This window comes from Candidatus Jettenia sp. AMX1, from assembly GCF_030263775.1.
In the GTDB taxonomy this organism is placed as follows: domain Bacteria; phylum Planctomycetota; class Brocadiia; order Brocadiales; family Brocadiaceae; genus Jettenia; species Jettenia caeni.
Genome location: NZ_SZPP01000015.1, coordinates 1 through 56,922 on the forward strand (window position 1 = coordinate 1; position 56,922 = coordinate 56,922).

At 43.2% G+C, this 56,922-nt stretch carries 67 protein-coding genes and 1 tRNA gene (1 of these 68 only partly in view); 8 read left to right on the forward strand and 60 right to left on the reverse strand.

Features of this window, described 5'->3' with window-relative positions:
- Positions 1-94: 94 nt before the first annotated feature.
- Positions 95-370, reverse strand: coding sequence for a hypothetical protein (locus FBQ94_RS05440; protein ID WP_007222218.1), 276 nt, complete (start codon positions 368-370; stop codon positions 95-97).
- A gap of 253 nt (positions 371-623) precedes the next feature.
- Between FBQ94_RS05440 and FBQ94_RS17420 the strand changes: the two genes are divergently transcribed.
- The 3 genes from FBQ94_RS17420 to FBQ94_RS05450 all read left to right on the forward strand — a co-directional run bounded on the left by FBQ94_RS17420 (position 624) and on the right by FBQ94_RS05450 (position 2,238).
- On the forward strand, positions 624-1,025 hold the full coding sequence (locus tag FBQ94_RS17420; RefSeq protein ID WP_083849293.1) for a helix-turn-helix domain-containing protein: 402 nt from the start codon (positions 624-626) through the stop codon (positions 1,023-1,025).
- Positions 982-1,065: transfer RNA gene (locus FBQ94_RS05445), tRNA-Leu, on the forward strand. Before FBQ94_RS17420 ends, FBQ94_RS05445 begins: the two co-directional genes overlap by 44 nt.
- Before the next feature lie 126 nt (positions 1,066-1,191).
- Positions 1,192-2,238: a tyrosine-type recombinase/integrase gene (locus FBQ94_RS05450; RefSeq protein WP_007222217.1), complete on the forward strand. Its 1,047-nt coding sequence runs from the start codon at positions 1,192-1,194 to the stop codon at positions 2,236-2,238.
- Here FBQ94_RS05450 and FBQ94_RS05455 read toward each other — a convergent pair.
- The 48 genes from FBQ94_RS05455 to FBQ94_RS05685 form a co-directional block, all read right to left on the reverse strand.
- A complete protein-coding gene (locus tag FBQ94_RS05455) occupies positions 2,227-2,451 on the reverse strand; it encodes a hypothetical protein (protein WP_007222216.1) in 225 nt (74 codons plus the stop codon). The genes FBQ94_RS05450 and FBQ94_RS05455 overlap by 12 nt on opposite strands.
- Positions 2,441-2,719: a hypothetical protein gene (locus tag FBQ94_RS05460; protein ID WP_007222215.1), complete on the reverse strand. Its 279-nt coding sequence runs from the start codon at positions 2,717-2,719 to the stop codon at positions 2,441-2,443. Before FBQ94_RS05460 ends, FBQ94_RS05455 begins: the two co-directional genes overlap by 11 nt.
- A gap of 15 nt (positions 2,720-2,734) precedes the next feature.
- Positions 2,735-4,684 (reverse strand): hypothetical protein, encoded by a 1,950-nt coding sequence (locus FBQ94_RS05465; protein WP_007222214.1) that lies wholly within the window; start codon positions 4,682-4,684, stop codon positions 2,735-2,737.
- 14 nt (positions 4,685-4,698) lie between these two features.
- Positions 4,699-7,947 carry a phage tail protein gene (locus FBQ94_RS05470; protein ID WP_007222213.1) on the reverse strand — a complete coding sequence of 1,083 codons (3,249 nt, stop codon included), beginning with the start codon at positions 7,945-7,947 and terminating at the stop codon, positions 4,699-4,701.
- On the reverse strand, positions 7,944-8,354 hold the full coding sequence (locus FBQ94_RS05475) for an NlpC/P60 family protein (protein WP_083849279.1): 411 nt from the start codon (positions 8,352-8,354) through the stop codon (positions 7,944-7,946). The genes FBQ94_RS05470 and FBQ94_RS05475 overlap by 4 nt, the downstream gene beginning before the upstream one ends.
- Positions 8,355-8,465: 111 nt before the next feature.
- Entirely contained in the window at positions 8,466-9,725 is a 1,260-nt protein-coding gene (locus tag FBQ94_RS05480) for a phage/gene transfer agent baseplate hub protein (RefSeq protein WP_007222211.1), read from the reverse strand.
- Positions 9,722-10,615, reverse strand: a complete 894-nt coding sequence (locus FBQ94_RS05485) for an NHL repeat-containing protein (protein WP_007222210.1) — start codon at positions 10,613-10,615, stop codon at positions 9,722-9,724. Before FBQ94_RS05485 ends, FBQ94_RS05480 begins: the two co-directional genes overlap by 4 nt.
- Before the next feature lie 11 nt (positions 10,616-10,626).
- Positions 10,627-10,782, reverse strand: coding sequence for a hypothetical protein (locus FBQ94_RS05490; protein ID WP_007222209.1), 156 nt, complete (start codon positions 10,780-10,782; stop codon positions 10,627-10,629).
- Positions 10,779-11,126: a DUF2460 domain-containing protein gene (locus FBQ94_RS05495; protein ID WP_007222208.1), complete on the reverse strand. Its 348-nt coding sequence runs from the start codon at positions 11,124-11,126 to the stop codon at positions 10,779-10,781. The genes FBQ94_RS05490 and FBQ94_RS05495 overlap by 4 nt, the downstream gene beginning before the upstream one ends.
- A 2-nt stretch (positions 11,127-11,128) precedes the next feature.
- The gene (locus tag FBQ94_RS05500) at positions 11,129-13,051 is read right to left on the reverse strand and encodes a phage tail tape measure protein (protein WP_007222207.1); all 1,923 of its coding nucleotides are present in this window, start codon (positions 13,049-13,051) and stop codon (positions 11,129-11,131) included.
- 217 nt (positions 13,052-13,268) lie between these two features.
- Positions 13,269-13,415 carry a hypothetical protein gene (locus tag FBQ94_RS05505; RefSeq protein ID WP_285442034.1) on the reverse strand — a complete coding sequence of 49 codons (147 nt, stop codon included), beginning with the start codon at positions 13,413-13,415 and terminating at the stop codon, positions 13,269-13,271.
- Positions 13,416-13,441: 26 nt separating this feature from the next.
- Positions 13,442-13,915, reverse strand: coding sequence for a hypothetical protein (locus FBQ94_RS05510; RefSeq protein ID WP_007222204.1), 474 nt, complete (start codon positions 13,913-13,915; stop codon positions 13,442-13,444).
- A gap of 130 nt (positions 13,916-14,045) precedes the next feature.
- Entirely contained in the window at positions 14,046-14,987 is a 942-nt protein-coding gene (locus FBQ94_RS05515; protein ID WP_007222203.1) for a phage tail tube protein, read from the reverse strand.
- Positions 14,966-15,112 carry a hypothetical protein gene (locus FBQ94_RS05520; RefSeq protein ID WP_285442035.1) on the reverse strand — a complete coding sequence of 49 codons (147 nt, stop codon included), beginning with the start codon at positions 15,110-15,112 and terminating at the stop codon, positions 14,966-14,968. The genes FBQ94_RS05515 and FBQ94_RS05520 overlap by 22 nt, the downstream gene beginning before the upstream one ends.
- A gap of 101 nt (positions 15,113-15,213) precedes the next feature.
- Entirely contained in the window at positions 15,214-15,654 is a 441-nt protein-coding gene (locus tag FBQ94_RS05525; protein WP_007222202.1) for a hypothetical protein, read from the reverse strand.
- 16 nt (positions 15,655-15,670) lie between these two features.
- On the reverse strand, positions 15,671-15,988 hold the full coding sequence (locus tag FBQ94_RS05530) for a hypothetical protein (RefSeq protein WP_007222201.1): 318 nt from the start codon (positions 15,986-15,988) through the stop codon (positions 15,671-15,673).
- Between the two features lie 18 nt (positions 15,989-16,006).
- On the reverse strand, positions 16,007-16,537 hold the full coding sequence (locus FBQ94_RS05535; RefSeq protein ID WP_007222200.1) for a hypothetical protein: 531 nt from the start codon (positions 16,535-16,537) through the stop codon (positions 16,007-16,009).
- Positions 16,538-16,632: 95 nt separating this feature from the next.
- Positions 16,633-17,046 (reverse strand): hypothetical protein, encoded by a 414-nt coding sequence (locus FBQ94_RS05540; protein WP_007222199.1) that lies wholly within the window; start codon positions 17,044-17,046, stop codon positions 16,633-16,635.
- Positions 17,047-17,158: 112 nt separating this feature from the next.
- The gene (locus FBQ94_RS05545) at positions 17,159-18,136 is read right to left on the reverse strand and encodes a hypothetical protein (protein ID WP_285442036.1); all 978 of its coding nucleotides are present in this window, start codon (positions 18,134-18,136) and stop codon (positions 17,159-17,161) included.
- Between the two features lie 134 nt (positions 18,137-18,270).
- On the reverse strand, positions 18,271-19,296 hold the full coding sequence (locus FBQ94_RS05550; RefSeq protein WP_007222197.1) for a DUF2190 family protein: 1,026 nt from the start codon (positions 19,294-19,296) through the stop codon (positions 18,271-18,273).
- A gap of 107 nt (positions 19,297-19,403) precedes the next feature.
- On the reverse strand, positions 19,404-20,558 hold the full coding sequence (locus FBQ94_RS05555) for a hypothetical protein (RefSeq protein ID WP_007222196.1): 1,155 nt from the start codon (positions 20,556-20,558) through the stop codon (positions 19,404-19,406).
- Positions 20,559-20,635: 77 nt separating this feature from the next.
- Positions 20,636-20,857, reverse strand: coding sequence for a hypothetical protein (locus tag FBQ94_RS05560; protein WP_007222195.1), 222 nt, complete (start codon positions 20,855-20,857; stop codon positions 20,636-20,638).
- On the reverse strand, positions 20,858-21,382 hold the full coding sequence (locus FBQ94_RS05565; protein WP_007222194.1) for a hypothetical protein: 525 nt from the start codon (positions 21,380-21,382) through the stop codon (positions 20,858-20,860).
- Between the two features lie 132 nt (positions 21,383-21,514).
- A complete protein-coding gene (locus FBQ94_RS05570; protein WP_007222193.1) occupies positions 21,515-23,815 on the reverse strand; it encodes a structural protein in 2,301 nt (766 codons plus the stop codon).
- Between the two features lie 91 nt (positions 23,816-23,906).
- The gene (locus FBQ94_RS05575) at positions 23,907-25,760 is read right to left on the reverse strand and encodes a hypothetical protein (RefSeq protein WP_007222192.1); all 1,854 of its coding nucleotides are present in this window, start codon (positions 25,758-25,760) and stop codon (positions 23,907-23,909) included.
- 44 nt (positions 25,761-25,804) lie between these two features.
- On the reverse strand, positions 25,805-26,590 hold the full coding sequence (locus tag FBQ94_RS05580) for a hypothetical protein (protein WP_040543761.1): 786 nt from the start codon (positions 26,588-26,590) through the stop codon (positions 25,805-25,807).
- Positions 26,591-26,693: 103 nt separating this feature from the next.
- Positions 26,694-26,858, reverse strand: coding sequence for a hypothetical protein (locus tag FBQ94_RS05585; RefSeq protein ID WP_007222189.1), 165 nt, complete (start codon positions 26,856-26,858; stop codon positions 26,694-26,696).
- Positions 26,859-26,876: 18 nt separating this feature from the next.
- The gene (locus tag FBQ94_RS05590; RefSeq protein WP_007222188.1) at positions 26,877-27,260 is read right to left on the reverse strand and encodes a type II toxin-antitoxin system HicB family antitoxin; all 384 of its coding nucleotides are present in this window, start codon (positions 27,258-27,260) and stop codon (positions 26,877-26,879) included.
- Between the two features lie 4 nt (positions 27,261-27,264).
- Entirely contained in the window at positions 27,265-27,453 is a 189-nt protein-coding gene (locus tag FBQ94_RS17425) for a type II toxin-antitoxin system HicA family toxin (RefSeq protein WP_007222187.1), read from the reverse strand.
- A 76-nt stretch (positions 27,454-27,529) separates the two neighbouring features.
- Positions 27,530-28,318, reverse strand: coding sequence for a hypothetical protein (locus FBQ94_RS05595; protein WP_007222186.1), 789 nt, complete (start codon positions 28,316-28,318; stop codon positions 27,530-27,532).
- The gene (locus tag FBQ94_RS05600; protein WP_007222185.1) at positions 28,308-28,577 is read right to left on the reverse strand and encodes a Mor transcription activator family protein; all 270 of its coding nucleotides are present in this window, start codon (positions 28,575-28,577) and stop codon (positions 28,308-28,310) included. The genes FBQ94_RS05595 and FBQ94_RS05600 overlap by 11 nt, the downstream gene beginning before the upstream one ends.
- Before the next feature lie 121 nt (positions 28,578-28,698).
- A complete protein-coding gene (locus tag FBQ94_RS05605) occupies positions 28,699-29,712 on the reverse strand; it encodes a tyrosine-type recombinase/integrase (protein ID WP_285442037.1) in 1,014 nt (337 codons plus the stop codon).
- 884 nt (positions 29,713-30,596) lie between these two features.
- Positions 30,597-33,671, reverse strand: a complete 3,075-nt coding sequence (locus tag FBQ94_RS05610) for a CHC2 zinc finger domain-containing protein (protein ID WP_007222183.1) — start codon at positions 33,669-33,671, stop codon at positions 30,597-30,599.
- A gap of 111 nt (positions 33,672-33,782) precedes the next feature.
- Positions 33,783-34,025 (reverse strand): hypothetical protein, encoded by a 243-nt coding sequence (locus FBQ94_RS05615; protein ID WP_007222182.1) that lies wholly within the window; start codon positions 34,023-34,025, stop codon positions 33,783-33,785.
- Between the two features lie 3 nt (positions 34,026-34,028).
- Positions 34,029-34,355: a nucleoside triphosphate pyrophosphohydrolase family protein gene (locus FBQ94_RS05620; RefSeq protein WP_007222181.1), complete on the reverse strand. Its 327-nt coding sequence runs from the start codon at positions 34,353-34,355 to the stop codon at positions 34,029-34,031.
- A 138-nt stretch (positions 34,356-34,493) separates the two neighbouring features.
- Positions 34,494-34,829: a hypothetical protein gene (locus FBQ94_RS05625; RefSeq protein WP_007222180.1), complete on the reverse strand. Its 336-nt coding sequence runs from the start codon at positions 34,827-34,829 to the stop codon at positions 34,494-34,496.
- Positions 34,830-34,869: 40 nt separating this feature from the next.
- Positions 34,870-35,043: a hypothetical protein gene (locus FBQ94_RS05630; protein WP_007222179.1), complete on the reverse strand. Its 174-nt coding sequence runs from the start codon at positions 35,041-35,043 to the stop codon at positions 34,870-34,872.
- Positions 35,040-35,324: an FAD-dependent thymidylate synthase gene (locus tag FBQ94_RS05635; protein WP_007222178.1), complete on the reverse strand. Its 285-nt coding sequence runs from the start codon at positions 35,322-35,324 to the stop codon at positions 35,040-35,042. Before FBQ94_RS05635 ends, FBQ94_RS05630 begins: the two co-directional genes overlap by 4 nt.
- The gene (locus FBQ94_RS05640; RefSeq protein WP_007222177.1) at positions 35,321-35,533 is read right to left on the reverse strand and encodes a DUF3310 domain-containing protein; all 213 of its coding nucleotides are present in this window, start codon (positions 35,531-35,533) and stop codon (positions 35,321-35,323) included. Before FBQ94_RS05640 ends, FBQ94_RS05635 begins: the two co-directional genes overlap by 4 nt.
- A gap of 63 nt (positions 35,534-35,596) precedes the next feature.
- Positions 35,597-36,049, reverse strand: a complete 453-nt coding sequence (locus tag FBQ94_RS05645; RefSeq protein WP_007222176.1) for a hypothetical protein — start codon at positions 36,047-36,049, stop codon at positions 35,597-35,599.
- A gap of 67 nt (positions 36,050-36,116) precedes the next feature.
- A complete protein-coding gene (locus tag FBQ94_RS05650; RefSeq protein WP_285442038.1) occupies positions 36,117-36,464 on the reverse strand; it encodes a hypothetical protein in 348 nt (115 codons plus the stop codon).
- Positions 36,443-36,691 (reverse strand): hypothetical protein, encoded by a 249-nt coding sequence (locus tag FBQ94_RS05655; protein ID WP_007222174.1) that lies wholly within the window; start codon positions 36,689-36,691, stop codon positions 36,443-36,445. Before FBQ94_RS05655 ends, FBQ94_RS05650 begins: the two co-directional genes overlap by 22 nt.
- Entirely contained in the window at positions 36,678-36,932 is a 255-nt protein-coding gene (locus FBQ94_RS05660; RefSeq protein WP_007222173.1) for a hypothetical protein, read from the reverse strand. The genes FBQ94_RS05655 and FBQ94_RS05660 overlap by 14 nt, the downstream gene beginning before the upstream one ends.
- Before the next feature lie 11 nt (positions 36,933-36,943).
- On the reverse strand, positions 36,944-37,309 hold the full coding sequence (locus tag FBQ94_RS05665) for a hypothetical protein (RefSeq protein WP_040543749.1): 366 nt from the start codon (positions 37,307-37,309) through the stop codon (positions 36,944-36,946).
- On the reverse strand, positions 37,293-37,523 hold the full coding sequence (locus FBQ94_RS05670) for a helix-turn-helix domain-containing protein (RefSeq protein WP_007222172.1): 231 nt from the start codon (positions 37,521-37,523) through the stop codon (positions 37,293-37,295). The genes FBQ94_RS05665 and FBQ94_RS05670 overlap by 17 nt, the downstream gene beginning before the upstream one ends.
- A gap of 114 nt (positions 37,524-37,637) precedes the next feature.
- Positions 37,638-37,808: a hypothetical protein gene (locus FBQ94_RS05675; RefSeq protein WP_007222171.1), complete on the reverse strand. Its 171-nt coding sequence runs from the start codon at positions 37,806-37,808 to the stop codon at positions 37,638-37,640.
- 17 nt (positions 37,809-37,825) lie between these two features.
- A complete protein-coding gene (locus FBQ94_RS05680) occupies positions 37,826-38,077 on the reverse strand; it encodes a hypothetical protein (RefSeq protein ID WP_040543746.1) in 252 nt (83 codons plus the stop codon).
- 375 nt (positions 38,078-38,452) lie between these two features.
- The gene (locus FBQ94_RS05685) at positions 38,453-38,779 is read right to left on the reverse strand and encodes a helix-turn-helix domain-containing protein (RefSeq protein WP_007222168.1); all 327 of its coding nucleotides are present in this window, start codon (positions 38,777-38,779) and stop codon (positions 38,453-38,455) included.
- Positions 38,780-38,818: 39 nt separating this feature from the next.
- Here FBQ94_RS05685 and FBQ94_RS05690 point away from each other — a divergent pair, with 39 nt between their 5' ends.
- From FBQ94_RS05690 to FBQ94_RS05705, 4 genes are all read left to right on the forward strand, one after another.
- Complete coding sequence (locus tag FBQ94_RS05690) at positions 38,819-39,037, forward strand: LYR motif-containing protein (RefSeq protein ID WP_007222167.1); 219 nt, start codon at positions 38,819-38,821, stop codon at positions 39,035-39,037.
- Between the two features lie 86 nt (positions 39,038-39,123).
- Entirely contained in the window at positions 39,124-39,756 is a 633-nt protein-coding gene (locus FBQ94_RS05695; protein ID WP_007222166.1) for a LexA family protein, read from the forward strand.
- A 28-nt stretch (positions 39,757-39,784) separates the two neighbouring features.
- Positions 39,785-40,600, forward strand: a complete 816-nt coding sequence (locus tag FBQ94_RS05700; RefSeq protein ID WP_007222165.1) for a type I restriction enzyme HsdR N-terminal domain-containing protein — start codon at positions 39,785-39,787, stop codon at positions 40,598-40,600.
- Between the two features lie 158 nt (positions 40,601-40,758).
- Positions 40,759-41,886: a hypothetical protein gene (locus tag FBQ94_RS05705; protein WP_285442039.1), complete on the forward strand. Its 1,128-nt coding sequence runs from the start codon at positions 40,759-40,761 to the stop codon at positions 41,884-41,886.
- Between the two features lie 43 nt (positions 41,887-41,929).
- Here the strand turns inward: FBQ94_RS05705 and FBQ94_RS05710 are convergent, their stop codons facing one another.
- From FBQ94_RS05710 to FBQ94_RS05725, 4 genes are all read right to left on the reverse strand, one after another.
- Positions 41,930-42,229, reverse strand: a complete 300-nt coding sequence (locus FBQ94_RS05710) for an LA_3696 family protein (protein ID WP_007222163.1) — start codon at positions 42,227-42,229, stop codon at positions 41,930-41,932.
- A 340-nt stretch (positions 42,230-42,569) separates the two neighbouring features.
- Positions 42,570-43,907 carry a multiheme c-type cytochrome gene (locus FBQ94_RS05715; RefSeq protein WP_007222162.1) on the reverse strand — a complete coding sequence of 446 codons (1,338 nt, stop codon included), beginning with the start codon at positions 43,905-43,907 and terminating at the stop codon, positions 42,570-42,572.
- 731 nt (positions 43,908-44,638) lie between these two features.
- The gene (locus FBQ94_RS05720) at positions 44,639-45,640 is read right to left on the reverse strand and encodes a cytochrome c3 family protein (RefSeq protein ID WP_007222161.1); all 1,002 of its coding nucleotides are present in this window, start codon (positions 45,638-45,640) and stop codon (positions 44,639-44,641) included.
- Between the two features lie 68 nt (positions 45,641-45,708).
- On the reverse strand, positions 45,709-46,284 hold the full coding sequence (locus tag FBQ94_RS05725) for a hypothetical protein (RefSeq protein WP_007222160.1): 576 nt from the start codon (positions 46,282-46,284) through the stop codon (positions 45,709-45,711).
- A 695-nt stretch (positions 46,285-46,979) separates the two neighbouring features.
- Between FBQ94_RS05725 and FBQ94_RS05730 the strand changes: the two genes are divergently transcribed.
- Entirely contained in the window at positions 46,980-47,831 is an 852-nt protein-coding gene (locus FBQ94_RS05730) for a cation diffusion facilitator family transporter (protein WP_040543742.1), read from the forward strand.
- Between the two features lie 112 nt (positions 47,832-47,943).
- On the opposite strand, the gene FBQ94_RS05735 is transcribed toward FBQ94_RS05730, so the two are convergent.
- The 7 genes from FBQ94_RS05735 to FBQ94_RS05765 form a co-directional block, all read right to left on the reverse strand.
- Positions 47,944-48,438, reverse strand: coding sequence for an NUDIX hydrolase (locus tag FBQ94_RS05735; RefSeq protein WP_007222158.1), 495 nt, complete (start codon positions 48,436-48,438; stop codon positions 47,944-47,946).
- Positions 48,439-48,526: 88 nt separating this feature from the next.
- Positions 48,527-51,115, reverse strand: a complete 2,589-nt coding sequence (locus tag FBQ94_RS05740) for a ComEA family DNA-binding protein (RefSeq protein WP_007222157.1) — start codon at positions 51,113-51,115, stop codon at positions 48,527-48,529.
- Positions 51,116-51,496: 381 nt separating this feature from the next.
- The gene (locus FBQ94_RS05745) at positions 51,497-52,156 is read right to left on the reverse strand and encodes a PilW family protein (protein WP_007222155.1); all 660 of its coding nucleotides are present in this window, start codon (positions 52,154-52,156) and stop codon (positions 51,497-51,499) included.
- Positions 52,157-52,204: 48 nt separating this feature from the next.
- Positions 52,205-52,909: a prepilin-type N-terminal cleavage/methylation domain-containing protein gene (locus FBQ94_RS05750; protein ID WP_007222154.1), complete on the reverse strand. Its 705-nt coding sequence runs from the start codon at positions 52,907-52,909 to the stop codon at positions 52,205-52,207.
- A 15-nt stretch (positions 52,910-52,924) separates the two neighbouring features.
- A complete protein-coding gene (locus FBQ94_RS05755; RefSeq protein WP_007222153.1) occupies positions 52,925-53,482 on the reverse strand; it encodes a pilus assembly FimT family protein in 558 nt (185 codons plus the stop codon).
- Positions 53,483-53,530: 48 nt separating this feature from the next.
- A complete protein-coding gene (locus tag FBQ94_RS05760) occupies positions 53,531-54,790 on the reverse strand; it encodes a type II secretion system F family protein (RefSeq protein WP_007222152.1) in 1,260 nt (419 codons plus the stop codon).
- A 521-nt stretch (positions 54,791-55,311) separates the two neighbouring features.
- Positions 55,312-56,922, reverse strand: the 3' portion of a protein-coding gene (locus FBQ94_RS05765) for a GspE/PulE family protein (RefSeq protein ID WP_007222150.1). It continues 132 nt past the right edge of the window; only the last 1,611 of its 1,743 coding nucleotides appear in the window; its start codon lies off the right edge, out of view — the gene reads right to left on this strand; it ends in the stop codon at positions 55,312-55,314.

Sequence of the window (56,922 nt, forward strand, 5' to 3'; positions counted from 1 at the left end):
ATCACCCAATAAAGACTTATTTAGAGACATTGACAACCAATCAAAGCTAATTTGTACTGACATAAAACCCCCTTTTGTAAATCCCACCCCCGTGTTACCATACGGGGGTTTTCGTTCTTGGCCGTAATCCCCAAATCAAAAAAAATCCCCTGCCACATGCACCGAGCACATGACAGAGGATTTCAAGGGGTTTACGTCCTACACTTAACAGCCCGTCAGCTGTTAATATTGTTTCAGCTATTCCAGCCGATTTTTTTACAATAAAAAAAGCCGATAAGGTTTCATAGTCGATGATAGTTCTTAGAACTACCTGAAACCCTACCGGCTTTACTCTATTGACTTTTAAGTTTAACGTAGTATAATTTCTCATACTTGTTGTATGCTAGTTATCAGCTAGCTTTAACAAGGCCCTGGTGAGAAGGCAGACAGCGACCAACTATACTGCCTTTTCACCCTTTTTTTATTTCTACACTACTTATTTGCTTTATTGCGAAAAATTATATATATTTTTTTAGCACAATCAATCATATTTTATGATAATTATCTATTCGATAATTTGTAAGAAATTATAAATTTAATACTTACAACTTATTTAAAATCTAATATTCAGTGATTAGAAAACGATGAAATTAATTTTAGACAAAAAAGACATTAATATAATTATCCATAGATTAATGACTTATACAAATGCTAGAAGTGAGACTGAATTAGCAAGAATTCTAGGTATGAGCCAAAGTGCCTTAGCAGAAAGGAAAAAAAAAGAAAGTTTTCCCTATGAGCATGTAATACCTTTCTGCATTAGTAGAGGAATTTCTTTAGATTTAATATTTGAAAATAGACTTAATGAAGAGTGCAAAAAAAAATTAATTGAAGAAATTGAAAATACTGATATTTCAAGTTTAAACCTACAAAACAAACAAAATAACACGCAAGTAGATCCGCATAAAGTAGCAGCAGCTGCCGACCCGGATCACAGACCAAGCCGAAGTGGCGGAATTGGCAGACGCGCTAGATTCAGGGTCTAGTCGTGGCAACACGGTAGGGGTTCGACTCCCCTCTTCGGCAAATCCTTATAACAAAACACGTTATGAACAATAAACACTCCTCAAAATATACCCAAAAACCTCTTCTGTTGTGTCAAATTTGTGGCAAGTCTTTTACCTTTTCTGCCATAAAACAATATAAAAACCCATGAATTTTGACCTCCACAAACGAAATAAAACGTGGCATTATGCCTTCTCGGTTAACGGGAAAAGGTTTCGCGGGAGTACTTTTGCTGATAATAAAGACCTTGCGCTCCTCTACGCACAAAAGTTTTATAATGACCTCTATCTTACGAATTTCGAGATAAGGGATCGTAATATTTCTCTTGCCGATTTCGCAGAAATCCACCTGAAATCAAAAGAAAACAATATGTCGTCCCGATGGGTCTATACAAACCGGAAACTCCTTGACCGTTTTGTCTCTTATCTGCAAGAAAACAACCTTAAACACCTGAAGGATATAACAACTCTTCATCTTGAAAATTACAAGGTGACGTTGCTTGAGAAGATCAAACCTATTTCGGTTAAAAATAATTTCCGTGTCGTTAAGGCTTATCTAAACCACGCAGTCAAGCTCGGTTATCTCAATAACAACCCTGCAACTCATGTAATTCCAATCAGAGGTATAACCGTTAATAAGGTCCGCTATTTACCCGAGGAAGAGATCAGGATTTTGTTAGAGATAAGTAAATATCATTGTCTTTACGATCTGATTCAAGTGGCTATCTATTCAGGATTGCGACGGGAAGAGCTGGCAAGGTTAGAATACAGTGATGTGGATGTCAGGAAAAGATTGTTGTATGTGAAGAATAAGAATGAACGGTGTCCGGATATGATGCCGGAAACCGGGAGACTCACGAAGTCCAGGCGTGAAAGGGTTATACCATTACACTCTCAGATTATACCACTATTCGCAAAAGGGAAAAAAGGGTATTGTTTTACCATAAATAATAAACCCATTCCCCCGCGTTTGATTACGGATAAATTCTCAGAACTTATCGAAAAGACAGATCTGAAAGACGTTACCCTCCATGTCCTGCGCCATACCTTCGCCTCACAACTTGCAATACACGGCGTACCGATTATTAAGATTGCCCAGTGGATGGGGCATTCCCTTACCCATGTCACGGAATTATATGCGCATCTCTACCCTTCTGATATGGATCAAAGGGATATTGACAAGTTAACTTTCTAACTCAGTTTTATTCAGAATTAATGCGTCAAAATATGGTGTAACCTGATACTCTCCGTTTTTTATTCCATGGGCGTTTAAGTATACTTTCAGGATAAGCTCTATCTTTGCCTTTGTTTCTCCTAGTATTTGGTTGAGATTTTTTAATAACGCTTGGGTGTCCTGGTCTATGGCAATAGTTTCTTGATTTTCATTGCCTGTTTCTTTAGCCTGCATTTTGTGCCTCCTGATTCAGTAAATTAAGTAAATACGCTTGTTTCTCCGCCGAAAGTTGTTTTAATTTTTCCCAATTAGTAATAGCATCCTCCTCTTGCTGTATTTTTGTCCAGCTCAGGACCATGGTGTTCAATATATTTTGTAAATATTCAGCGTTATTTATCGCGCTATATTCAGGATCGTTCTTTAAGCCTTCCTGATTAACTTTACTTACCGTTTTTGTAAGAACAATGTCTTCCGCCTCAGTTAAAACAAGGGTATAGTCCATACCTTTCTCCTTTCCTTAGTCGTACCAGAACATGACATTAAGAATAGTTGTCGCCCCTAGCCGATTTTTTATCTGCAATGGCTCTTGCGTTGCTGCTGTCCCGATGCAAAGATTTGCATCCGTGTCAGCATTTGCCACAACATTCGCAGAGTTATTGAGCAGGGCAACGGTTCCTGTGCTGTTAATCCAGAACATGGTTCGTTCTGTATTGTCTCCGGCAATTACGATTCCGTATCCGCTGGTAGTGATTGAAGGAAGGGTAATAACCGCATCATCATCTACAGATTTATTATAAAGAAACGCATTCAATGACGAAGTCGGAGCTACCGGAGTAGAAGCATTATCATATGGCGTATGCTTTACCACTCCTTTTCCGTCTACCTCAACCTTTGTCGAAGGAGTGTTATCAGTTGAGCCGGTTGCGCCAGGAACTGGAGTCTGAATAGTGACACTTCCACCGCCAGTTCCCACGGATTTTCCTGTCGATAGATTAAGTGTCCCTGCAGCCTTGTCCGCACACGTCCTTACAGCGGTAATATTTACCGTACATCCCGTCCCGGTCCCTCCGCTTGTTGCCTTGCCGGTTCCTGTGGTGTAGCCATATCCTCTATCTCTCAATATGAGAGCGGTTACTGCTCCGCCGCCATCCACTGTAGTGACCTGTGCCGCGCCGTTCGTTCCTCCTGTGGTTATGGCAAGTATATCGCCGACCACATAGCCAGACCCTCCGGCAGTAGGAGTTCCGCTGACCGTATGGATAATTCCACTCACCGTGGCTCCCCCAGACTGGAGGGTAAGCCCACTTCCCGCCGTATCTGAAGCAGGGTTTCTTTCCACAGCAAGTATCCTTGCTGATGTCCCTTCCAGATTTAATAATCCAAGCGCTTCATATGTGCCTCCAATGCAGACACTGCCATCCCTCGCAATTCTCATCCGCTCGCCCTGGCTTGTCCCGCCTCTGATTGTTGTGTTAAAAATAATTCGTGTTCCTTGCATTGACGCAGTCCAGACCTCTGATGCATCAAAATCAATCCATGTTCTCGCCCCCGCTGGCCACGACGTTCCATCATGCCCCTTAGCCGAAACACGAAACAAAACATCATCGGCAAATACGGTCGCAGGACTCGCCAATGTGCCTCGTGAACGCTGAGCAGAGAACATAGGAATTGCCCCTGCGCAAATAGAATTGAAGTTTAAGTTACTTCCGTCATCCCGTTCACACTTAATTGCGCCAATAACATTTAGTTTGCTTGCTGCCGTTACGGTCGTTGTTCCCCCTACATATACGTTACCCGCAGGCAGGGCAACATCACGCACAGTTCCGCTCCCTGCGGCAAGAGGCGCGATTGTGAATGCCGCCCCTGCATTTGCGGCAATTCTTAGCTTCTCATAATTGCTTCCATCCGTGTATGTTCCGTATAAGTCTGCTATCTGCGGATTTGTTGAATTCCGAATCTCTGTCAATCCGGTTCCGCTGGGAGAAAGGAGAATGTTTTTGTTCGACCCGGCACAGAGAAAACTAATGCTTCCGTCATCCGCCATCCTGAGCGCGGAATACAGAAGCACGATTTCCGTTGCAGAGAGGGCATATGCAACTGGTTGAGCGTTAGCAGATGGAGCGGTCTGGGTCAGCGCCTTCCCTGCGCTGACATAGATATAATTCCCCTTTGTCCATGCCCAGCTTCCATACGTCACAACCCCATCTATCTGGCCGTATCCTGTGGCGTCTGGAGCTGTAGATGCTGATTGCCAAATACCGTGACAGACATTTGTATTCGCTGCTTTATACGCCTTCCCATCAGCGGAGGAGATATAAAACGGATCCCTTGCCGCCAATGCCTCCCCTGCGGTGAGTTTAACCGTCCTTCCCGCTTCAATTTTGTTCGTGTTGGCGTTAATAAGAGCTGGCCATTCCACCGCTCCGGTGGGGATTAAATCCATGTTAAAATGTGTGGTTGCCGACATCTGCTCTCCTTTATTTAGACTGTTGTTATCGTGACCGCATCAGAATAAGCGGATACCCTTGATGTGCTTTGCTGTTTGATCTTGATGGTATAGGGTGACGCTCCTCCGTCTGCCAACTGCATTGCTGCGGTATAGGTGAACGTTTTCCCCGTCTGCTCTACCGTTCTGAGGAGTGTTGCCCCGTTATAAATTTCAAGAATAAAGCTATCAAAATCGAGATCCTCTTTAATCGCATAAGCCCATTGATAGTTGGTGCCGCCCCTGTTTCTCCTGTTCCTGGATGAAAACCCTATCGTTATATCTCCACTGGCAACACTGACCGCATTGCTGGCATCTATTCCTAAACCGTTGATTTTTATGTTGCCTGGAGAAAGCGGTTTGCTTGCCAGGGCAGTTGCCTCAAGCGTCAGGGAATCCACTTCCGATAAATCCTGGCCAACTCCTTTTGTGTTAAAACTGGAGATTTTAAAATAGAGTTTCCTGTCCAGTTCCGTCTCCTGAAGTCTCTTCCGGAATGGTCTGTCCTCCAGATACGCAAAGATGTTTCCGGCAACAATATTCCCGTAGGAATTCTTTGCCGGAAAGTCAACAAGGTCATAGATGAGTTCGCTCAATCTCCACACGTTTGTATCGATCAATTCAACGGTCGCAAATCGCAGATACGTGTTTTTAACGCTTGTTGAAACTACTGCTAAGTTTAATCCTGGCGTGGATATGAGCTCATCAAAATCCGTTGCAGACTCAAGCGTCTCATCAGAATGTAACGCAACGTCTATATATTTTATTCCTCCGGAAGCCTCTCCTACGCCAACAACAATCCCCGTTACTCCGTCTTTTCTGCTTATCCCTAATCCCTGATAACCGCTTGTTTGAAGATATGACCGGTACAGGGAAGCCCCTGCCCATTGAACCTCGTCCGGAGCAGTGTATGTCACCAGATACGCGTTTGCGTTTGTCCATAGCGCCGGTATTTCAAAAACCATAGGGGCAAGGACGCTACTTGCCGGGTCTGTAAGCTGGGGAAGGTCTGTCCTTTCCTTGTTCCCGCTTCCTATGACAACCACCTGATAGTTTTGAGGGATTTCTTCCTTTGCCTCGATAACTAAAATATACCCTTGCTCTATTGTCATGGAGAGAATCCTGACTTTTCGGGAACTGTTTTCTGTGAGGGCGTCATTTATGGTGACAACAGCGCCAGGGATAATTCCTGTCGTGTCAAAAGTCTTGATTCCTAATTTAAACTGATAGATTTTAAGGTTTGAGCGGAACTTGTTCAGGATGCGCTGAGCCATTTTATTTGCCCTTGCGTGCGTGTTGAAAGCGGTAAGATTGATCGTGATTTCGTTTAACCCGTTCCGGTCTATGTCCGGCATGTCATCCGCATAGGTTGTCGCTGGCGTATATTCCTTTTCCTCGTTGATATATTCTGCCACTACCCTGTTGAAAGTACTGTTAACTCCTTCGTTGGAAATGCTGATATACGGGGAGCCGTTCTGTTTTACGAAATCAGCTTCATTCAGGGTCGCTACTGAAGCTGAATTTTCATTTGGCTGGATATGGTTAATCTTTCCGTCGTAGTACGTAATTATCCCGTCATGGTGGGCGATGATGTTCTGTAATACATCCAGTACGCTCTGTTGTCTGTCGTACAGCACGTCCAGCGCCATATCATCGGCAGTGCATGCGTTTGTCGTTTCAGTAAAAGTATCCAGGTTCAGATCACCCGCCGGAAGACCGGCGCCATAAAAATCATTCGTCAGGATGTCTTGTGAAACATCGGATGGATATGATGATACACCGCCTTTCCTCGTATCAATAAATTTCTGTACCCTGTTATTATTTGTATCACAGACATAAATATACCCATCCTTTACAACAACGCCGGAAGGGTCGTCAAATTGCTCGTTTCCTGTCCCAAAGCTTCCCGCTCCAACGGCAAATGCCCCTGCCGGTGTGAAGACTTGAAGCCTGTTTTTTGATGTCGTTGTCTTGTGATCTACGCAATAGATATAATTATAAATATTCCCCCGTGAAGCGTATACGCCAAAGAGCTTATCAAACTGACCGTCTCCTTCTCCGGACCCTCCAAATGAGGATATAAGTACGCCGTTCTGGGTATATTTCTTTACCAGATTGTTCGTGCTGTCTGCAATGTAAAGATATGTCCCATCCCATGTTATACTTGTCCCGACCCATGCGCCCAGACTGGTTGTTGAGGTTATTTCCCAGAGATATGAATGCTCGTTCTGATAAACATACTCAAGTTTATAAAGCTTTGTTTGCCCTCCGGAGTACCCGATAACAAATTTCTTATAGAGCGTTACTGAGGTAATATCTCGGGGAGAAGTTATCGTTACTTCCTGATTAATGTTTCCATTTGCTATTGCGCACCAGAGAACCCTGTCCGCCCCTGTCTCTGCTATGTAGATATAGTGCTGTTCTGCTTCAAACCCGCCAGGAGAATTAAGCCCGCCGATAATAACCTTCTGGAACGTCCCCGACATGCTGAATTTCTGAATACGCCCATTCCCCGAATCGCACACATAGAGATTATCGCCGTTTTCACGGATAAACGTAGGGGTGTCGAGTTGTCCGTTTCCACTGCCCGCAGTTCCCCATTTTGATGTATATTCCAAACTTCGGTAGCTAACCCCGCCGCGGGATATTTCAAAGGTAAAGTTGGGAATGATATTGTTTTCTCCCAGGTCATAATCCTGGAGAACCACATAACAGAGTTTTTTCCAGACAGGAAACCGTGTCTTTCCTGACGCTGAAAGGATACTCTGGATGTGAGCGTTAGGCGCTGTCTGAGTGCTATCGTAAAACGTCATACTATTGATATTGATTTCTTTTTTTCCTGCCCATGCGCGGATTAATGCGCACTGATTAATGCACAACCCGAACGCAACAGACACGGTATAGGTGTAATAAACAGGGTCTCCACCGCCGCCGCCTTTTCCTCCCGTATCTCTCTTGTGTTTATGCGACTGGAAATTCCCTATCCAAAGGCAGTTCCCCGCCACCTTTCGGGTTCCGGTAATATACGGGATCGCTCGTCCGTATTCGCTGGTTTGCAAGTCTATGCCTGCGGGTCTGACTTTTTGAGTCTTAACACTTGGGGGGTCAATTATTCCCCCCACCATAGAACCCAGGCTAAAACCTATAAGAGCGCCCATTGCGGTCCCAATGCCTGGGATTATTGAACCTATCATCGCCCCTGCTGCAGCGCCGCCTATCCCCCCTCCGATTTGCCCAAGACTCACCGGGATACCCTCCAGACAGAATTTAATTTTTCCTGATACCGTGAAACCGGGTCTTCCTGTATTCCGTGCCGTATGTGAGCGTGAATCATACGGCCTTCGCCGATATAAATCCCTCCATATCCGGACGTTTGCCCGTTCATGAAAACAAGGACGTCTCCCGCCCTTAATTCGTCAAGCGAGGCAAACCTTACCTCGACACAGACTTTGCTTATTTCTTCCAGGAGAATAGAGCGATTGTTATGCAATGACCAATCACGGGCATACTTTATGGTCTTGTAGTCCGCAGGAAGCCAGCCAAGCTCTTTCGCCACAGCGACAATAAACTGGATGCAGTCAGCCCCTTCGGACTTCAGCGCCTGGCCATGAATCCACCGTTTATTAACCCATGCCCGCGCAACCTCTTTTATCGCCGCTTCGTTATGAGTATCCGTAGATCACCACCTCCATCCTGTGTGAATTGTGAATTGTGAATTATGAATTGAAACTTTCAACTCACAACTCACAACTCACAACTTTCGTTATGAGTATCCATACAATATCTCCGGTTTCGGAATGTACTCAAACCCAAAAAAGTTCTCATAGTTATCAAACTTATCCTCACAGGTCTCGCCTTTCTTATCGCACCCCGGATACGCCTGAAGCGTATTGCCAACCACAATCGTATCCGGAAACGCCACCCGAACATCCACATAGCCATCGCCATGACTCTTTATCGACCTGCGCACATTGACATTATCCCCCGAAGTAAATTTCACCTCTCCCCCCAGCCAATACCCCGAAGCATGCGCCGAGTACTGAAAGATTGCCGCATGGACACGGAACTTGTCAGTAACAGAAGCAATCGTTCCTGATTCAACATAATCCGCTTTATTGAGACCGCAATACGTGTCGTATAAAGCATGCTGACAATCCTCGGAATATATTTTCTTGGGAAACATAGCGTTTAACTTATCAAGAGTCGAATTACATTCAACCTGGAGCGTTCCCTGATTATAACCAATCCTTCCTGTTGTATACCCATCGAACAGAAGTTTGTGGCTTATTAACGTTGTATAGTCAACAAGATATATCCATACATGTGCTCTCTCAAGCCATCCACGCTCAATCACTTGAGAAATAGTATATGCGTTTGCCCCTACCGTTATCCCGACAAGACCACACTCAATATCCACCTTATCTATTTGCAAGTTGCTATTAAAATTAATCTCTGACCGCTTTATGGGAATCGCCACATAGGTATTTCCCTCATATATCAGGTTTGCATCATGAGACGTATAATAGAGATACGTACCATCATCCAGGAGAACCTTGTAAAGTTCGGCGAGTTTTAATTCCGTGGCAGTAAAATCTATAATCCCCATAGTTACCACATTACTATAGGAACTCTCTCCTATAGAGTTATAGGCCTTAACCCGATACTGATATGTATAGTCGTCGTCAAGAGGACCATCTGTATGAGTGGTTACATTCTGTCCTTTTGTAACTAAGGCAGAAAAGCCTCCTTCGTCATTTCTTTTTCTCTCTACCTTAAACCCTACTTCGCCCGTCATTCCCGCAGGAGTTATATTCACTGTGTTCGAATAGGAAGAGAATCCATTGGGAGAATAGGTCTGTTCAGGAGACTGACCATTGAATGCCCGTACACGGTAATAGTTTGTCTGGAGAGGGACAGCCTGGTTGTCTGTATATGTGGTAATATTCGCCCCTACCCGTGCAATAGCAATCCAGTTTGTCCCGTCACTCGATTTCTGTATTTCAAATCCTGTTTCTGCGCTCATGAGTTATCTACCCAATTAAGCTGAACTGACCTTCCCCCTATATCGTTAGCAGTTAATCCCGATGGAGCGGCAGGAGCCTCCCCAATCACCAATTCAAATTCCTGGATGCGATTATTGTTACTATCTACAACAAATATCCGGGATGTAGAAAGGTCGACAGCGATAAATGTTGGAGTGTTAAACTGGCCATTATTAATTCCTCCACTGCCAAAATTCTCGCAAAACGCTAATGTAGACCTATTATAAACTGCAATCAAGTTGGCGTAAGGTCGAGCTATATAGATGTAATTGGAGTCCATTGCTACTGCGTTAAAACCATCATTTATACCAATATTGCCTAATGGCGTAGAAATACCTGCCATAGTATTGGCGGTTACGTAGGCTTCTATTTCTTTATAGGGAAGATTCATATCATGCCAATTAAAGGCGGCTACTGAAAGTGAATAATAATTAGCTTGCGTATATGTTCCTTGGTTATAGATATACATATAAGGCTCATTGCCCCATGATCGTGAGACTGTATATATGTATGCATTGCTAACACAGAAAACAGTAACTATGCCGCCAGTACTTGTATATTCTCTTATTGTAAAGCTAGCATGTAAGGAGAAATCTTGAATTTTAAAAATATGCATTTTCTTATTTACTGTATCTGTAACGTAAATATAAGTACTATCTACATCAAGATCATAAGGAATCCCACTGTTTGGCAATGAAATATTTGCGACATGGGAATAGGTTGTTTTATTAAAAACCTGAATTCTTGCATTTCCACGATCTGAAACATAAATATAGCTTCCTGACACTTGAATAGCGCAAAGGGTATTAAACTGTCCATTTCCGCTCCCTGCGCTTCCAAACTTTCCTACAAAATTCCATATCCTTGCCATAGTTTCTCTCCCTATCCCCTTCTTGCGCTCATGCCATAATCGCAAAACTCCCGTACGATCTGTGACAAGGTTTTTCCTGTCTTTTTCTTCATCTCCACAATCGTATGGAGCTGATCCTTCCTGATACCGACCCGTATCGTTACAAATTCCTTATCGTTAGATCTCACCCACTCACCTCAATAAACTCAATCTCCTGTAAATTCCAAAGCTGATACGAAAAATACTCCGCATTCATAGCGTCTTCCTTGAATCGCACCGTATACGCCACATTATCAACCGGGTTTGTCCAGGCAAACGACTCAAACGCCCCGCCCCGCGCCACGAAGAATGCCTGTATGGTCGCCTTATCCGCATTGCTCAGCGCCTCCCAGCGCAGTCTGAATATCGTTTGCGCCGCAGAGTTCATTTTAATGCGCTGCTCCACCTTGTTCCCATAGTTGATGATATGCGTATTGAAAGAATAGGTCTCAATAACAGAATAGTTAGGTTTAATAGACGGAAAAGCGGCCACGCTTATCTTCCCCTTCTGATCGGATGATTGTTGTTTGCCGAACTCATTACCGCATTTGCAAGGATCCCCTTGTTCTTTTGCGCAAACACCGCAAAAGACTCGGCATCCATGGCTTGTACCGTAATATGATTAATGATTGTTGGCGCGCGTTCCGGCGCCGATGCGGGAACACCCTTCCCCCGGTTGATCCTGTCCAGGGTATCCACCCCCACACCTTCCACACCCTTCCTGCTCACCACGTATTCACCCTTCTGTAAGATCGCTGGCACTTCATCACCCAAAAGGCCCCCTGCGTGAAAACGAGGAATATACCCCCCTTTATGAAAATAAGCGGATGCCGGACTCGTTGTCCCCATCGTTCCCATTGCCACGCCTGCCCCGCTGCCCATTGCTCCAAACCCCATCGCCATAAGCGCCTTCATCATAAGCATCTTTACTACCATCTCCGATATCATCCTCATGATCGACTGGGAAAAGTTCCGCCAGTAATCGCCAAACGATTGCAGCTCGCCCCGCATGGCATCGAAGAGGACGTCAGAAAAGACGCTCTCTATCGCCTGGGCCGACTGCCCCGCAAAGTCAACCCCGTGCTGGAATGCGGTGTTTAACTCGTTGGTAAATGCATTGATCCCCTGTAAGAGCCCATCGCCAAAGGTCCCGGTTTGTTCCTTCAGGACAAAATTGAGCTGTACGAGCGACTCTTTCGTCTGATCAATTGCGTTCTTCTGCGCATACCAGCTCGCCGGGTCCTTGATCTTATCGAGCTGCGCCAGGTATTCGGCCTGTATCCGGAGAAGTTCCTCATTGAGCCGTATCCGTTCCTGCGCCGCCCCTGCCTTTGAAATCCGAAACTCCTGCTCCGCAAGGTCGATCTCCTTGAGCTGCAGGTTGATCTCCGCCTCCCGGGCTGCCTGGAGCGTCTGGGTGTGCTCCCTGACTGCCCTGTCCCGCTTTTCGTAGCTGTCAAGGATCTCCTGTCCCGCCCGGTCCACCGTATCCGCATACGCCCACTCCCATTCCATCCATTTCCGTCTTTCGTTTGCCATTTGTTGGGTTTTCTTCTCAGACATAACATCCGGAGGTGGGATTTTCCTCTCGTGTGATTCAATAGGGGGGTTAATCTCTGGAATTTCCTTACCGAGTGTATAATCTAACGCTGTGTTAATTCCTTTGTTAATCAACCCAATTGCTGCAAATCCATGAAGAAGTGGTGCAAGGCTTTTTACCGCCTTTGAATTTAATACATCGAATAATGTATTCAGTTTTGGAATAAGTTCGTTACCTATCACAAAACTAAATTCTTCTAAGTTTCTCTTAAGGGTTGTTATGTTATCATTAAAGACGCTTGCCGCCTGTGCAGACTCCTCTGTGAATGCGCTTGTTATATTATCCATACCACTGGCCAGATCGTTTAATACCGGGATTATATTTTGTCCGTTTCTGCCAAATAGCTGCATGGCAAGCGCCATTTTCTCCTCACCACCCTGCATTTCTGAAAATCTTTTTGCAAGATCGTAAAGGATTTGATTGAGAGGTTTTGCCGTATCAATCCCCAACGCCTTAAATATCGTACTCGCATCACCTGCCTTTGTTTTCGCATCGAGTAAGTTTTTTGAGAAAACACCAAAAGTAACAGCCAATTCATCTAAACTTACATCTGATAGTTCTGCAATAGATTTCAACTTATAGAGTTCTTCAACACTGATACCAGTCTTTTGACTCATCTTATACAATGAATCACCAACATCGGCAGTTTTGACAACTAATATATCAAGAACTTTTTCAACACCTTGATATGCGCTTCTTAGGGAATAATTCCATACGGCAATCTTTGCCACGAAGCTCTGAAAAGATGAAGTAACTTCCTGAAGCGCCTTACGCGCATCATTAATACAACCAATAATTACTTCTACTCGTTGACTCATATATATCCTTCTGGTATAATGTTTGCATGGAAGCTATTCTATTTTTTATTACAATTCTTGGCGCACTGTATTCACATCTTTCGTGTAAAAGGGCTTTTAATCGGTATGCCACAAAAGAAATAAAAATACCACAAAAGTCTTTAAGACATATGTATAAAGAAATTCCCGTCATATGCTTTATCGTTTTTGTGATTTTCATCCTTATTTGTCTTTCACTTTAATTCGGACACGTAGCACACACCCGTTCTAAAATCGCCTCACCAAAATACCTCCTACACGCTTCCAGATCCACGCCCTTACAATACTCACCCCGGTTTTTCACCAAAACGCCTTGCGCACCTGTATCCTCATCCTTCACCCCCATAAACGCCAGCACAGCCTCCCGGAACATCACATCGCGGAGACAGTATTTGATGTATGGCTGGCATTCCCTGAGAGTATATCCCCAGAGGATGGCATCCCGCCGGGTGATGTCTCCTTTACTGAGGATGACGCACACCTGCTCAACCCAGTCATCCTGTCCTGTATGCCCTTGATTACCGTGATTACTCTTTGAAAGAGTAACGCTATCTGGTTGATGAAAAAAAAATCATCTATAATCTCCAAAATCTGCTCCGGCATAATTTCGTATTCAATCTCCATCGCTGCCATCTCAATGTCTTTATCCTTCACTGGCTTCCCCTCCTCCGTGATAACAACCGCAAGCGCCAGGCTCAGACGGTCACCAAACATATCGATCAGCGCAGGTATCGTAATCACCTGCGGAATCACAACCCCGCGTATAATATCCATCAGTTGCTTCACCTGCCCAAGTACAAGCGGCCTTTGCACATAGGTTTTACTGCCAATCGTGTACGTCTTCATAGAGTCTCCTGTTAAATATTTTGTTCCAGCCGTTACAGCCGCTTAAGCCGATCAAGCCGTTACCGATGAAACAGCTTAAACGGCTGAATCGGTTTGAACCTAATTCTTTTACCTGTAGTTCCCGTCTTTTTTATGAAAATTCCAGCACCACCTCATCATCCCCGGTATTCATCGCCAGTTGAAACGCCGTATCCGCCACCACAACTCCCTCCCGCTCCGCATCGCTCACCTTCCGGTACACCACCTTGGGCGCTGTGATTTTATACCGGTTATACTGCGTTGACCCGATATTGCCCAGGCTCAATGCCCCTGTCGTGCCGCCCTTCCACCTGCCATACCAGTCATGGGTCGCCACCAGCGCCATCTCCGGATCAAACTTGCCGTTCGGGTCCCGGTTCGTTATCACCGTTGAAAGATACCCGGCAGGCTTGTTCACATCATTCCTCAGATGCAGGGTATTTGCCATATCAATATCGATGCCGGCAAGGATCGCCGAATACGCGGCAATCGTAAAACTGGCCGAAAGAAACACAGGAGGTATCGTACTCTCATACGTAGGAGTAAGCATCGCCCCATCCGTCAACCCACCCCAGACGCCGAGAAAGTCAAATTCCGCAAACACCGGCTCGCCTGCCTTCCCCGTAAACTTCACATTCCCCCGCGCGCCAACGAGCTGCTTGATTACCCCATCCTCATAACACCCGATCGTCAGGCAAGGCGCGCCCGTTGAGGCAGGCTTATAGGTAGCCTTCTCCGAACCCGGCGTCACATCCAGCGTCTCCGCAAACCCGCACGCGCGCAGATACTTTGCCAGCGCAGGCACGACGCTCGCCGAATATGCAGCCCCCGGGCCCTTTATCTCCACCTTAAAGGTCAACCGCGCAAGCTGCGCCCCCGCCACATCGGCAAGCCTGCTCAGGGTCGCCATAACGGGGTTCCTCGCATGCATTTTTATATCAACATCAACCTTCGGGTCTATCGCAAGGATGCCGCCATCGGCATTCGCCAGTGTCTCGGCCGTCCCCTCGACAGACTCAATCTTTGCCACCACTATCCTTCTTCGTGTAAGCATGGTTTCTCCTCCATATTGGTGGGGGCAGGTTTTAAACCTGCCCCTGCATTATTCTCTCCCGTAATAATCTTCGTCTCTGAAGCATCATGTACCGTGACCTGAAATGTATGTTCTGTAGTATGCATAATTCCCGTTCCTCATGAGGTTGGCAGGGGCGGGTTTCAAACCCTCCCCTACTTTCTTTTTTTTATCTGTGCCATCTGTGTCCATCTGTGGTTCCCTGTTTCTAACGCCGGTGTTTTATCTCCACCTCCATGACTATAAAATACACCGGGTGAAACTCGCCTTCATCGTTCACCGATGACTTCGGAATCGTGTTTATCGCTAATCCTCCCCTGGTGTAATCCGTCAGAAGGGCATCATCGATCTTTTCCTCGAATTCTACCATTTCGTTGAGCGCCTTTGCCCAGTCAGTCTGGTGAAACCCGGCATACAACCGCACCGTATGGGCGCCATCCCGTGTTATATTTACCAAAAAATTCTTTTCGAGAGATGGCCGGGTAATGAGAATCACCGGGAGGTCGTTCAAGTTGATTTCGATACGCTGTTTAAACGCCTTCAGCACGCTGAGCGCTTTCCCCCACTTCGCATCGCAAAATGATGTAAGGGGCGCATTGTTCTGCAGGGTTGTTGCTATATGATCGATAAGAGAGGTAAAGCTTGCCATAGAGTATGTTGCCCTTTTATTTGTGTTTTAATGCCGTTGTAAGGAATCCAATCGTTGAGCAAATAACCGTAATCAGAATACCAATCAGCCATTTTACGGTCACTTCCCGCTTCTTATGTGCCTCAAGATGTTGTTCAAACTTTTTAAAAATATCAAAAAAAGACCTTTCTATATCTTTATCGGAAAAAATCTGATGCGCCTTACATTGCGCAAAAGACAACGCAATCCTTTGATCGCTGATTTCTGTAACACGAAGCACTTCTTCCTTCAACGTCTGACGAATCGTCTCGTGAATAATATTCTTAATCCTCGGTTCTATGACATCCCAGTCCAATTTCATCCTCCTTACATACTATGCGGTGAATCCTGAACTACGAATCTCCTTCCCGATTTCCTCTTCCAGTATTCCCTGTATCCTGCTCCCCCGGTTAAATCTCTCAAACCCGTCTTTCAGCGCATCCCGCGGTCCATACTTCGCCGATGATCCCGTGCCCCTGAAAACAGGCTCTGCATATTCCGCAGCATTATAAATAACAACCTCCAAAGGCCCCGCTGAAAATGTTCCTACCCCTGCATACGTCTTTGACCTGCCAGGGTTTAGCCAGTTCAACAACCTCCTTAAATGACCGGTTCGAACCGGCACAGGGTATTGACCAGGCAAATAATCCGCAATCTTTTTCCGCCGCTTTTTTCCCGTTTTCTTCGAGACCCTTTCCTCATATATCCCACCCGGTCCCGATAACCACTTATACGCATCATCATACACCCCGGCCGCAACCCTCTCTAATCCTCTCCTGATTGCAGCCGGACTATTTTTCGCAAACCTCTGCAAGCCGTCGATAATAACCGTATCGCCTTGTATCGTTACATTGATATTGAGCATAAGAAAAACCTCATTTCAACCTGTCTGAACCGCTGAAACGGCTTAAACCTCTGAAACGGCTTAAACTGTTTAAACGGCTTAAACCGCTGAAACAGTTAAAAATGCGAAGACTCCACCACCCCAAACCCCATACCATCCCCATCCGCCGTCACCCCTGCCACGATCTTTGCAATAAGCGCATGCGCCTCGTTCATATAATAATCCCGCTTCCTTTCTTCGCTGCGAATATCAACCGCCTGCCCTGCGCCCGGCACATTGCTTAAGAGGATCATAATCCTTCGCCCAATCAACTCAACAGCCGCCAAACATTTTTCCGCCCGCTTCACATAATCCTGAACCGGCGAGATCACAGAAGCATATGCGGCAGATCCGATCCGCCCCTCCAGGATCTTCGTCTGCTCGGATATAACCCCATCGATGAACGTAGAAAGAGCCGCATCATCCTCCTTCCTGAACATCTCGCGAATAAAACCGAGATCAATAATTTCCTGCGCTGTATTCTTTCCCATATTTTAAAACCGTTTAAACCGTTTAAACCGTTTAAACCGTTCAAGCGGTTCAAACCGTTTGAACGGCTTGAACGGTTTGAACCAAATCCTTTAAACGGCTTGAACCAAATCTTTACGATAACGCACATCTCCTGAACTGGTCTTCCTCGCCAATCCCGGCATTATACTCGCCACAATACGCCACATCAGTGCCTCTTAAGAGGATATCCCTATCCGTCTCCGCCGTCAGATCACTCCAGATGCCCCGCTTTGCTTTCCTGCCTGGCAGACCAACATAGTAGCTCGTATTGGCAAGCTTAGTCGTATAGGCCCGAGTAACGTTAAATACAATCTGCTCCTTGCCACCATTCGGACTGTTGAAGTTTGTCGTAAATGCGTATTCAATCCTCTCCTTTAACGCCGGATTCGCCCGCAGGACAAACTGCTCATTCCCTGTCAAAACATACCCCTTCCCTGCAAGGTCGGTGAAGATCTTCGAGCATGCATTGTTCATCGTCTTTACATCCGATGTGCTGAACGACTCATTCTGATCAGAAGAGATCGCAGCAAGGAGAGCATAATGATCAGTTGCCATCTTATCGTAGTACTTTGACCTTGCCTCAACGGCTGCCTGGTTCAGGTTCCAGTACATCGCATAGTTAATCCAGTCATCCAGAATGCCAATCGCGGCCGCTATGATCATCTTCTCGATAGAACTCTTTGCCGTGCTAATCCCGTACACCTTCATCTTCTCGCCACTCTTTACCTCAGCAAAGGTAATCGCATTCGTAACGTCTAAGATGTCGAAAGACGTCTGTCCTGACCCCCGCATATCCACCAGATCAAACAACTCCTCAAACCCGAATGGCGCCATCGGATCACCCACCGCAGTATAGAACACCCCTGCCGTCACCGGTTGATTCCGGTTCATCACATCCGGCGCATCATCCGGACCCGTCATACCCTTCTGGGCCAAAATACTAAGCACCTTTTGCGCCAACTCCTGATCAATTCCCATCTCCTTTGCAATCTCAATCGCAGGGCTCATAACAGGGAGTTTACCCTGGAAGAATGCCGTAAGCACCCCTGCCAGTTTCTGCCGCCTTTCCATCACATCCATTCCCTTCATCCGCTCGCAGGTCTCGCGGGTGAAGATCTTCATATAGTTCTTTCTCATTCCTCTCCTCCTTTGTATTGTTTTTGTGTATGGGCAGGTTTAAAACCTGCCCATACGTTAATTGCCTGTTACGCTACCGCCCTGAACACCACATAATCAACCTCTGTGCCAGAGCCGCCATTACCAGACAGCGTTACCGTTAAGGTATTAGAGGTAAGCACAGCCTTTTTAATATAAACATCATTTGCCGCAGCCCGCAAAACAACGCTTGCAACATCCGTTGCAAGCGCACCCGTAACGGTAATCACCACGGTTGCATCAACATCATTCTCTGCTGCAGAAGTACCAGCAAAAACAGCGATATGGGTAGGTGTATACCCTGTCTTAATACGAAGCTTACCCGCAGTATCATACCCAAGCCCCACACCCGCCATATCTGCCTCGCCCAGCCGGTATATCGTTACCGTCTCGGAAGATGCCGTTACGTTGGTAAGTACGACCAGGAATAACCCGACATTGCCCCGCGCTATCTTTGCATAGCCGGTGAGGGTAACATTCGCCCCGCCTGCCACGGTGATGATTTCGCCATCAGCATCAGCCGTATTCCGAACCGCGAGGATAAAGCAGGCGCCAACCGCAGGGTTAACCACCGCAGCCACAATCTCGGCAGCCGTTGCCGTTGTGTCTGTCCTGTCAGCGCCATTCGGGTCTCTCAGGATAACCCTGTTAACAATATTCGCTGCCGAATAGGTGCCGGCGCCTGACGTATTGATTGCCGTAGCGGACGCCTTCTTCATGAGACTATTGATATCATCCGCAAATGGCAAGAGAACCACAAACCCGGCAGAGCTAGGATTTGCCGCATCTTCAGCAGCCACGCCTGCATAAGTATTGCCACCCGGAGTTGTAGTAAACACACTATTCACCGCATCCCAGAAAATCGCCTGCCCTGCCGTCCATGCCTGCGCCGATGTCTTTGCATACTCAATAAGTCCTGCAATTACATAGATATTACTGGTATTCGCACCCTCGCTATTCACCGCAAGCATCGGCCTGCCACCCAAAATGTATATCGTGTCCTTTGTGGTCGCGCTTGTATGTTTATACTTAATCGTGCGTATCCGCAAAAGATCTTCCCGCACCTTATTTGCCATGTCTTATCTCCTTTTATAAAGAATAGGTTCAAACAGTTTAACCCGTTACAGCCGTTCAAACCGTTACGGCTTGAACGGTTTAAACGGCTTAATCGGCTTAAACCAAATCATTTTCCCACCGTCTCAAAAAGCTCATTTTCTTCCGGGCTCGTATAATCCTTCTTCCCCGTCTTCACCTTCTTTTTCTCAGCCTCCTTACCCTTTTCGTTACGATCCGCCTCATCCTTCGACTTAAAGGTAAACTTATCCGGGAACTTCTCCCGGGCCTTCACCTCATACTTATCCCGGAGTACCTTAATGCGGTCAATCGGCCAGGTGTTGATAAAGGTTGATTCTTTTTTCTGGCCCTCTTCATCCGCCGGGATCTCATCAACCATCACCCCAAACCGCAACACATCATCAACAAGATGTTTCCGGTACGCCCGTCCCTCTTCCGCAAGAGATTCAAGGGCAGTGATCTTTGCGTCCTTCTCACTGATAAGCGCTACAATCTCCTCAACGGCCCTTTCCTCGGTGAAAGACTTGCCGAGCTTCCTGGCCAACTTCTCTAAAAACTCTTTCATACCAATCTCCTTATCACGATAATCCTGACGGTTTGATCGGTTTAAACTGTTTAAACCGTTTGAACCGTTTATATTCTTCTCACAACCAGCGCACTTCATCACCGATGCCCCTGGCTGCGCCCCCAGCCACACCAGTGATCCCTCAAGGGCCTCTCCCTTTGGCCTGTATTCCCCAAACAGATAGTTGCCGTGTTTGTCAGTAACCTCCTGCCTGGGCGCTTTAAACCCAATGCTGATGAATGAGTAAATACCGCCATCGATCTTGGCCAGCGTATCGGTGTTGCTGTCAAGTTTTAAAAGATAAGCCTCTCCCCAGAGGACCTTGACATTTTTAATCCCCTCTGGCAGCTTCAGTTCTTCACCAGTAGTCTCTTTGAATTTTTCAAGAGGCATCTCCTCTGTTGCGGCATCAAAAAACCTGCCTTCCCCGGGCCCTCCCTTACCCGACCACGAGGACGGATGTCCCTCAACAAAGAACCCCTTCCCCGGAAGTGTCCGGGCAAAATCCTCTAACATATCCTCATGAAACCGCTCATTATCGCGGTCAATGCCGCTATGGCACATGAGGTATTTTCTTACATAAACCTGCTCGGCCGTAAGCGGCACGAGGGCAAATTTGTTGATCTTCGCAAGCTGCTCGTCCGATAGAGCCTTGCCCGTCCCGAATGCCTTAAAACTGGTAGTCTTTGCTATCTTCATAAAGAAAAGGATTTAGTTCAAACCGTTTCAATAGTTCCAACCGTTTAAGCCGTTACGGTTTGAACGGTTGGAACAGCTTAAACTGCTTGAACGGTTTTCCCCGTCTCCTCCTCCCTCACACACTTCCCGTTCTCAAAAACCCTTTTTACCGGTCTCCCGCCCCGCATCGTAATAACCGAAGTTTTCTTCACCTCTTCCTTAACCTCAACCCTGACCTCTTTCTTTACCACTTCATCCCCTTTAAACTCATCCATGTCCTTCTGAGTAATCGCTTCCACCTCGCCCTGTTTTCTCGCCATTTAGCCCTCCTTTTCCATCGTGTATTTTCTTTCTATCTTCCGGATAAACTGATATAAATAATTTTCTATGCCCTTCTTGTTTGCAAGTTTCTGGACAGTCTGCTTCGGTGTTTTATATTGCAGGAAAATCTCTTTAATTTTTTGTGACATATCATTCTGGCCTGCCACGTTAAGCATAGCAAGCACAGCATCTTCAATTTTTTTATAGTTGTTCGTAATTGCATTAACACCCACCACGGTAGCCTCCAGCGCCTTTGCCCGTTTGCGCGCCGCATTGTTTGCGATCGTAATACCAATACCGCACAGCGATGCAATCCCTGATGCAACAGCGCCAACCACAGGAAATTCCGTCTCCCCAACAATCCTGGCAACACCCTGTGCCGTCCTCAAAAATGCCGTCCCTTTCGCTTCTATATAGGGATTACCTTTTGCATCTTTCTTGCGTACCGCATCTAAAAAAGAACAACCGGCCATACTCAAACTCAACACACAGATCCCTATGAAAACCCATTTCATTTTTACCATGTTTTGTCTCCAGATAAGATTGCTCTGTTAATTAGCAATCTTATACCAAATTCCCCTGCCGGCTGCTGGCAGATGATTTCACTATTTTTCTCAAGCCGCTTAATCGGCTTAAACGGCTTGAACCAAATCTTTTTACTGCGCCAATGCCATACAAATCGGACACGCATCCGGCGCCGGCACAAATACCATGATTAATTTTCCATCAATATCTTTAACCGAATTCGAACACCTGCACCTGGGATGAGTATCTTTAACAGGCACCACCGCTTTACCCGTATCAACCCCCCATTCCCCCCACTCATCAATCTTCGCATTCTCCGCAGCCATGGACATTTCAGACCTTGCCAACCTTTCCCAGTCCGAATTCTTATCCCCAAAAAGTTTCTCCAGCCTGGCAGCCACGTGCCGGGAATTGGCGCCCGCTGCGACCTGATCTTCGATTGCAGGGATAATCTTGTCTACAATTGCAGAGGTTGCATTATTCTTCACGAGCTTAAATCCATTCTTAGCAATCTCATCAAAAATTTCCCGATTCTTGATAATATCCAGAATCGGCCTATCCTTACCCAATAACTTTGCCGCCTGGATGAGGCCAAGGCTATATGCCTGCCCATAATAAAACCTCACGGCAGAGTTAGTATCTTTCCAATCATACGTCCCAAGGAGATCCTTCAGCGCCTGCATAATCGCCTTTCGCTGCTCCTCCGAGAAATCAAAATTATCTGCAGAAGGCACATCAGGTATTTCTTTCCCTCCCTTTGATAAAAATATTTCTTTCCCCCCTTTTCCTAAATGAAAACCATCTCCCCCTTTTCCTAAATGAAAATTATCTCCCCCCTTTCCTAAAGGGGGGCAGGGGGGATTAAGAGCTTTATCCTTCCCATCTTCCGATAATCTCAATATCTCAAACACCCTCTCCTGTAACCCCTTCCAATCCGCCTTCAGCTTCTCCTCATACTCATCTTCCACCTTGTCCAGCTCCGGCCAGGGCGTAGGTCTATTCAATTCTTTATGATGTTCACAGCTTGAACGGCTTGAACCGCTTAAACGGTTTAAACCATTCAAAGGAAACTTCATCCCGTTAATCTCCACACTCGCCCCGCCCACCGTAACATTCGTCTGCGTGCTATTCGTATTCACCCCATTCTGCATCATATCCGCCTGGGCATTCAGGAACCGCGCCTGCGCCTGGCTTACCAGATCACGCAAGTTCGGCGTCTCAAAAACAATTCCCCAGTCGCCTGGCTTTTCCACATCCGTAGTAACCGTCTTCCATTTCCTGCCCCGAAGCTTTAAAACGATCGAGAAAAGCCTGATAAATTCCGGAAGCATGGAAAGCTGCCTGATCTTCGCATCCTGAAGCGCCGATTCCACCTCAAGCGTTGCCATTCGTTCCGTAGTAGACCAATATATTCCCAGCATCCACGCCGGTAAATTCGTCTTTGAAACAATCTGCTCCAACACATGCCGCGCTGGCACATCAAGCTGTAATATCTGATTATCGTGCCCGATTACTTCTATAAGCACATCGGCATCGGTGTTTACGGCAGTCACAAAGTCAGCGCTCTTGCCCGCGCGCTTTGCCCGGATCGCAGTATCAAAGTCGGTCTGTATCTTCTGCCTGCGTTTCTCTACATCATCACCTGATAAATCCCTTTTGGTAGTCTTATACTTAACATGGAAGGAAGGATCTCCAAACCGTTCCCACACGTTCATAATGCTGTTCTGCATCGTCATGAGTATCTTTGCGACAAATTCCATCGACCGCATGATAGAAACACCATACGGATCGCTATTCTCGTTATTAATGCTGAAATACAGCTTATTCTCCGGATTCAGCTTCTCCTCATACATGCCATGGATCCAAACAACCTGGTTATAGGTTGACGTTAAGATCTGTTCAACGACACTTTCAGGCTTGCTATAGGCGCGAGTCGGCGCATACCCCGGATACCGGTACCACGCTTCAGCTATTCCTTCGGCATTTTTTCTGAAGACAATCTGCTTACTATCCGCCACCCGCAGGCCTGCGATATCCCGAAGATCCTTCGTTGCCACAAATTCAGCAAGCGCAAACCCTTGCTCAAACTTCTCATTCGATGCATTCTCCAGGAATGCGTGTATCCCCTTTTGTTTATCGTTAACAGGAACGCTTAAGCAAAAATCTTCAAGCTCTCTCACCAGCGCCCCATTATCCCCGATAATCTTGATCGTCCCATCAAGCGAAATAAGCCTTCGGATAGCCGAATCAATAATCGGAATCCCTTCCCGGAGTATCTCGTAAAAATCCCCGGACACCTTCCGGAGAAAGCAATCCTGAAACCACGAAGTCATCCACCCCTGCGCCGGGTACGGCTTAAACTGGGGAGCCGAAGAAACACCCGATGCCGCCTTAGCCTTTGCCTTTTGTATCTCAAACCCAAACACCTTCATAAGCTTTTCCTTCTAAAAGATTTGGCTCAAACCGTTTAAGCCGTTACCGTTTGATCGGCTGAAACGGCTTACACGGCTTGAACGGTTCTTTTTATCCACACGCAAAAATATCCTCTACCGTATCCAAAAATATCTGCGCCAACTTCTGACACCGGTCCGCATCGATCAAATGATCATCCTCTTTCTTATAAATCCGATGCTTTCCACCAGACCGGACCGTATGATTCGTATAATAGAGTATAAAATCGTTATCCGGAGGATACTCACACTCCTGCCGTTGCACCTTCTTGGTAAGAATATCGGTCGAAAGTTCTTTCAGGGTTATCTTCGCCGGTTTACCGTCCTTGGCGTCAATAATCGGCTCGCCGTCCTCGTCAACATTATCCGTTGTAGACTCGAACTGAAACCCCTTTAAACGGTCCTCATAATTCTTATGGGCATATTGTCGTAATCCCTGAAGATCATGAGCAACCGCTGATCCTGCATTTCCGAAATCAGTCCCCCATGAGATAGATTCCTTCGGCCCATAGACATCGTCAACCGCATCCAATGCCTGGCATTGTTGGTCATACGTAACATGCTTGAGCTGTAAACGGGCAATAACCTTCTCCCTCAACCCATAGATAACTTTTACCAGTATCTCAGTAGGATCTCCGGAATAACCTAGATCCGCACCTGCTCTCTTCAGTCCCGGTACCGAAATGAAAAAACCCTTGATGAGTCTTCTAAACTCAGAATCTCCCATCTCATCAAGCTGGAAAAATTTTGACTTATCATATCGCATATCAAGAAGAAGTACCTGTTTTGGTACCGGCCCGCTATCACCCGCAATAAGTTCGCATTTATACCCGGAAACACTCACCTCGTTATTCGTAGCATCCACAAAAACCTTTAATGCCCGGTACTCGGGAATATCCTTAATGCAAAGCTTAAACTGATGCCAGGGAAATACCGTGTTCTCCGGATCACCATGCTCGCCTAACACGTTATGCCGAAATTCCGGTGCGTCCTCTCCGCCATACTGATCGATATAAAACCTCCGCCGCTCCTCTGACCAATACGGAGCAGACATGATAGTCTTTGACCACTGTAGCCGCCTGAACTGAATTTCTTTCACATGTGAAGGCAGGTCGTTCAGCGATTCAAGCTGCAGCTCCTTGCTCTTCTCAGTACCCTTTGCCCGTTCATCAAGCTTAAAAAACTCACAAGACCGGTCGCCATCCGGTACAGAATAAACACCTGCTATACAGCGCGGTTTCATAGCACGCCAGAACTCAGACCACTGCTTCTTATTCTTATCCTTTGCGGCCTCGTCCTTTTTCACAAACGTCCTGGCATGAACACCTCTATATGCCTCACCATCGTATCCCGAAGGACGGAAATCAATCTTGAACCGGTGCTTCTTGCCGTAGAAATAAAATGCATGGTGCGGATGTTTTTTCCATCCATCCTTAACATAAGGATGAGTGCGTGCCTTACCGAGATCCGGATTCCATTCAAACTGATCATTCATCGCCTCAATAATCTCATCCAGGTGCGTTTGCTGTGGAGCCCCAATCAATCCCGACCCCAAAACATTCGCAAACACCATATACAGACTATCCGCAACGATATCCCGTGTCTTTCCTACCTCAGCGCCGCAGCAATAAATCTTATGACCCCGATACCGTAACGCCTCCTTTTGATATTCAAAAAGATTATAAGGATCATGATGGTTTGGATCCTCAGGCTCACGTAAAAAGAACTGCACCCAAAGCACAGGATCAGCCAGAATACAACCAAGCTGGAACTCAGCAATACTGGTATACGGCTCCGGGAACTCACTGCGCGCAAGCTGATGCCACGTCCAGTCAAGCCTCTGAAGCCACGCCTCAAAATCAGCCCGCGGTACCAGAATACCCTTTTTCAGATCCGCAATAGCAATAGGCTCAACAGTCTCAATCATATTTTGAACGGCTTAAACGGTTTAAACGGCTTGAACCAAATCTTTTACTCCTCATCCTTCTTAGCCTCTTTCTTCTGCATATTCGACCCAATCTTCGAAAGCAGATCCCCAAGCGTCTCAATCCCTTTCTCCTCCGTCCCCTGTTTCGCAATAGCCTTCGGCGTAATCATAAACTCCTGGGGACTCATACCAAGATCTGCAATGAGTTTAGGAAGCACATTCAAGGCAGGGTGATGTTTCATTTCATGGCCAATCACAGTTCCGTGTTTATCAAATACCTCACTCTGAATGGTTGGACCATCCCGGATAACATCCTCTAAGAGCATCTGTAAGGTCTGAATGGATTGGGCAATCGTTAAGGATGCAATCTCCTGAAAGTCATCAAGCTTTTTATGCTTGACCGCATCTATAATTGCCTTATAGGTTTCGATAACCGCGGCCTTGTCAAGGCAGGCATCCCCCGGAGTCGTCTTTCCCTCTTCAATGATATCGCAGGGATATTGCGGACAGGTAGACTTGCACGGCTTAATCGCGCCGGTGACAAACGACTTCGCATACTTCCCATGCTTCCAGTTCGGCGCCGGGAACTTCTCAGCCCGTGCCTTCCCGCCCTTACTGCGCGCCTCCCGCGCGGCATCGGACATATAGTTCTCCGACTTCGTATACCGCCGCTTAACCCGAAGCCGCTCCGGAATCCCGACCTCTTCCTCATTGCTTAAGTAGTTTAAGCCGCTTTGATTATTTGCATGTGGTTGAATATCTGAAGTGCCAGAATTTAAACCGCTTGAACTGTTTAAACTGTTTGAACTATTCTTTTCTTCTTCCAACAAAAAAAGCCCTCCAGGTAAAATTTCTAAACCTTTTGGGCTTTCTTATACCACATTCCCCTGCCATCTGCTGGCAGATGATTTCAATATTTTTTTACATGATTTTTTATTCCAGTGGTAATCGGTGCTTGAGGATTTTCCTTAATGCAAATTCAGCAAGCTCTTTTGATTGGAGAGGCAGACCCTTCTTGCCGTCCGCCTTTCTTACGATGTATGCCCTTCCCCCTTCTTCAACGATCTCAAAATCTTTTCTTTTGTATTTTGCCTTCATATCCCATCCCTTTCTATATCAACTCTCTGCAATTTTACTAGCAGCATCGACCAGGAAAACCGAACGTGGTACGCCACGTTTTTTGGCCGCCTTGTCTATTTTACGAAGAATCCTTTCAGGTACCGTTATATTAATCCGCACTGCCTTACCGGACATAAACGAAAGATCAATATCCACCAGTACCCAAACACCACCCTTATAATTAGAATGTTGCATATACTTATCTATACTCGATGGTTTTGGCACCTCTGTTTCACCTTCAAGATGACATTCTACCGCCTCCTGAATATTCGCCAATGCTTCATCTAGCGTGTCACCAACCGTAAAACAACCGGGAATATCGGGGATGGTGACACCATAGCCGCTCTTTTTATCTTTATGAATTACAACGGGAAAATACATATAATTACCTCCATTTCCAGCCCGCTTGCCTAAAAATACTTCTTAATGTTCCAATTGGATAATCTTTCTTAGGATGAATAACCGTAACAATTCCTTTCTTCTTTGGATGTTTAAACTTGTGATGGCTTCCCTTTGTGTGCACCCTTACCCAGCCTTCACTTTCCAGCCTTTTGATTATCTCCTTGCTGTTCATGCCTTATATTATACACACCATACACACTTATTCAAGTATTTTTTCACTTTTTTTCAATATTGCCGTATAAAAATTGTTAATCATTATGTACATCCGACATCAATATCCGTTCAAACCGATATGTCCTGCGCCCATTACTCACACTTTCTAGTCTCTTACGCCATCCAAGAGACTCAATACTGTCCCTTTCGCGACTGGTAAGTGATGCTAAATTGTACTGGCTTGTAAAAAACTTCTTGAGACTTCTCCTGCGGCTTATCTCAAGAAATGTCTTATAAATATGCGCGGATCTTATCGTAAATGCATTTTGTACATACGATACGTCAGGCAAGTTACCATCATCAAGGATCGCTTCCAGGTATTCCACAATCAACGAGGAGATCTCCGACGTATTTGGGTTAGATTCTACTACATCATCAATAAGATCATCCACCGGCATATCAAAGAAAAAGTTAAGTGCCCTGGCTGAAAACTGACACCCCTTATTTGCCTGCTTGCATAATTGAGGGACGGTATTCATAGAGAGACCAGGACGGGGTAATAACCCAAGTTCCTCATTACAGAAACCTCTTTTAGGAATATTACCCTTTAAGACATCCTTAAGAATTATAGCCATTTCTTCCTGTCGTTCGTTTATTTTTGCTGCAATATTAGGGTCTTTACACCGTAAAGGTTGCAATTTCATCGTTAAACCAAGCACTGCCTCCTCAAAAATGCAAAGATGGGGTCTTAAACCAACTCCTTCCACCTGTATAATACAGGTGGAAGAATACTTTCTGAGCCAAATCGTGCGTTGAATCATCTGTCTGATAGACTCAAAGAAGTCAAGAAAATTTTTCTTTCGACTATTAATATCAATCACCATGCACAATCCGCCTCACAAGTCGCGTCGTTATCCCAAACCTCAGCGCCAATTCCTCATAATTCCCGCCATGGAAAAGCATTTTTATCCGCTTATTACGTGCCTCACGGATAAAATAGGATGCCTTGGGTATTGAGATCCGACAGCCGGAAAGCTCCTGCACAAAAACCTTGAATACCTTTTCCGCAACATCCGGCCCAAAATCGGCGCAAAACCTTTGATATAATTGATCCAACGCATCATAACTCATTGGTTTCGGCATGACACCTCCATGAACAGGTTTTTAGGAATTTTTTAGCACAAACACCACAAACTTCCTCGTCTCTTGAAACATCCTTCGATATTCATCCTGGAAAACCTTACGCTTGAGCGACTTGTGAGTTTTACTGCTTACTTCCTTCAATCTTCTCTCCTTCATCCTTTTTAATCCAAAGATTTGTGAATGGCTGCCAGTATGCTGCCAGGCTCGGATATATTCTGTGTATGCGTCCGCGCGTAGGGAAATACCTCATCGTTGTCTCTGCATGCTTATGCCCAAGCCGTTCCCCGATCGCCGCGATATCGTATCCCTGTATACTCCGAAGATCTGAAGCATGCGTAGCCCGGAACATATGAATATGTATTTTAGCCTTCCTTATCCCCGCCCTTTCCGCATATCTCTTAATAATCGCATCCACGGCATTCGCCGTTAACCGCTTCCCATCGCCATACACCTTGCCGCCCTTACGATACGATATAATAAATGGATCCTCACCTCTTGCATGGTGTGACAACCTTATCGAAAGCCACTTCCTCACGAATAAAGAAGGGACCTTCCATAAATATACAACCCTGCTAGAATGATGCTTGCTCTCCCTGATAGTAATATCAATAGCCTTTCCATCGTCTATAACGTCCGTAAGATCAAGATTTAAGATCTCGCTAACCCGTAACCCGGCAAAGGCAGCCAGGATAACAATCACCGCATCCCGAAGCCCTTTTTCTGACATAATATTGATCACCCGGAAAAACTCGAGGACCTCTTGCTGTGTAAACTTCTGAACAAACTTTTTCCAAATTTTCGGCCTGGGTATATTAGCCGTACTATCCTCTTTAATTACCCCCTCATACACCAGGTACCGGAAGAACTTCTGTAACGCAATCAACTTTGTAAACCGAGTCTGATTCCCATTCCCCTTATAAAAACAATGTTCCAAATATCTCTCAACATCCTGCCTGGTAATATCCGCAATACCCTTCTGACTCCTGACTTCTGACTCCCGACTCCGCATCTCTTCCAGCCATGTAAAGAACTCCAGGATCTTATCCCGATATGTCCTCACACTCCCCTCCGACAATGCCTGTAAAATCCTCAAATGCCTCTCAAAACCTTCCAGATATGACTTTATTTCACACATCTCAAACTCCGTCAAAAAGATATTCCCCCCGCCGCCCCCCTGAAGAAAAAACCCTTTCCCCATACCCTCCAATTTATAACCAGTATCAGGGGAAATAACCAAAAATGGTCATCAAATCTTTCAAGGGGGGGTAGGTCTAAATCCTTCCTAACTACCATACAATAGCTTGTACTTTTATCCAAAAAAACCACTTCAATAATTTTAAAAAACACAACAATACACATATAAGTTACCACAGTATAATAGCTTATATGCAACAAGCACATTGTAACATTAGGCATCTTATCAGACGTTCCATTTCTGCATATTCTGCTATTTCCCCCACGTGTAAAACCAAATCCAACACAGCCCCAGCACACAATAAACCTCTAATCCTTATCACTAAAACCTCACAAACAAATAAAAACATAAATATAATAAATAAATATAATTTATTTTTTCCCAACTCAACCATTATCACCTACACTGAAAAATAGTTTTAGAAGGCTAAAATCAAGTTCCCCTAGTTCCCTAGTTCCCCTAACCTCAATTAAGTTGTTATAAACCATACCGATAGAACTAGGGGAACTTCAAAAACCATATACACCAAGTTCCCCTATAGTTCCCCTATAAGTTCCCCTAAGTTAAGTATAATAAATACAAGTACTTAAATATGTTTAGGGGAACTAGGGAACTTGTTTTAAAAAATGTCCTCATCTTAAAATTATTTTCTAGTAAAAAAAATATATAAATATTTGATAATAATATACTTAGAGGAGTTTTTACATCTTTATTGTATCCACTTGTCCTTTGTTTATACCCGTGAGAATTCATCTTTATAGTTCCCCTAAGGTTGTAAACTGTTTTATCCTTAATAGTTACATTAGGTATAGCAGGAAAAAACCTCATCTTAACACCCTCATCTTCTTACTAAACTTCCAATACCACTTCCCCATAATCTTTTTATATTTAATCTCTCCCTCTTTCCTGGAGATATATTCCCAGCCACCCTTCTTCATAACTTCTTTGTCATTCGATATACGGGCTCCAAGTGCATTTGGGGAATCGTACGGGTTTTTAATATGCTGATTAGCGCAGTAACGATTAAAAATCGTAAATAGATCCGCAGCCGTTACTATCATTTCCAGCCTCTGTATACTCTCTGTGAGACCTTCATAATCCTCATCCTCACTGATCTCCTCTTGAGACTCAGTGAGATAAAACGTTTCAAGATACTCAGGATCATCGAACACGAGAACCCTCTTGTCAGGATATTCAGTTATTGATTGATATTGCAGATCTGCCCTGCCTCTTATTTTTATCCATACTTCTTTCACAAGACCGTCCATAAGGGTTAGCAGGGTATTGGAAGTGACCGCTGTTTGCTTCGCCTGTTCTTCTTGATAGGTAATCCATCTCTCAAGTAAGTCTGCAGCCTGTTTCTTAATTTCAGTATCTTTTTGAGATGGTATATACTCGAGTAAAGCTTCAAGGATGACCATCATTGTACATAGATGTTCATTATTCCTATCCTTATTATGTTTTGGGAAGCGTGTATTAAGATACTTCGACCATTCAGTCCTTTCCGATAACCTCGGAAGGACTGACTTACTTATCATTTTGAGGATAGCAGAAAGGATAAAATTTCTTTGCTTTGATATACTTCTCATGACTTCATCGTGAGTATATCCTGATATCTTAAATCGATCTTCAAGGATGATAGAAAAAGTCCTATTCACGAGCTCTGGCAGCTTCCCGGGAAATGCTTCAATACTCGATATCATACCCATGGAGTTTAGTTTCTGGTAAATATTCTCCGTATCGCTTCCTGTTTTTGCCTTTGGCTTGTTAGCGCTATTGGCCAACAGCAGTAAAAAATCAACCTTCTTTTGGGTAAGATTTCGATTCTCCAAGTTATCCTGGAAGACAACTGGATTTTGTGCGGCCGTCCTATCATCAGCCGCATCAGTGCCTCGGCCACTATAATTTTCTCCATAAATAAGCTGACTTGTCCGTTCACCAATCTTCGATTTTCCCAAGGAACTATCACCAAGGATCTGAACCAATCCCCGGTCACCCTGGTAATTCATGATAAACACAGAGATAATCCAGCACATCAGAAAGTACCGCTGTGGCCCTTCTGCTGGTATCGTATCCATAAGCAGCGTTTTTACTGCGCGAAAGCCTTCGGCTAACGCTACATTTGGCTGATATTCAAACGGTTTCATTTGAGGGCTCGATGATAACAACACGGAATTCTCATTCGTGCCATTATCGATAACCTTTGGATCCTCACCCGCTGTTAGCTTGATTATTTTATTATGTGGACTACTTAAATTCACATAAATCGTATCCTTCTCTTTGTCGGTATACAGCCAACTCATCAGCGCCACATATTCCCCGTGAATATTACAGAGGGTTTGGAGCGAATACCACACAACAGGTCCCGGCTTTTCTATCGCTGTAAGCCTTGTAAGCCTGAATATCAACGAGTTAAAATCAATATTATTCCCAATCTCATAAATCTGGCCGCGGTAAAATATCCACACCTTTTTATCGCTTGTCTTAAAAAACCTCGCACCGGCGCCATTCGAAAACCACTTAAAGATCTGATCGGCCACCCTCGTCCCATCAGCCCTTTTCAACTCCGCATCCTCGCCAAACGCAATCGATAGCTCTTTTGAAAGGTCCGTAGAATTCATAACTAAATCTTCCGCTGCCCTGGTTGTTATCCCAATCGTTTGCGCGATAAGGGTTGTATAAACCTCTTGTTCTGCTTTGGAATGCAGCCTACTAACAGTATGAGGAATTTGCCGGATCTTTAAAGTCTCAAGCCTATCCTTTGGCTCTGGTATAGACTTTAACATCTCTATCTCCCATGCCAGAGGATCCAATGCTTGATCCTTTAATGCCTTAACTGCATTCCGAATATCTGCTGCAGAGCATCCCTCTTTTCGCAACTTCTGAATATACTCATCCGGATCTTTTGCCGTTCCCGGATGAGTAATTATCTTAACCTTAATACTCTCCTCTTCCTGGAGACCCTGGTAGATAAAACGGGTATGATGCGGCCCTCCCTCGTTTTTCCTGAAATCCTTCTGCGGATCCTTATCAAACCACAAATAGAGTGTTTTATTTGGATAAAAATTCTTCAGCAAAGTAACCTGTTCCGCATTTGGCGCGCCTGCCGTCCCGATCACATTGTTTATCCCAACATCCAGCAAACTAGCCCGGTCATTCTCGCCTTCAACTAGAAAGGTCTCCTGGTGTTTCCCTAGCGTCTGGTGATTCAAAAACCATGTCTTTTTCGCGCCCTTGAGGAGTAACCCTTTTACCTTCTTAAGAGGATCCTTGCAGGTAAACGAAATAACATTCCCCGAATGGTCAACCACCGGGAAGACAACAAGCCCTTGCCAGTAATAATCCTGAACCGGTATCTGCTTCCCATCCTTATCTTTATCCCTTGCAAGACCAAAACTCAGACATTCTGCCGGAGTAAACGATTGCCCTTGTAAAAACGAAAGAAGCCCTCCCGTAGTCCACCCTGCCCCCATAAATTGTAAGGTGGATTCCGTGTGTCCACGCACGTTACAAAACCATTCCCGCCCCTGAGACCCCTCTAAAACCATCGCCTGGTGATAATACTCAGCCGCAAGCCGGTACATCCTTTCCTGCGCCGTCTCCTTTTTCTCTTCCTTCTCCTGGTATTGGTTCTGTAACTCATACCCGATCATTTCTGATGCCTTCTTTAGTGCCTCGGATTCATTACATTGGTCTGCAACCATAATCAGATCAATAACAGAACCCCCGTTTCCACATGAAAAACACTTCCATAAATTCTTATCTTCATCGATTGACATACAGTCATTATGATTACAGCAAGGTGAGGGATTAGCAAAGCGCCCCTTTTTCTCAGCTTTGTAGGCATGGAGTAAATCGATTATTGATAATCTGTTTTTAATAGTTTCGAAGTCGTTCATTTAAGGTTATTAACAATCTTTTATAGGAATAAAGACCTGTAATAGAAGGGATTGCGACTTGCACTTTTTGCGATTCTTATGTTATTGAAATTCATTTAAAAAATTCCGTGTCTATCCGTGTCCATCTGTGGCTAATTCTTTTTTCGAAATAGCCTTCACCCGTTCCAGAGCATAACACCCCGTCACCCCATCAAGCCAGATTACCGGACGATATCCGCTTAATAGCTCGGCCATACTTCGTGTCTTTGTTCTTTTGACCTTCCCGTTATCCAGGATTAGATCAACAACGGTGCCAAGGGGATTATTTCTGTTCCAGTCGTCAATAATTTTTTGTGGTGATTTTTGTTTTGCCATGGTTTATATAACCTTATTCCCATGTCGATAAGGTCTAGTTTTGTTATGCTCAATCTTTTTCTCTAATGCTTCCTGGAGATTAATTTCTAAATGCTCGCACATATCCAGAATTCTTATGATACAATCGGCTAACTCAACAGCAAATCCTTCAGGTTTGTCATTGTCATTACGTGTTTCGAAATTACATCCAAAGGCTCGATAGTCCTCCAGGGCTTCTGATAGTTCACTATGACATAAAGCTATCATTTCGCCTATAGACCTGCTTTTATCCCACCAGCCTTTTTCTTTCGCCATCTCGTGAACTTGTTTTTGCAATTCTTTTATTGTCATCTGCCGTTATCCTTTCGTCTGGTGTAATTTATTGTTATCCACAATATGCAACATTTGGATAGCAAACCACCGCCCATCAACAAAACTACCATCTCTAACATATACAATACTCCTTTCTAAAGTTTTTTAGTTTCATACTTATATGGCCCTTTCACGGTATTTCTTAAAGATCGAAAGCGTTACCCGGCCCCATGCCAGCGTCGTCTTCTTAAACACCTCAAAATCCCTATTCCCCTCTTGAGAGGGGTGGCCCGAAGGGACGGGGTGTGTTACCTCTTGAGAGGGGTGTAGGGGTGTGTCCTTCCATGCCTCATTTACTTCCGCGTCCAGCTTGCGTTCCTGGCTATATAATTCACGCTGATTATCCCTTGTCCAGTCTAATACGTTAACCCCATTGTTTACTATATTTTGAAATTTTAGATTGATTTGACTATTAATCGTCTTTACAATCTCTTGATAATATTTCTCATACATAACAACCCTCCTTCGTCCCCATTTTTTGAGGGAGTTTTCCTTATTTTTTATGGGAATTTACTTGGTTGACCAATTTGGCTGCAACTTCCTGTCTGGCGTGGTTGTCTAGACACTCAAGACAGGTATAATAGGTCTGCTTATAGTCCGGTATCCGGATACAATCAAAATCCTTTGTATCCAGTTCTTTTTTACAAAACATACAATTCTTTTTCATCTGACTATATCCCCAAAAACATTTGGCCAGAGGAAAGTAAACTCATCCAAAATCATCCCGGCAACCCCACGGTCACAGGTTACCCGTACAGAGATATTGATATGTTCTAAAATCGAGTGATGCCCGGAATTGATGATCTTTTTTACGAAATTAACACATGAAGTATCTGTAATCTTATTCTCAGACTTATAGCAGATACGTCCTACACACTCCAACCTCTTTAACAGTTCTGTCTCATCCAGCCTATCAAGGATTTCAATTGATGGTTTTATAATCCTCAATCTTTTTCCTCCTTATTGTACAAAAAACGGTTTAAATACCAGATTGCCTTCCTGACATCCTCCGTCTGATCAGGTGTCTTCCTGCCTGTCCGGAGAATGTATTTAATTGCATTTCCAAGATGAAAACCAAGCCCGAAGGCCTCTATTACATTAATTGCCTCAATCCCACCAGCTTTATAATGCTGAGGATGGTTTATATTATCCGTCATAATTCCACCTTAATGAAATATCATAAGCCAGGAATTCCGACTCCTGTATTCCGATTTCCTATCTTACCCCTGCCTTCCTACTGCATAATTCCCCTTATGCCTGTCCCTCAGTTCACCAATCTTTGACTTGTTCCAATTTTGTACACGGCTGTAATAACCAACAATCCTGGTAACACCAATCAGCTTTTCCGTTTCACCGGTAATAAGAGATGGTATCAGGATTTCCAGGGGGGTTTTAATGATCGTGTCAATCTCCACCTCAACGGCATCTTCACGTTTATGATTGAGAATCTTGATACGGCTTCTTTCGGTAATCTCCTGACAGGGTTCATTATCGATCGATATACCGTCAATTTCCAGGACATCATTCATTAATTCAACAGTTTCAATAAATTCATTTAACTTGCATTTGATCCGTTCTCTAATTATCTCAGCAAGGTTTTGAGCCTCTTGGGGATTTACCGGTATATGGCACGTATTTTCAGTACAACATGACAACGTTTCTTTATTCTGCACGACAACCTCCTTTTTTTAGTAAAAAAAATGTTCAAACGGCCTGTACGGGCGGGTTTCAAACCCGTCCCTACGTTTTTTCAATAATTTCTAATTCTTTCACTATAGGCTGTTGAGGTCCCTTTCTGTCGCCAAACTCATCCTCCTCCGCCTGGATATACCCCTTCAGCCTCACCAGGGTCCCTAGCGATGGATCCTTACTTAACAAGAGCACATCATCAGGCACAAACACCTCAAACACCTCTTCCTTTTCCTCATATCCTTCTTTCGCCTCTTGCCTGACAAGCACCTTCAGACTATTCCCTTCAAACCCCTCCACCTCACCCACCAATCTGAATGCCGCCTTCTTTTCCTTCATCAGTCCCGGCTGAATCCGGAAGAAATTAAAAGTCGTCCTTACCACCTCGTTACGTCCCACGTACTGTTGTATATTCCCCTCCAGTCGTACCCCATCACACTTTTTAAACTGTTTGGTACATTGATTTGCAATATCATTGTTCCAGATCCTTCCAGTACCCGCACATTCCCTAACACAACATTCTGGCATTCAATAAAAACCTCAAGATAATCCTTCCCTGTCTCCGTCTTTTCCCACGTAAATTTATCTAGCACGCCCCACACCGTAGCGCCATTATAATGGTTCATAGGTTCTCCTTTTTTTCCCTCTTTTTTCCTGAACTCCTTTTCGTTTTCTTAGGAGCTCAGGTATATCTTTCAGACCATCTATTGCCACATTGCATCGTAGCACAAGAAGTTCGCTGAGATCCCGTTTATGCCTGAGAACCAGCAGAGCAATCGTATCATGTGCATGTCTGATAATTTCACAGATTTCATTTTCTCTCGAATAATAATCCAGTATTTTTTGACTTGGCGTAAGCCTTTGCATAATTTCATCTCCTAAATTATTGTATCCAGGGAACTGCCACCAGGCGTAGAAGGGATGAGGCACCTGGTGGCTGGGATCAACCCCGCTTCCTGGTCATTGCAGGAGCGCAAACCTTGCGTCCCTGCAGCGAAAAGGACAGAGGCAGAGGGTTCTTCATAGCTCCCCTGCCCCTGAGGGCCAATCCCGTTCCATGTCTCTTCCCTCTTATACACCTCATACAGACATTCAAACACCTGTGGCAGGCCGACATGATCATGTAAAAAAAACCTCAGATTCTGTAACTGCAAAAGGCTCAGGTCCTTCAGCGCAAACCGCCGCTCCTTCTCATTGAAAGAAATAAACACCGCGCCATCCTCGTATCTAAACCCCGGCGCCATTTCCCTTCCCCCGTTTCTTCTTAATAACATTCTCCTCCGCATCCTTCTGCATCGTATACCTTTCAACAAATGCCCTCACATCCTTCTCAAGAAACAGCCTCTCATAATCGAACCTCACAAACTTAATCATCCCCAGCCTGCATAGCCTATTCACCTGCGCCGGAGACCTTTTCAGTATCTCAGCCACCTCCTTAACCGTAAGCAATTTTTCCATAAGCCCGATACCCTCTATTTTTTACCCCCGGTAAAATTGGACATATAATCCCAATCCTGCTTCAACCCCGTCGCAAGCATCCTCCCCGACAGCCCATGAAACACCTGCATCCACTCACAAACCGTCATCTCCCCCTGTATCCGCACAAACTCCTCCATCGCCGCCACCATCTGTTCCGTTGCTGCCGCAATACAAGCCCTCCTGCTCACTGCCTCCTGCTGCTGAGTCACCATCCTTGTCATAGTTATCACCCCCTCCATCCTGTTTTGTACGGGCGGGTTTCAAACCCGCTCCCTACTACGTTACAGATGACAGATGACGGGATTATCCCTGCTGCAAGCCAACTCATTCATCCGCTCACTCAACAACCCGTTAATCTCCTCAATAAACGCATGCACCACATCCTGCCCCTCATCCATCTCCCTCAACTGATCAAACAAAATCGACCGCAATTCAACCAACTCCTCATTACTAAACTCTTTCATGTCAAACTCATGTATAACATTGCCTCCATACATCGCAACCGCCCTGCTACCCCTCTGTATCGCTATCATACCCCTCACCCCCTTTCCTAAACCCGTGTACAGACGCACGGCTGTGCGTCTCTACGTAAGGAGATTATAGAATGAAACACGGCACACAGTACTACAGTATAGGCATTATCCTTCTTTTCCTCTCCGTCTGCGCTACGGCGCCATCGGCGTCGGGATCGCCGCACTCCTGGGCCTTGTGGGGCACAGCATCACGAGCGTCGTCGTATCACGGAAAAACAAGAGCGCCCTTAACACAGTAATCAAAGGCGTAGAAATCGGCACGGCAGAATGTGATTTATCATAAGTCACCGTCCACCAAATAATATATCTTGTTATTTTTTCTTGGATTTGCTATAAAGTGATTTGCCACATATCACCAAGATTCTCTAAAAAACCCTAGCCAGGAATTTCAATGTCGCTGAGGAACTCCCGTATAGCGTTAAAAGCCCGTTCTGCAGCATGCGCATTCTCATACCGTTCCGGGAACATCATTACTTCAGGAGGAATCCCGCACGCATTCGCAATCAGCATACACGTCCTCTTCGTCATATCTTCATATCTGCAAGCCTTCCTCACCCCGCTTGCCGAAAGACCCGTCGCCCTTGCAACAATGAATGAATTCTTCTTATACTTCTCCATCCAACGCTTAAAAGGCGTAACCCTCCGCCGGAGAAACACCTGCCGTGCCACCTCTGAAATGAGAATCCGTTTCTTTTTTTTCATCGTAACACTTTTGTTTATAAGAAATTATGGAGAATACTTATGTCAAAAATACAAGGTAAATGCCCTGAATGTGGTAAAGAAACTCTCATAATAAAAACAGATACAATATGTTGTAATACCTGCAACAAAACCGTTCTCCGGGAACACCCTAAAACACCCGAATCAGAACAAGAAATAAAAAAAGCCTTTGAGCGCTACCGAAAGGCTAAGACACCAAGAAATGCAATTATATATACGTGTCCCGAAGATAGACTGTGATTTCTCATATGTCAATAGAGATATTAATACAATTGCTCAATACTATCAAATAAAATATGAGCAATTGCTAAAATAAATTATAACTAATGAAAAATCAAGAATTTATAAATAACCTTCACAAAATATTAAAAGAAAAATACAAAGGGAATGTAAGTAAGTTTGCTTTGGCCGCTGGTATTAATTACGGCACTTTAAGAACTTATTTAAAGCGGGGAAGCAAGCCAAACCCTGATATTCTTAAAAAGCTTGCCAATGCTGCGGGTATGACAACAGATGAGTTATATCCTACAGGTATGAAATACGAGGGCATTGAACCAGCGCTCCTCAAGAAATCCCGTCCCATACCCGTAATCTCCTGGGTAAAGGCAGGTGGCTGGACGGAGACGTGCGAAACCTTTCGCCCCGAGGATGCCGAGTCCTGGATCCAGTCAGACGTCTCCGGCGAATGCATCTTTGCCCTGCGCGTCAAAGGCGACTCCATGGAGGATCTGTTCTACGATGGCGACATCATCATCGTAAACCCACACATCCAGCCAGAGATCGGCGACTTCGTCATCGTAAAAAACCATCAAGAGGAATGCACCTTTAAGCAATTAAAGAAGTACGGCGATAAATACGTCCTGCGTCCTTTAAACGAAAAATACCAGGAAATGGAGGTAAAGAAAGACGAATTCAGAATTGTTGGGGTTGTTGTCGAAAAAAGGAGAAGGTTTAGATAAGGTAAGATTAAGAAAAGGAGGAGTTATTATGCCGGTCGACATTAGTAGGGTACTAAAAAAATATATACCTATTTTTCAAGAGGCACATGAACAAGGGATAAATGAAGCGGAAACGTCCATGAGGATCGGTAAGTTCCTTGAAGATGCACTTGGGTATGATGTCTTTTCAGAAATTTCGAAAGAGCATACAGTTAAAGATAAATATGTGGACTATGCAATTAAACTCAATAATAAAGTAGCCTTCTTTATAGAAATAAAACAAGCTGGCATGGAACTCAGGAAAAGCTATATCGAACAGGCTAGCAATTATGCTGCAAACGCTGGTGTTGAGTGGATTATTCTTACCAGTGGACGGTATTGGCAGGCATATCATCTCAACTTTAATGATGGCATACAGAATGACCTTGTTTGGTCAGTAGACATTCTTGAGAATGATATTTATGATACTGCGTATTTCATCGGATTGCTTCATAAAAAAAGCATTCTGAAAGGTGAATTGGAAGATTACTATCTCAGAATCAAAACCCTTTCACCAAAAAGTATTATCCGGGCCATATTTCAAGAAGATACCCTCAGAATTATTAGGAAGCACTTAAGGGTAGCCACAGGAATAAATGTTGATGAAGAAGAAGTCACAGACAGTATAAAAGAAATGTTATCAAAAGAAGCATGGGAAGAAATAGGAGATGTAAAAATCAAGAGAAAGAAAAAAATATCAAAATCAAAACAGAATACTAAAGAAACGCCAACTTTAATAGAAGAATCAACAACTACTCAAAAACCTGAAATAATTGAAAATATCGAAACACCATCAATAGTTATTGAAAAAGAAGAAAACATATAAAAATTACTGTAAGACAATCGGGGTAAAATTTTAGAAAGGAGGTTAGCATGGTTAAATGTCCTTGTTGTGGCTTGCTTAGTCCTGACGAGGCAATGCAATGCGATTGTGGTTATGTCTTCCCATCATCTCTCGTATTCACAGAAGATTCCTCAATAGTTATGGGTAAAAAAGGAGAAAATTTAGATAAAAAAGGGGTACCACAAATGGGAATATTTGATTGGTTAAAAAAACAACCTAAATCACAGGAGAAAAAGCAGATTCGCATACAATGTCCTGAATGTGGGGTACTCAATCAGGATAATGCTGTACGATGTCGTTATTGTAGATATGAATTTCCATTAACACCACAAGAAGAGTACGATCCAAAGACAAATATTATTAAAATAATTCCTATTACTCCCAGGAAAGCTGAAAAAGACAATGATAGAGAAAATTTAATAACCATAACGAGAATGAAACATGCTGATAAAGCAAAACATATAACAGCAGCAGGCACCAATTTAACACCAGATATTTTTCAAAAAGTCATAGAAGAGGTTTCCCACTCTTTAGCAAAAGGAGAAAACCCTAAAAACTGTAAGGCCAAAAATTACATCCCCGACAATTTTACATGGGACAAGTACGATGAGTGGTATAAAAAGTTTTACGATGCCGGTGAATGGCCAGCACTATGGGAGGCAGCTTATGATTATTTTGCCTTTGAAATGGAATGCGAAGACTTGAGTATCAATGAATTACTACATCAATTAGATAAAAACGAATTATTACTACTTGCTGAACAATTTAACATCAAAAAGGTTACGAGTAAAAGCAAAAAATTTATACAGGACTCACTTTTGAATGTTATCAAACCAGATGATAAGGAAACAAGAAATATCATCTATAGCAAAATAAAGGAACTTTTATATGCTAAAATGATAAGAGAAAAAAAATACCTTTACCAACATACTTTAATGTCTATTGCATCACAAACACAAAAAAGAGATGATTGGAAAGAGAATGATGTCACAAAAGTTGAGTTTTCTCCTGCTCTGGATACTTGTTCGTTTTGCGAGGAATTGTCAGGTGTTTATACTATAAATAAAATTCCAATATCGGGTAAAGATACCCACCCTGGATGTCGTTGTTCGTTTTCGACTCATGACGAGAACTCAAATATGAGTTCTCGAGATGAACTTAAAGCGAGATATGCATCTGGTGAATTTCCAATGAAAAGATGTCCTCATTGTTCAAAATGGATTGAGGGTAATGCGTTAGAATGTAGGCATTGTAACAAAGTTATGTAATAGTGAGTTGGATTAAGCGAATCCAACAAATCATGAAAATGAATTACTTCTTAAAGAAGGCAAAGAGGATGGCGAAAAGTGCCCCGATCTGTCCGATCCAGAAGATAAACATCCACTTAATCAGTTCAGCCTTAACCGATTCAATACGTTTATCCACCTTGGCAATTTCTTCTTTTAGCGTGGAGGTTTCTACGGCGAGGCGCTTTTCAAGGCGTTCTTCAGCCATTTGAAGGGTGTGGGATTCACTTCGTACCTCGATTTTCTCAAGTACATGAGCGAGTGCCTCAGCCCCTTCCGGAGTAAGCTTCTCTTGAAGGATCTTTGGTATGGTAATAATAGTCATATTACAACACTATCATATTGATATAAAGTTGTCAATAGATTCATGAAGCTTATTTTTCATCATAAGTCCCGTAGGTTGGATTAAGCGGAGCGAATCCAACAATCATTTACAGTTAGTAAAATTTATTGTGTCAAATTTGTGGCAGATTACAATAGATTTTTAACCTTTTTATGGTATGTTATACACAGTTATTTTCATTAAGAATAGTTTGTAAACCCTATAACTAATGGAAGTTATATTCTAAGTATGCGCAAACGCCGGAGATACAGAAAACTATCAAAAAAAGATTCAGGGTCTAGTCGTGGCAACACGGTAGGGGTTCGACTCCCCTCTTCGGCATTTATCTCAATTTACTGCCCATCTTTCTCTTGAATTCTGCTTCTTCCCGTAGGTTCTTTGCCTCTTCTTTCATATCACTCATACCTTTTTGCATCTCTGCAAGTCCATACAGGTATGTATAATTGGGATTCACGTGGTATGCCCCTTTCGAGGCAACAACGGCGTTACAAATTATATCGAGAAATAAACGCTCTATTCTTGATCCACCATATAATTGCGGAGACCCAAGAATAAGGGCATGAACAGGAGATGTGGTATCAATCATCTTGGCATTCTTAATATTCGATAAATAGATAAGGCCTTCTTTTTCCAATTCAAGAATAGTATTCTTTGCCTCATCCATAACGGCATTTACCTTCTCATGAACGACGTCAGCCTTCGTTAATGTTTTCTCAGCAAAACCCGGTGAATGACAGGTATTGCAAACAGACAACATATCACTGCGTCTTTTCGTTAACTTGTTTTTGCCGACAGGAATACCTTCCCGGTTACTATAAGATAAGCCGTCTCCTACCGGTGCATAGGCAAGCCCAAAACTGATATCATGATTGCCCTCGGGCATATGACAGGTAATACACACTGGCGCACGTAATGCCTTGATTGATTGAGATTCTTTTAATATATTGGTTTGGGTTGCAGTATATACGGTCCCATGTTTGGAAGAAATGTACATATCATAATGCGGGTGGTCCTGCCCCGTATGACACGTCCGGCAGACCTCGGGAGTTTTTGCCTCAAGGGCACTGAAGGTATGTCTTGTGTGGCACGAATCACATTTAAATTGAATATTATGGCACTGTTCGCACCTGGCTAAACGGATATCTTTGGAAAGCCCCGTATCGTGACCATACGCTAACATCCTCTCCCATCCAATGGAATGGCGGCTCTTTATGAATTCTTTGTACTGTTTGGTATGACATTCCCCACAGTTGCCAGCAATGACCCGGAGATGTACCCTCTTATCCTCACAATTGCTTCCGTCGGTGTGGAGATACTCTAGTTCAACAGCTTCTTTTACCACCGGTTCTCCCTCAGGGTTAATATGACATGCCTCACATCCCACACCATTCCTGGCATGTGCGCTGGCCTCCCAATCGGCAATCCAGCCGTGAGTTACGCCTCGCTCTTCATGGCATACTATACACCTTAAGGATTCGTCCGTAATTCCCCGCTCAATCTTCATTGTTGCTGCAGCCGACTCTGGAATTGTTTCTTTATGAGGAGTAGCTACCATCTCCGTGTGTATTGTACAACCCGTGAACCAAATTAGTCCGGTAAAAGAGACAACGAGAGTAAGAAATCCTACAGATTTAACTCTGAATTGTAAGAGATAATTCATTATTCTTCTCCTCTATGAAATATCAGATTGCTATTAGCTTGCAAAACTTTTCACAAGTTTCACCTCACCTGCATTATAATCCTTATGCTATAAACTGTAGAGATAGCATATCAGCGACAGGAGATTCCTCGCTGATACGCTCGGAACAGGCTCTGCAATCTCTGCCTTTGGGATTGCTTCGGAAAAAACCCTCGCAATGACAGGCAGGGTAGTCTTTCTTCAGTTGATACTATGTTTAGTTTCATTCTTTGGATACTATAACATAGCAAATGATAATGATTATGAAAGCTATTCAAGGATACATTAAGAATAAAATACTTTAGATATTTTTTCAGTGATCATAATCACTTCCTTTTATTTTATCATGATAATTTAGTTAAGAATGTCAACCTATGATACAGCAAATGGAACGCCAGATAACAAGTTATGTTTCATCTAAAGTATAAGTACTTTACCTAATTAAATTTAGGGTTTTTCATCTGTAACTGGCAATTATTGAAATTATCGGAATCATACATAAACCCACATTCCGCACTTAAAAGTCATAAGTTATTGATATTACGCAACTTAATTTTTTAGCTGCCAAATTTACAGTTTTGTAACTTATTAATAAATAAAGACCTGTAAATAGGTGCGGAAAGTAGACATAAATTATCTATATTCAGACATTAAAACTGCCAGCTAATGGGTAATGAGAGATGAGATCTGAAATTTTTATTTCCATCACTCATTTAATCATCTTCTCCCTCATCCCCTTCATCATCATAAGCCTCAGCGGCAGGATTCCCATAACTCTTCCCATCAACCGTCATTTTATGGCATCTTAAACAGTTCCCATAATCGTATATACCGTGCTCTTCATGCTCATGGCGTATGTGAGAAGTATTGTGCTCGTGGCAATTTAAACAGGTATATTGCTGATAATTACCGCTTTGATGACAGATATTACATGAGACACAATGATCTCCTGTAAGAGGAAAATATGTATCGTGGTCGAAGTTTGCAGGTTTCCATTTTTTTGTTGAGTGGCATACCCTACAGTCTTCAGAGATAGTGGCATGGAGGTTATCTGAAGGTTTTTTATGGCATTCTATGCAGACTTGCATCGAATCAAGTGCATCATGGTTAAAAAGGATCTCTCTCCAATTCTTTGTTGTATGGCAGGTCTCACAGGTTTCTGGAAATTTTTTATGTTTTTCATCCTTCGGCATGGAATGACACGTTGTACAGGCCGTTTTACCTAAAATAGTATTATGGTTAAACGAAATAATTTTCCATCCCGTAGTTGAAATGTGACACATATTGCAATCCGTGTTATATTTACCCGGATGGGCCTTTTGATAATCTACAGTATGACAGGCAAAACATTCATGTAATATGCTCACATCAATCGTCTTGTGATCAAAAGGCTTCGTAATCTTTCCTGCAATTCCTTTATGTTCGGTATGGCAATGCAGACAATCTTGCCTGGCATAGGAGATATGTAGGTCGGATAATAGTTTATTTGAAAGTTGCGATAATCTATCAATGGTATGGCAATCACTGGTCATGCATAAACCTGAGGCTGCACCTTTAAAAGGGATATGACATTGTCGGCAGTCTTGAATACCCTGATGATCTTTATGGAGATCATCAGGGGAGTATATATGAGTTGGAAATCTTAAGCCTACAGCCCAAATAAGAATGATTATCACCATCGTGGTAAGCAAAACAACTGTTATGGTTTTTTTCATATGATAAAACCTAATAAAGATTTTTTGTTAAGAAATTAAATTCGCAGGTATACCCGTTTGTCATCAAATTATTGCCAAAACCCATCATAATATAGGGCAGATAAAACATGAAATGTCACCATCATGGCTAAAACAAAGACGATAGGGATATGGATTGTACGCCAGTGCCTCATGGCTCTATGGGTAATAACAAGGAATGAGATAGTATCCTCGATTTCCTCTTTGGGAAATCTTTTTTCTTCCGGCTCTTTTTTTCTCGACGAGAGTTCCTCGCATACATACAAATAGAGATATCTACCGACAAGTCCGCTTACCATCGTTACAAACATAACACCTGTTGTTAAGAGTGGAACAACAGCATGTCCATGGAATCCACCGTGAACAAAGACAAGACTTGTTCCAGCAATAGTCATCCACTCATGGATAATGAGCCACTGTTTTAATTTGCCTGATTTAAAAATAAACTTTCTTTTCCTTAAAGAGTAAACGATTGATATTATTATAAGGATGGAGCCAATCGTCCCGATAAGGTGTTTTATGGATTCCAGACCCGTAAGATCAAGGAGTATTTCCAGAAAGATCGCACCAACAATCGTCATGATAATGCATACTATAAGTATTACAAATCGAATAAATATTCTCATCTGTGATAATTCTCTAAAAATTTCTCAAATAATCACAATTTATTTTTAAGTTAAGCCTTCGGCAACTTACCTACAAATTTTTCCCTCCCTTGATGGGAGGAACTAAGGTGAGGGTGACCTGCTTGCTTGTTCACCCCCACCTAACCTCCCCCATCAAGGGGAAGGAACTGGCAATTTGAAATTCCTATACATTAAGTAAGTTAGGCTGCCTTCGGCAGCAATTTCGCTGGTTCAATCGTCCTCGATTGAACCATACGTTTGAACTGAAATCGAGCATGTGAGCTCGTGTGGAAAGATACAACCAAATAACTGTTTCGGTTCAATCGGGGACGATTGAACCAACCTTCGAATATGTCTCCGAATATCATTTACTCTAGACTTTGAAATTCCTCAATATGAAATTATGTCTTTTGGAACTCTCATTCACTTACCGTAGATATCAGTTCCCTTAGGACACGTGGCAACGTACCCCTACTTCCTAAAGATCAAGAAAGAGAATGCAAGCGTTATACCATTTTCAAACAGGCTTTCGGAGAAGTAGTTCTAATATATAAAATCAAATAAATTTAAAGATATACTAAGACAACAATAAAAATTATTTAGTGGTATTTCATGGTTAAATTTTGTAAATATTACAAGATTTCTTTGTATTTTTTATATCCCTTTATAGATTTTATTTTTACCATACATCAGATATGAACAATAAAGGCCGTAATGCAACTATTATTATGATCGCTTGTAACGCCTTTCTATTCGCTATTAAGATTACAGCTGGTCTCATGTCGAACAGTTTGGCGGTTATTTCTGATGCCGTGAATTCGGTTACTGATGTCATTTCTTCAGTAATTATTTTCTTTGCTGTAAAGACTTCTTCGAAACAGGCGGATGAAGGACATCCGTTTGGTCATCACCGGGCAGAGCCTATCGCGGGTTTGATTGTTGCGATCTTTGCCGGTATCCTGGGCTTCGAGATGTTACATACATCTACGTTTAATATGGTAAAAGCACATGAACATAAAATCGGCTCTTATACGATTGTCGTGCTCGTTATATCAATAGGTATGAAATTTGTCATGTCTCAATATTTCAAAAAGATAAGTCATGATATCAATAGCCCTGCCCTCATGGCAAGTTCTATTGATAGCAGGAATGATGTATATGTGTCTCTTGCCGCTATGGTGGGAGTCATCTGCGGATTTTTTGGATATCCGCAAATGGATGATATCTCTGCAATCCTTATTAGTTTTTGGATTATTTACGCAGGATATAAGATTGGTGTGCAAAATATTGATTACCTTATGGGTAAGCAGCCTGAACCGAATATTATGGAAGAAATAAAAAGAAAATCTGAAGCCGTTTCCGGTGTTATTGAAATCCATGATGTCCGTGCACATTATGTAGGACATTATATTCATGTTGAAATTCACATATCCTTAGATCAGCATCTAACACTGACCCAAGCACATGATATTGGGAAAAATGTACAAAGAGCAGTTGAGAGTATTGAGGGTATTCATAAGGCCTTTGTACATATAGACCCTATCTAGAAAAGCAAATAATTTCTCACTGGTAAGGAAATACTCATCGCTCTTGAATCTGTAGTAGTGCTAAAAATTACCATGATGCTGTACTAGCATTATCATAAATTACATGAGAAATCTATTTACACATCAAGATACTACATACCGTTTTCGCATCCCGTAGTATGCCTTTCCTTATCATATCGAATGCCTCACTCAATTTAACTTGTACAATACCCTTAATTGATTCATCCACCTGATAATTCGTTTGAGTTTTTGTGAGCTTTGTTGCTTTAAAGAGATGCATAGTTTCACCGAGAATGCCCGGAGAGGGATAGAGAATTATAAGCGGCTCTAGTATACCGGCTCTATAGCCTGTCTCTTCTTCTAATTCACGCTCCGCACACGTATAAAAGGTCTCACCCTTATCAAGGGTACCGGCAGGAATCTCGTAAATTGTCTCTTTGATGGCATGTCTGTATTGCTGGATAAGAAGAATTTCATGTTCCGAAATAAAAGGGATAATAGCGGCTGAACCCGGATGCTCTACGGTTTCCCTCATTGCCTTTCTCCCATCGTCTAAGATAATCTCATCCTTTCGAACCTGTATTTTTTTACCAGAATAAATAATCACAAAAACACCTCCCAATCCGGACAAGCCAGAAGTAAACAAAATTCATACTTACTTAAAATTTGTAACTACCGAAATTCCAATCGTTGTATCACCATTCAGTCATCCATCGGAAATACCGTATTTTAACAGGGGTAACAGACCGATCAACAATTGCCACTAACTTTTTTTCAGCCAATGTCTGAGATACATCAGCATTAACAATGCGAGCGGTAACGTACACAGTAAATACATTGGTGTGGGTGGTAAGAAGATTTGAAATGGAGGTAAATATAAGGTCTTTTTCATCCTTGTCATCAACAAATCCATCATCGTCATTATCCATATTATCGTTCGAAAAATAATCCATCCCGGTAACACTTGTTATCTGTCCAACAGTACTAAACGGACGCGCATTTATGATGTTGTTTATCAGGGAATATCCCATTTCAGACTGGATTAATGCACTCCACGTGCCCATAGAAGTATTTGTGCTGGTACCCGGTAAGGCTGCTAATACACCAGATAGCGCAGTGTTGATATTGATACGGCCAGGTACCTGAATTTCAGGACCATCAATATCACCAGTCTGGTTACCGGTATCGGTACCAATAGCGCCATCGGCGTCATCGTCAATAGTATCATCTCTTGGGTCTGCTATGGTAAAATACTCCTGAACAGTAGTATAGGTACCTCCGAAAAGATTTATCTTTGCATTATCAACATAATTCGTGGATGTAGCGTACGATGCATCCATCGTGTAAGAGTAATTAGTATTATAACCCACCGTTAGCAGAGAACCTAACTCGCCAGGCGAAATAAAGTCCTTGTTAGCAATTATCAGTTGACGAGTATTGGTAAAATTTATATTGTTAGTACCTATTGTTTTGTTCGCAGGTGAACCTGACCAGTTATCGGAACGTTCTATGATCGGAATTTTTCTTTGACCAATGGACGCCCTTGCCGAAGGTGGATTCGCACAGGTATCGATAATATATTGTGCACGGCTCATAAATTCATCGCCATTGATATTAATACATTCCTTCCATGCTGGACTTTTGCTCCCTTTCAAACCATCAACCATATGAATAAAGGAATTCAGATTAGGTTCAGCAGCGTCACAATCAGGCGGTGTTTCCGCCAAATCGCCTCTTGCATTATACAATTTCGTTAAAAGGCCGCTTTCAGGCGGAACTCCACATGCCAGCACCTTTTGTATAAGAGCATCAATAAGACCAAGGATACTAACGGTATTAATATAGGCGCTTGGATACGCCTGATCTACGATAACATTATGCGTGGACTCTTTCAGGGTAACAGTAACTTCTATCGGAATACCATCGCTATCATAGTCATAAATATTGAGAGGACCAGGACTACTTACCATAAGGTTTGTTGTAAGGGTGGCTGATGCATTATCACCTAAAACATAGTATACAGGATTTGATGCAGAAGGCGCTGCGCTTATTGTTGCAGCGCCTAACGTGTATACGGTAACCGTCCCTCCCCTGTTAACGATAAGATTCCAGCCTCCAATATCAATACTGCGATTAAATGGATTTACGAGTTCAACTCTATGGTATGCTGTAGCAGTGGCATAATAAAGTTCATTGATAAACGGGTGGGCCTCTAAGCCATATCTGTCATTATAGACTGTGATACTATCATCCGCATCTCTATAATCTTTAATATGGGTTGCAATCTGATCTGCCGTTAAGGTATCTGTACCAAACACACAATGCTTCAATTGTGTAGAAATGTCGGCAACGGATGCAGTATTGATATTCAGACGGTAATAATTACTTCCCATCTGTAAAGCGCTAAGGGTACCAGTTGGAGTTATAATATTATCGAAAGAATACATAGTAAGGCTATTTCTTATATTTTGGAAAAGGGTTTCATTGTTAATAATATTGCGTAATCTTGATTGATAAATCGCAGGCGATGTATACGTCCCAAAACATACATCAACAGCATCCAGCATGTTAAACGGGCGGTCGTCACCCATGGGATTACGAGCTTGTAACTGAGCTGCTATTGTCCCTGTATTACCCGGTACACCATCGGTACCACACCGGCCAGTGCTCGTTCCGATGATATCTTTTGCTATGCTGTCAGTAAGAATATCTTGTAATCTTATATCATAGGTAGTTGCACCTGTACCGTAGAGAAATGCTCCCGTTGCCCCTACAATATTCCCCGTCACATTGACATTAATCCGCGATTCTCCGGTATCCTCGATGAGAATGGCGTATTGTGCCTTTACCTTTTTATCTAAGGAAAAAGGGGCATCTATCCATTGAGAATCCAGGACGCCATCTCCATTATTATCAACATCATTGCTGGCAGCCGTAGTATTACAAAATATCTTGCCCGTTCCCGTACCCAACCATTCTTCCGTGTACGCATCATAATTTTCATCGTAACCCAGCGTTGTTGTACCAATGTAACAATAATTATTACCGTTATAAACCATAGTATCCGTGCCATACTTGTCCATTCGTAACACGTACATGGCATATTCAAGTCCGGCATGGGCAGCCATTTCAGCCTGAACATTGTTGACATAATTATCGGTGGCTGTAAAATCGATACTCGTAATGTTCAAAAATACCATCCCCATAAGAGAAATGGCTACCAGAATAACTGCCACAACAATGATGACATACCCTGCATTTTTTTTATCGTCTTTATTGTCCATACGAGTCTACTTTATTTCAAATTTCATTCTGCAGGGCAACCCTTTCGGGTTGCTATTCCCCGTGTACGTGTTTAAGCGGGTGACAAGGCTAAAGCCTTGCCCTACATCGTAATAAGAGATAACAGGATACAAAAAAGTCGCCAATGACCTATAGTATTTCAATGATGAAACCGAACATATCCTCAACAGAAGAAAGACTACCCCGCCAGCCATTGCGAGGGTACTGTCCGAAGCAATCCTTTACAAGTTTCAGAAGAGATTGCTTCGGAGAAGACCCTCGCAATGACATGTTGAGAGATTCCGTAACATTCCCTATACCAGCATACAACCAAAGACTCATGCACTACATTTTGTCCGATTTCATCTATTGGATGCTATAATTTAGTGTGTCACACGGCAGGGAATCATGATTTCCGTAGTAAAAGTACCTATTTCCATCATACCGCCGGTGCCTGTACCATATATTTGTAATGTTACTTTAACCGAATCAGGCAAGCGACCAGTTGTAATTCCATCAGTACTATTCCAGGCATTTACCCAGGTATTTCCAATGCCGTATGCGAGGTTGAAATAATTTATATTTGCCGCCAGTTTATAGAATGTAGCATCATGAGGATCAAAGCCCGACACACTTCCATAGATATAAGAGGCATCATTATAGTGTGCCAGCATCAATTCGTCTACGTTATTTACGTAATAGGTAAGAAGGGTAACTGGCGTAGAGGAGCCGTTCGGCGTCAGTGACAGGAAGGTAAGGATACTGCTATTGTCTTTAGGCGGGGGAGTAAGTCCGGTTGCTTCCAATGGGGTAAAAGATTTAAAATAATCCACGGTATCTTTCAGTATCGCCCCCTTCAGGTTTCGGGAAATGTCGCTTATAGCGATCCTTGCATATTGATACATTTCCAGTTTATTTTCCGATAGAGAAAATACCTTTTTAGACTGATACAACAGGGTATAAGCTACACCCCACAGAACACCCGTGAGTGCTATAACGATCAACAACTCCAGCAAGGTAAAACCATTATGTCTTTTTTTCATAGCGATTTAACGTTTGCTTATATTTATATAAGGATATTGCGCAAGATATCAATGTGAAGTAAGCATGGTATTATAGAGACCTACAATAGTATTTGTAGAAATATAAGCAGCGCTTGTAGTCTCATATTCATAGGGATATCCGATTGTTATACTACCCGCCAATTCATTAACAGCTACTACACGATACCAGATGCGATTTTGGATATTACCGATAAAATGATTGACTGAAATCGTATTGATATTGGAGACGTTAGATACTATCGCACTGTTATACGTAAAGGTGGCTGTGCCATTATTGGTTGTATAATTCTTATACACAGCAGTTTGTTGCCTGAAAAGATAGGTTTCTGCTATCGACGTTGCAGTCCCATTGCCAGGGGTACTCATATCAACAGGGACAATGGCTGTATTCCATCCGTACAGGGAATTACCTGGTATTGCAATAACACCCGTACCTGGATAAAAATAACAGGCAGGGATATCTGTCCCTGATATAAGGTTTACAATATCCTGAATATGATAATCCGGACTTCCTGAATTCTCCGGATACTTATACGATGCATAAGCAAGGGGAACCTCGGCTGAAACGGCACCGAGGGTTGTCTTCGCAATTTTACTGGTTTTATGTATACCTACCGGAAATAGCGCCATAACACCAAATATGCCAATCACCAGCACAAAAATGGCAACGAGGATTTCAATGAGGGTAAACCCTTGTTCCTTTTGTTCTTTATTTTTTGATCGTGGAAACATATGTAAAATCGATTGTTATTTTTTCATCTGACAAGTGTTACCAATAATTGTCCGGGTAGTTATTAGTCCCGTTTTTACATCTTTTAATGTAATAATAGTATCTTGTGGGACGTTATTACCGGCCACGTTATGAGAAATACCATGAGGCTCGAAGTAAATAGTTTTTGTCCCACTGGTAAAATCTGTAGCATTATATTGCCAAAATCTTATATACCGCGGAAGTCGATACCTTTTTTTAAACGTCTCTTCTGTGTCTTCCACAACGAGTGTGCAGGGTGAGAAATCAGGATTCGTATAATAATCGGCATTCAAGATCAGTCTGCAAGGTTTTCGTTTCGTTATAGCAAGGGTCTTTGCAGAAAATACACTGCTCCGTAATGTACTGACAGATTCATCAAGTCCACCATGCAGAAAAACAGGAAGTATTATACCTGTTAGAATACCGATAACAGACAGAACAATAATCAATTCTATCAGGGTAAAGCCTTTGTTTTCACCGAAAGACCCCAACCGGTTGTTAAGTTGCCTAGCAAGGCTAAAGCCTCGCCCTACAGAAATTTTATTTTTTTTCATACGTTGCTGCCAAAGGCAGCCTCATTGAATGTAGTTTGGCAGACCAGATTATTGACCACTAATACCCTGCATTAATTTTATCAGCGGCACAAACATGGCGATTACAATAAAACCAACTGAACCCCCCAGAAATACAATCATTATAGGTTCTATCAAGCTAACCATAGCCTCCACTGCCCTGTCTACTTCATCATCATAATTATCTGCTACCTTATTAAGCATAGCATCCAGTCCTCCTGTTTCCTCTCCGACCTCCACCATATTAACTACCATCTCATCACATATTTTAGAGGCTCTCAGGGGCTTCGTTATACTCTCTCCTCCTCTGATACTATCATGAATATGCTGGATTGCCTGAGCCATAGCTGCATTTCCGGTAGATTCTTTGGCGTTATTCAGGGCATCTAAGATTGGTACTCCACTAGACGTCAGGGTCGCAAGGGTACGGGTAAATCTCGATATGGTAGATTTATTGATAATATTACCGAAGATTGGCAATTTAAATTTGGTCTTATCTATCAGCAACCTCATCTTTTTTATTTCCCCCAGGCATTTATAAAGAATGAAACTTCCTAACGGTACGGAAGGAATACATATCCACTGCGTTTTTAAGATAGTACTGAACAGAATAAGCATTTTAGTAGGAACTGGCAACTCCAGACCCAACTCTTCAAATATTTTGGCAAAATTTGGAACGATGAAAATCATAAGACCTATAAGAATGCCTATTGCAACAACCATAACGACAATAGGATAAATCATAGCGCTAATTATTTTTCTGATAAGCCGCTCCATCTTTTCCCGAAAATCGGCTAAGCGCTGTAAAATAATATCCAGAGTACCGCTCACTTCACCTGCCCTTACAATGCTAACGTATAACGTATCAAAAACCCTTGGATGTTTTACAAAAGCTCCGGAAAGCGTACTTCCACCCTCAATGTCCTCAATAACCTTCAGTATTGTTTTTTTAAATAGTCCTTTTTTCATTTGAGATGAGAGTATTTTTAACCCTCGTATAATAGGAAGTCCTGCATCCTGGAGTGTCGCAAGTTGCCGTGTGAATACCGTAAGTTCTTTCGATTTTACCTTACCAAAAGAGATGGATATTCTGGTATGTTTTTCTAAGGCTTTATCGGATGAAACGGGCAGTTCTTTTCCTTTTTGACGAAAAGAAATCTCTTTGATGCTTGTTGGAAAATAGCCGAGAGCGCGTATCTTTGCAACGGCATCATCTGAACCAGAGGCCTCAAGTTTATCTTTTATAGTATGTCCCTTTTTATCAACAGCGCTGTATTGAAAAATAGACATAAGTGTTACCTTTACAGTAGATTGAATTTTACAAAACAAAACTCAACAAATTTTCTTTTTACCTACCCTCTTACCCCATATGCATCAAGCTAAAATAGGGAAACGGTGAAGAATAACAAACCACCCATAATCCCCCCTAATCCCCCTTTAAAAAAGGGGGAAATGTTTGATATTGTTGATCAGGCAAACTTCTCTCAAGAGAAAATCCTTCCTTCTTTCTCCCCTTTTCTAAACTTATCCTTCTTTCCCCCCTTTTTTAAAGGGGGGTTAGGGGGGATTAGAGGGAAACACGAACACACCGTGCTCTTTTCCCAAGGGGATACCTCCCTTTTTATGGAACACTATTCTTAGCTTGATGCATATGCCCTCTTACCCACCCCTAAATCCCCTCCCAAGAGGGGACTTTCATACTCCCCTCTTTGGGAAGGGGTTGGGGGTGTATCCTTCCCCTCTTGAAAGTTGCCAGGGGTGTGTTGATTTATTGCTGAACGAAAAAAGATGAAAATTCCCTTATCATCCGGTTATACCAACATTGTTTCTCTCATAACTTCCTCAATTGTCGTTAATCCATCGTATACTGCCGTTAATCCACTGTCTCTTAAGGTATTCATTCCATTTCTTTTTGCGACCGACCTGATTACATTTGTGTGTGCCTGTTCGATTGTTAATCGCCGTATCTCTTCATTCATAACCATAATCTCATATATTCCCATACGTCCCTTATATCCTATATTGCGACAGTTACTGCAGCCTTTGCCCCGAAAAAACTGCTTCTCTTTTACATCTTCCCGTGTAAGGTTTAATTCCATCAAAGATTCTTCGGAAGGCATATATTCTTCTTTACATGAAACGCATATTTTACGTACCAATCTTTGGCTAATAACTACTTCTACCGTAGAAGCGATCAGATATGGCTTAATGTCCATATCAATGAGGCGTGTTATCGTAGTAGGGGCATCATTGGTGTGCAGTGTACTAAAAACTAAATGCCCTGTCAATGAGGCTTGTATAGCAATTTTAGCGGTTTCTTCATCCCGTATTTCACCGACAAGGATAATATCAGGATCTTGCCTTAAAATAGCCCTCAAACAATTCGCAAAGGTTACGTCAATAGATGGGTTTATCTGTACCTGAATAAGTCCGTCAATATCATATTCAACAGGGTCTTCAGTAGTAATAATTTTTGTGCCAATATCATTTAAATAACTGAGCGCCGCATACAGAGTTGTTGTTTTTCCGGAACCTGTCGGGCCGGTAACAAGGATTATTCCATTCGGTTTATTCAATAATTGGTGTATCGATTTTAACTCGTCCGGGCGAAACCCCAATACATTTAAATTGACAGACATAACAGACTTATTCAACAGGCGCATAACAATGCTTTCTCCATATTTCGTGGGAAGTGTGGAAACACGTAAATCGATAGGTGTTCCCCCAACGTTTAATTGAATGCGTCCATCCTGCGGTAATCTCCGCTCTGAAATATCCATACCGGATATAAGCTTTATTCGTGAGGCAATAGGTATTCCTAACTGTTTTGGCGGAGATATCTTTTCGTACAGCACGCCATCAATGCGAAACCGGATCTTGCATTCATCCTCGAATGGTTCTATATGTATATCGCTAGCCTTATCCAGAATAGCATTCAGAAACATAAGATTAACCCATTTTTTCACCGGAGTCGTAGCAGCCATCTTTTTTAGCTCTTCAATATCGATATACTCTCCCCTGACAAATGCGTTATAGGATGTATCTTCTTTGAATTCCAATAATAGCTGTTCAACAGATTCATGCTTTTTCGGATAATATTTTTCTATGGCGCGGACGACTTCATCCTTTTGGCAAAGCATCAATTTTATAGAATGTTTCAGGAGCAATCTTAAATCATCCAGGGCCTCAAAATTTAAGGCATCTGCCTGGACAATGGTAAGAACACCATTTTTATTGCTAACGGGGACAATGCGATATAATTGTGCAATAGCTGCAGGCACCATAGTAATAACTTCAGGCGATATATCCATATTTTCAAGGGTTATAATCTCTAATCCCAAATACCCGCTCAGGGCTTGCATAATCTGTTCACTCGTAATGTAATGAAGGCTTGTTAAAATATCGCCAAGCAAGCCGCCTTT

Excerpts from the sequence above, each read along its gene's own strand:
- FBQ94_RS05455 (WP_007222216.1), bottom strand. The coding sequence starts at position 2,451 with ATGCAGGCTAAAGAAACAGGCAATGAAAATCAAGAAACTATTGCCATA.
- FBQ94_RS05440 (WP_007222218.1), bottom strand. The coding sequence starts at position 370 with ATGAGAAATTATACTACGTTAAACTTAAAAGTCAATAGAGTAAAGCCG.
- FBQ94_RS05525 (WP_007222202.1), bottom strand. The coding sequence starts at position 15,654 with ATGGCAAGCTTTACCTCTCTTATCGATCATATAGCAACAACCCTGCAG.
- FBQ94_RS05565 (WP_007222194.1), bottom strand. The coding sequence starts at position 21,382 with ATGGTAAAAATGAAATGGGTTTTCATAGGGATCTGTGTGTTGAGTTTG.
- FBQ94_RS05670 (WP_007222172.1), bottom strand. The coding sequence starts at position 37,523 with ATGGAAAAATTGCTTACGGTTAAGGAGGTGGCTGAGATACTGAAAAGG.
- FBQ94_RS05720 (WP_007222161.1), bottom strand. The coding sequence starts at position 45,640 with ATGAAAAAAACCATAACAGTTGTTTTGCTTACCACGATGGTGATAATC.
- FBQ94_RS05540 (WP_007222199.1), bottom strand. The coding sequence starts at position 17,046 with ATGGGAAAGAATACAGCGCAGGAAATTATTGATCTCGGTTTTATTCGC.
- FBQ94_RS05600 (WP_007222185.1), bottom strand. The coding sequence starts at position 28,577 with ATGCCGAAACCAATGAGTTATGATGCGTTGGATCAATTATATCAAAGG.
- FBQ94_RS05520 (WP_285442035.1), bottom strand. The coding sequence starts at position 15,112 with ATGCATACTACAGAACATACATTTCAGGTCACGGTACATGATGCTTCA.
- FBQ94_RS05620 (WP_007222181.1), bottom strand. The coding sequence starts at position 34,355 with ATGACAATAAAAGAATTGCAAAAACAAGTTCACGAGATGGCGAAAGAA.
- FBQ94_RS05605 (WP_285442037.1), bottom strand. The coding sequence starts at position 29,712 with ATGTGTGAAATAAAGTCATATCTGGAAGGTTTTGAGAGGCATTTGAGG.
- FBQ94_RS05665 (WP_040543749.1), bottom strand. The coding sequence starts at position 37,309 with ATGGCGCCGGGGTTTAGATACGAGGATGGCGCGGTGTTTATTTCTTTC.
- FBQ94_RS05615 (WP_007222182.1), bottom strand. The coding sequence starts at position 34,025 with ATGGCAAAACAAAAATCACCACAAAAAATTATTGACGACTGGAACAGA.
- FBQ94_RS17420 (WP_083849293.1), top strand. The coding sequence starts at position 624 with ATGAAATTAATTTTAGACAAAAAAGACATTAATATAATTATCCATAGA.
- FBQ94_RS05570 (WP_007222193.1), bottom strand. The coding sequence starts at position 23,815 with ATGAAGGTGTTTGGGTTTGAGATACAAAAGGCAAAGGCTAAGGCGGCA.
- FBQ94_RS05500 (WP_007222207.1), bottom strand. The coding sequence starts at position 13,051 with ATGAGTCAACGAGTAGAAGTAATTATTGGTTGTATTAATGATGCGCGT.
- FBQ94_RS05640 (WP_007222177.1), bottom strand. The coding sequence starts at position 35,533 with ATGACGGATAATATAAACCATCCTCAGCATTATAAAGCTGGTGGGATT.
- FBQ94_RS05750 (WP_007222154.1), bottom strand. The coding sequence starts at position 52,909 with ATGTTTCCACGATCAAAAAATAAAGAACAAAAGGAACAAGGGTTTACC.
- FBQ94_RS05740 (WP_007222157.1), bottom strand. The coding sequence starts at position 51,115 with ATGGACAATAAAGACGATAAAAAAAATGCAGGGTATGTCATCATTGTT.
- FBQ94_RS05655 (WP_007222174.1), bottom strand. The coding sequence starts at position 36,691 with ATGAACCATTATAATGGCGCTACGGTGTGGGGCGTGCTAGATAAATTT.
- FBQ94_RS05705 (WP_285442039.1), top strand. The coding sequence starts at position 40,759 with ATGGGTAAAAAAGGAGAAAATTTAGATAAAAAAGGGGTACCACAAATG.
- FBQ94_RS05680 (WP_040543746.1), bottom strand. The coding sequence starts at position 38,077 with ATGATAGCGATACAGAGGGGTAGCAGGGCGGTTGCGATGTATGGAGGC.
- FBQ94_RS05535 (WP_007222200.1), bottom strand. The coding sequence starts at position 16,537 with ATGCTCAATATCAATGTAACGATACAAGGCGATACGGTTATTATCGAC.
- FBQ94_RS05755 (WP_007222153.1), bottom strand. The coding sequence starts at position 53,482 with ATGAAAAAAAATAAAATTTCTGTAGGGCGAGGCTTTAGCCTTGCTAGG.
- FBQ94_RS05595 (WP_007222186.1), bottom strand. The coding sequence starts at position 28,318 with ATGGTGATTGATATTAATAGTCGAAAGAAAAATTTTCTTGACTTCTTT.
- FBQ94_RS05510 (WP_007222204.1), bottom strand. The coding sequence starts at position 13,915 with ATGAAGACGTACACGATTGGCAGTAAAACCTATGTGCAAAGGCCGCTT.
- FBQ94_RS05745 (WP_007222155.1), bottom strand. The coding sequence starts at position 52,156 with ATGAAAAAAAGACATAATGGTTTTACCTTGCTGGAGTTGTTGATCGTT.
- FBQ94_RS05505 (WP_285442034.1), bottom strand. The coding sequence starts at position 13,415 with ATGGGGGTGAAGGATGAGGATACAGGTGCGCAAGGCGTTTTGGTGAAA.
- FBQ94_RS17425 (WP_007222187.1), bottom strand. The coding sequence starts at position 27,453 with ATGAACAGCAAGGAGATAATCAAAAGGCTGGAAAGTGAAGGCTGGGTA.
- FBQ94_RS05590 (WP_007222188.1), bottom strand. The coding sequence starts at position 27,260 with ATGTATTTTCCCGTTGTAATTCATAAAGATAAAAAGAGCGGCTATGGT.
- FBQ94_RS05625 (WP_007222180.1), bottom strand. The coding sequence starts at position 34,829 with ATGTATGAGAAATATTATCAAGAGATTGTAAAGACGATTAATAGTCAA.
- FBQ94_RS05685 (WP_007222168.1), bottom strand. The coding sequence starts at position 38,779 with ATGAAAAAAAAGAAACGGATTCTCATTTCAGAGGTGGCACGGCAGGTG.
- FBQ94_RS05555 (WP_007222196.1), bottom strand. The coding sequence starts at position 20,558 with ATGAAGATAGCAAAGACTACCAGTTTTAAGGCATTCGGGACGGGCAAG.
- FBQ94_RS05515 (WP_007222203.1), bottom strand. The coding sequence starts at position 14,987 with ATGCTTACACGAAGAAGGATAGTGGTGGCAAAGATTGAGTCTGTCGAG.
- FBQ94_RS05585 (WP_007222189.1), bottom strand. The coding sequence starts at position 26,858 with ATGAAGGCAAAATACAAAAGAAAAGATTTTGAGATCGTTGAAGAAGGG.
- FBQ94_RS05700 (WP_007222165.1), top strand. The coding sequence starts at position 39,785 with ATGCCGGTCGACATTAGTAGGGTACTAAAAAAATATATACCTATTTTT.
- FBQ94_RS05545 (WP_285442036.1), bottom strand. The coding sequence starts at position 18,136 with ATGGAAAGGCGGCAGAAACTGGCAGGGGTGCTTACGGCATTCTTCCAG.
- FBQ94_RS05715 (WP_007222162.1), bottom strand. The coding sequence starts at position 43,907 with ATGAATTATCTCTTACAATTCAGAGTTAAATCTGTAGGATTTCTTACT.
- FBQ94_RS05695 (WP_007222166.1), top strand. The coding sequence starts at position 39,124 with ATGAAAAATCAAGAATTTATAAATAACCTTCACAAAATATTAAAAGAA.
- FBQ94_RS05690 (WP_007222167.1), top strand. The coding sequence starts at position 38,819 with ATGTCAAAAATACAAGGTAAATGCCCTGAATGTGGTAAAGAAACTCTC.
- FBQ94_RS05575 (WP_007222192.1), bottom strand. The coding sequence starts at position 25,760 with ATGATTGAGACTGTTGAGCCTATTGCTATTGCGGATCTGAAAAAGGGT.
- FBQ94_RS05485 (WP_007222210.1), bottom strand. The coding sequence starts at position 10,615 with ATGGCAAGGATATGGAATTTTGTAGGAAAGTTTGGAAGCGCAGGGAGC.
- FBQ94_RS05550 (WP_007222197.1), bottom strand. The coding sequence starts at position 19,296 with ATGGCAAATAAGGTGCGGGAAGATCTTTTGCGGATACGCACGATTAAG.
- FBQ94_RS05465 (WP_007222214.1), bottom strand. The coding sequence starts at position 4,684 with ATGTCGGCAACCACACATTTTAACATGGATTTAATCCCCACCGGAGCG.
- FBQ94_RS05710 (WP_007222163.1), bottom strand. The coding sequence starts at position 42,229 with ATGACTATTATTACCATACCAAAGATCCTTCAAGAGAAGCTTACTCCG.
- FBQ94_RS05760 (WP_007222152.1), bottom strand. The coding sequence starts at position 54,790 with ATGTCTATTTTTCAATACAGCGCTGTTGATAAAAAGGGACATACTATA.
- FBQ94_RS05725 (WP_007222160.1), bottom strand. The coding sequence starts at position 46,284 with ATGAGAATATTTATTCGATTTGTAATACTTATAGTATGCATTATCATG.
- FBQ94_RS05730 (WP_040543742.1), top strand. The coding sequence starts at position 46,980 with ATGAACAATAAAGGCCGTAATGCAACTATTATTATGATCGCTTGTAAC.
- FBQ94_RS05560 (WP_007222195.1), bottom strand. The coding sequence starts at position 20,857 with ATGGCGAGAAAACAGGGCGAGGTGGAAGCGATTACTCAGAAGGACATG.
- FBQ94_RS05610 (WP_007222183.1), bottom strand. The coding sequence starts at position 33,671 with ATGAACGACTTCGAAACTATTAAAAACAGATTATCAATAATCGATTTA.
- FBQ94_RS05630 (WP_007222179.1), bottom strand. The coding sequence starts at position 35,043 with ATGAAAAAGAATTGTATGTTTTGTAAAAAAGAACTGGATACAAAGGAT.
- FBQ94_RS05460 (WP_007222215.1), bottom strand. The coding sequence starts at position 2,719 with ATGGACTATACCCTTGTTTTAACTGAGGCGGAAGACATTGTTCTTACA.
- FBQ94_RS05480 (WP_007222211.1), bottom strand. The coding sequence starts at position 9,725 with ATGAGCGCAGAAACAGGATTTGAAATACAGAAATCGAGTGACGGGACA.
- FBQ94_RS05660 (WP_007222173.1), bottom strand. The coding sequence starts at position 36,932 with ATGCAAAGGCTTACGCCAAGTCAAAAAATACTGGATTATTATTCGAGA.
- FBQ94_RS05450 (WP_007222217.1), top strand. The coding sequence starts at position 1,192 with ATGAATTTTGACCTCCACAAACGAAATAAAACGTGGCATTATGCCTTC.